This is a genomic window from Gordonia sesuvii (assembly GCF_036350415.1).
In the GTDB taxonomy this organism is placed as follows: Bacteria; Actinomycetota; Actinomycetes; order Mycobacteriales; family Mycobacteriaceae; genus Gordonia; species Gordonia sesuvii.
The window spans coordinates 173,015-230,090 of the sequence record NZ_JAZDUF010000001.1; the positions used below are offsets into that span (position 1 = coordinate 173,015).

The 57,076-nt window shown below is 67.9% G+C and carries 53 protein-coding genes and 1 riboswitch (2 of these 54 cut by a window edge); of the genes, 25 read left to right on the forward strand and 28 right to left on the reverse strand.

Translation table 11 applies throughout. The annotated features are described in order from the left end of the window. From VZC37_RS00735 to VZC37_RS00750, 4 genes are all read left to right on the forward strand, one after another. On the forward strand, positions 1 to 350 hold the 3' portion of the coding sequence (locus VZC37_RS00735) for a succinate dehydrogenase hydrophobic membrane anchor subunit (protein ID WP_330430507.1). The gene continues 106 nt to the left of window position 1, outside the view; 350 of the gene's 456 nt are visible here — the last part of the coding sequence; its start codon lies off the left edge, out of view; it ends in the stop codon at positions 348 to 350. 16 nt (positions 351 to 366) lie between these two features. After that, positions 367 to 2,121, forward strand: coding sequence for a succinate dehydrogenase flavoprotein subunit (sdhA, locus tag VZC37_RS00740; RefSeq protein ID WP_330430508.1), 1,755 nt, complete (start codon positions 367 to 369; stop codon positions 2,119 to 2,121). Next, entirely contained in the window at positions 2,121 to 2,909 is a 789-nt protein-coding gene (locus tag VZC37_RS00745) for a succinate dehydrogenase iron-sulfur subunit (RefSeq protein ID WP_330430509.1), read from the forward strand. The genes sdhA and VZC37_RS00745 overlap by 1 nt, the downstream gene beginning before the upstream one ends. A gap of 143 nt (positions 2,910 to 3,052) precedes the next feature. Further along, complete coding sequence (locus VZC37_RS00750; RefSeq protein WP_330430510.1) at positions 3,053 to 3,442, forward strand: hypothetical protein; 390 nt, start codon at positions 3,053 to 3,055, stop codon at positions 3,440 to 3,442. Positions 3,443 to 3,464: 22 nt separating this feature from the next. Here VZC37_RS00750 and VZC37_RS00755 read toward each other — a convergent pair whose 3' ends face one another. After that, positions 3,465 to 4,949, reverse strand: a complete 1,485-nt coding sequence (locus VZC37_RS00755) for a gamma-aminobutyraldehyde dehydrogenase (RefSeq protein ID WP_330430511.1) — start codon at positions 4,947 to 4,949, stop codon at positions 3,465 to 3,467. 109 nt (positions 4,950 to 5,058) lie between these two features. On the opposite strand from VZC37_RS00755, the gene VZC37_RS00760 reads away from it, so the two are divergent. Genes VZC37_RS00760 through VZC37_RS00775 form a run of 4 tightly spaced genes read left to right on the forward strand, consistent with a single transcriptional unit; the run spans position 5,059 to position 9,246 of the window. Next, positions 5,059 to 5,523: an Lrp/AsnC family transcriptional regulator gene (locus VZC37_RS00760; RefSeq protein ID WP_330430512.1), complete on the forward strand. Its 465-nt coding sequence runs from the start codon at positions 5,059 to 5,061 to the stop codon at positions 5,521 to 5,523. Next, entirely contained in the window at positions 5,520 to 6,917 is a 1,398-nt protein-coding gene (locus VZC37_RS00765; protein ID WP_330430513.1) for an aspartate aminotransferase family protein, read from the forward strand. Before VZC37_RS00760 ends, VZC37_RS00765 begins: the two co-directional genes overlap by 4 nt. A 3-nt stretch (positions 6,918 to 6,920) precedes the next feature. Continuing rightward, positions 6,921 to 7,937, forward strand: coding sequence for an adenosine deaminase (locus tag VZC37_RS00770; RefSeq protein ID WP_330430514.1), 1,017 nt, complete (start codon positions 6,921 to 6,923; stop codon positions 7,935 to 7,937). A gap of 10 nt (positions 7,938 to 7,947) precedes the next feature. Continuing rightward, complete coding sequence (locus VZC37_RS00775) at positions 7,948 to 9,246, forward strand: D-alanyl-D-alanine carboxypeptidase family protein (protein ID WP_431309296.1); 1,299 nt, start codon at positions 7,948 to 7,950, stop codon at positions 9,244 to 9,246. 160 nt (positions 9,247 to 9,406) lie between these two features. Here VZC37_RS00775 and VZC37_RS00780 read toward each other — a convergent pair whose 3' ends face one another. From VZC37_RS00780 to VZC37_RS00790, 3 genes are read right to left on the reverse strand one after another with little or no spacing between them, the layout of a single operon-like run. Beyond that, positions 9,407 to 10,459, reverse strand: a complete 1,053-nt coding sequence (locus tag VZC37_RS00780) for a YhjD/YihY/BrkB family envelope integrity protein (protein ID WP_330430515.1) — start codon at positions 10,457 to 10,459, stop codon at positions 9,407 to 9,409. A 48-nt stretch (positions 10,460 to 10,507) separates the two neighbouring features. Continuing rightward, entirely contained in the window at positions 10,508 to 11,542 is a 1,035-nt protein-coding gene (gene trpS, locus VZC37_RS00785) for a tryptophan--tRNA ligase (protein ID WP_330430516.1), read from the reverse strand. 57 nt (positions 11,543 to 11,599) lie between these two features. Continuing rightward, positions 11,600 to 12,436, reverse strand: a complete 837-nt coding sequence (locus VZC37_RS00790; protein ID WP_330430517.1) for an exodeoxyribonuclease III — start codon at positions 12,434 to 12,436, stop codon at positions 11,600 to 11,602. A 115-nt stretch (positions 12,437 to 12,551) separates the two neighbouring features. Between VZC37_RS00790 and VZC37_RS00795 the strand changes: the two genes are divergently transcribed. Then, positions 12,552 to 12,734 (forward strand): (2Fe-2S)-binding protein, encoded by a 183-nt coding sequence (locus VZC37_RS00795; RefSeq protein ID WP_330430518.1) that lies wholly within the window; start codon positions 12,552 to 12,554, stop codon positions 12,732 to 12,734. 101 nt (positions 12,735 to 12,835) lie between these two features. Further along, positions 12,836 to 13,321, forward strand: coding sequence for a bacterioferritin (bfr, locus tag VZC37_RS00800; RefSeq protein WP_330430519.1), 486 nt, complete (start codon positions 12,836 to 12,838; stop codon positions 13,319 to 13,321). On the opposite strand, the gene VZC37_RS00805 is transcribed toward bfr, so the two are convergent. Further along, entirely contained in the window at positions 13,279 to 14,520 is a 1,242-nt protein-coding gene (locus VZC37_RS00805) for an MFS transporter (protein WP_330430520.1), read from the reverse strand. The genes bfr and VZC37_RS00805 overlap by 43 nt on opposite strands. 92 nt (positions 14,521 to 14,612) lie before the next feature. Next, the gene (locus VZC37_RS00810) at positions 14,613 to 16,469 is read right to left on the reverse strand and encodes a cutinase family protein (RefSeq protein ID WP_330430521.1); all 1,857 of its coding nucleotides are present in this window, start codon (positions 16,467 to 16,469) and stop codon (positions 14,613 to 14,615) included. A gap of 274 nt (positions 16,470 to 16,743) precedes the next feature. Then, positions 16,744 to 16,863, forward strand: a riboswitch (SAM riboswitch). A 59-nt stretch (positions 16,864 to 16,922) separates the two neighbouring features. On the opposite strand from VZC37_RS00810, the gene VZC37_RS00815 reads away from it, so the two are divergent. After that, a complete protein-coding gene (locus tag VZC37_RS00815; protein ID WP_330430522.1) occupies positions 16,923 to 18,245 on the forward strand; it encodes a bifunctional o-acetylhomoserine/o-acetylserine sulfhydrylase in 1,323 nt (440 codons plus the stop codon). 46 nt (positions 18,246 to 18,291) lie between these two features. Beyond that, positions 18,292 to 19,440 carry a homoserine O-acetyltransferase MetX gene (metX, locus tag VZC37_RS00820; RefSeq protein WP_330430523.1) on the forward strand — a complete coding sequence of 383 codons (1,149 nt, stop codon included), beginning with the start codon at positions 18,292 to 18,294 and terminating at the stop codon, positions 19,438 to 19,440. A gap of 149 nt (positions 19,441 to 19,589) precedes the next feature. Here the strand turns inward: metX and VZC37_RS00825 are convergent, their stop codons facing one another. From VZC37_RS00825 to VZC37_RS00835, 3 genes are all read right to left on the reverse strand, one after another. Further along, positions 19,590 to 21,065 carry a hypothetical protein gene (locus VZC37_RS00825; protein ID WP_330430524.1) on the reverse strand — a complete coding sequence of 492 codons (1,476 nt, stop codon included), beginning with the start codon at positions 21,063 to 21,065 and terminating at the stop codon, positions 19,590 to 19,592. 142 nt (positions 21,066 to 21,207) lie between these two features. Continuing rightward, on the reverse strand, positions 21,208 to 21,498 hold the full coding sequence (locus tag VZC37_RS00830) for a DUF3017 domain-containing protein (RefSeq protein ID WP_330431660.1): 291 nt from the start codon (positions 21,496 to 21,498) through the stop codon (positions 21,208 to 21,210). Positions 21,499 to 21,551: 53 nt separating this feature from the next. After that, a complete protein-coding gene (locus VZC37_RS00835) occupies positions 21,552 to 22,430 on the reverse strand; it encodes a bifunctional methylenetetrahydrofolate dehydrogenase/methenyltetrahydrofolate cyclohydrolase (protein WP_330430525.1) in 879 nt (292 codons plus the stop codon). A 59-nt stretch (positions 22,431 to 22,489) separates the two neighbouring features. On the opposite strand from VZC37_RS00835, the gene VZC37_RS00840 reads away from it, so the two are divergent. Further along, a complete protein-coding gene (locus VZC37_RS00840) occupies positions 22,490 to 23,434 on the forward strand; it encodes a serine/threonine dehydratase (protein WP_330431661.1) in 945 nt (314 codons plus the stop codon). A 35-nt stretch (positions 23,435 to 23,469) separates the two neighbouring features. Further along, positions 23,470 to 23,934 carry a tRNA (cytidine(34)-2'-O)-methyltransferase gene (locus tag VZC37_RS00845; protein ID WP_330430526.1) on the forward strand — a complete coding sequence of 155 codons (465 nt, stop codon included), beginning with the start codon at positions 23,470 to 23,472 and terminating at the stop codon, positions 23,932 to 23,934. Positions 23,935 to 23,962: 28 nt separating this feature from the next. Here VZC37_RS00845 and VZC37_RS00850 read toward each other — a convergent pair whose 3' ends face one another. After that, complete coding sequence (locus VZC37_RS00850; RefSeq protein WP_330430527.1) at positions 23,963 to 24,190, reverse strand: DUF167 domain-containing protein; 228 nt, start codon at positions 24,188 to 24,190, stop codon at positions 23,963 to 23,965. Between the two features lie 33 nt (positions 24,191 to 24,223). Further along, positions 24,224 to 27,496 carry an error-prone DNA polymerase gene (locus VZC37_RS00855; protein WP_330430528.1) on the reverse strand — a complete coding sequence of 1,091 codons (3,273 nt, stop codon included), beginning with the start codon at positions 27,494 to 27,496 and terminating at the stop codon, positions 24,224 to 24,226. Between the two features lie 101 nt (positions 27,497 to 27,597). On the opposite strand from VZC37_RS00855, the gene VZC37_RS00860 reads away from it, so the two are divergent. After that, positions 27,598 to 29,988, forward strand: coding sequence for an FdhF/YdeP family oxidoreductase (locus VZC37_RS00860; protein ID WP_330430529.1), 2,391 nt, complete (start codon positions 27,598 to 27,600; stop codon positions 29,986 to 29,988). Between the two features lie 13 nt (positions 29,989 to 30,001). On the opposite strand, the gene VZC37_RS00865 is transcribed toward VZC37_RS00860, so the two are convergent. Then, the gene (locus tag VZC37_RS00865) at positions 30,002 to 30,484 is read right to left on the reverse strand and encodes a GNAT family N-acetyltransferase (RefSeq protein ID WP_330430530.1); all 483 of its coding nucleotides are present in this window, start codon (positions 30,482 to 30,484) and stop codon (positions 30,002 to 30,004) included. Positions 30,485 to 30,638: 154 nt separating this feature from the next. On the opposite strand from VZC37_RS00865, the gene VZC37_RS00870 reads away from it, so the two are divergent. Together VZC37_RS00870 and VZC37_RS00875 are read left to right on the forward strand one after the other, a co-directional pair. Further along, complete coding sequence (locus VZC37_RS00870; protein ID WP_330430531.1) at positions 30,639 to 32,567, forward strand: SDR family oxidoreductase; 1,929 nt, start codon at positions 30,639 to 30,641, stop codon at positions 32,565 to 32,567. 11 nt (positions 32,568 to 32,578) lie between these two features. Further along, complete coding sequence (locus tag VZC37_RS00875; RefSeq protein WP_330430532.1) at positions 32,579 to 33,655, forward strand: alanine racemase; 1,077 nt, start codon at positions 32,579 to 32,581, stop codon at positions 33,653 to 33,655. A gap of 6 nt (positions 33,656 to 33,661) precedes the next feature. On the opposite strand, the gene VZC37_RS00880 is transcribed toward VZC37_RS00875, so the two are convergent. From VZC37_RS00880 to VZC37_RS00890, 3 genes are all read right to left on the reverse strand, one after another. Then, entirely contained in the window at positions 33,662 to 35,296 is a 1,635-nt protein-coding gene (locus VZC37_RS00880; protein ID WP_330430533.1) for a DNA polymerase Y family protein, read from the reverse strand. Continuing rightward, a complete protein-coding gene (locus tag VZC37_RS00885) occupies positions 35,296 to 36,054 on the reverse strand; it encodes a hypothetical protein (protein ID WP_330430534.1) in 759 nt (252 codons plus the stop codon). Before VZC37_RS00885 ends, VZC37_RS00880 begins: the two co-directional genes overlap by 1 nt. A 148-nt stretch (positions 36,055 to 36,202) precedes the next feature. Then, positions 36,203 to 37,222, reverse strand: coding sequence for an Rv2578c family radical SAM protein (locus VZC37_RS00890; protein ID WP_330430535.1), 1,020 nt, complete (start codon positions 37,220 to 37,222; stop codon positions 36,203 to 36,205). A 78-nt stretch (positions 37,223 to 37,300) separates the two neighbouring features. Here VZC37_RS00890 and VZC37_RS00895 point away from each other — a divergent pair, with 78 nt between their 5' ends. After that, on the forward strand, positions 37,301 to 38,497 hold the full coding sequence (locus tag VZC37_RS00895) for a serine/threonine-protein kinase (protein WP_330430537.1): 1,197 nt from the start codon (positions 37,301 to 37,303) through the stop codon (positions 38,495 to 38,497). Positions 38,498 to 38,541: 44 nt separating this feature from the next. Here VZC37_RS00895 and VZC37_RS00900 read toward each other — a convergent pair whose 3' ends face one another. Further along, the gene (locus tag VZC37_RS00900) at positions 38,542 to 39,213 is read right to left on the reverse strand and encodes a response regulator transcription factor (protein ID WP_330431662.1); all 672 of its coding nucleotides are present in this window, start codon (positions 39,211 to 39,213) and stop codon (positions 38,542 to 38,544) included. Continuing rightward, the gene (locus VZC37_RS00905) at positions 39,213 to 40,562 is read right to left on the reverse strand and encodes a PspC domain-containing protein (RefSeq protein ID WP_330431663.1); all 1,350 of its coding nucleotides are present in this window, start codon (positions 40,560 to 40,562) and stop codon (positions 39,213 to 39,215) included. The genes VZC37_RS00900 and VZC37_RS00905 overlap by 1 nt, the downstream gene beginning before the upstream one ends. 135 nt (positions 40,563 to 40,697) lie before the next feature. Between VZC37_RS00905 and VZC37_RS00910 the strand changes: the two genes are divergently transcribed. Beyond that, positions 40,698 to 42,113, forward strand: a complete 1,416-nt coding sequence (locus VZC37_RS00910; protein ID WP_330430538.1) for a PspC domain-containing protein — start codon at positions 40,698 to 40,700, stop codon at positions 42,111 to 42,113. Continuing rightward, positions 42,110 to 42,331, forward strand: a complete 222-nt coding sequence (locus VZC37_RS00915; protein ID WP_330430539.1) for a hypothetical protein — start codon at positions 42,110 to 42,112, stop codon at positions 42,329 to 42,331. The genes VZC37_RS00910 and VZC37_RS00915 overlap by 4 nt, the downstream gene beginning before the upstream one ends. A 55-nt stretch (positions 42,332 to 42,386) precedes the next feature. Here the strand turns inward: VZC37_RS00915 and guaA are convergent, their stop codons facing one another. Beyond that, on the reverse strand, positions 42,387 to 43,967 hold the full coding sequence (guaA, locus tag VZC37_RS00920; RefSeq protein ID WP_330430540.1) for a glutamine-hydrolyzing GMP synthase: 1,581 nt from the start codon (positions 43,965 to 43,967) through the stop codon (positions 42,387 to 42,389). Between the two features lie 43 nt (positions 43,968 to 44,010). Here guaA and VZC37_RS00925 point away from each other — a divergent pair, with 43 nt between their 5' ends. The 3 genes from VZC37_RS00925 to VZC37_RS00935 are packed head-to-tail and all read left to right on the forward strand — an operon-like array spanning position 44,011 to position 45,921. Further along, positions 44,011 to 44,622, forward strand: coding sequence for a biotin transporter BioY (locus VZC37_RS00925; RefSeq protein WP_330430541.1), 612 nt, complete (start codon positions 44,011 to 44,013; stop codon positions 44,620 to 44,622). Between the two features lie 25 nt (positions 44,623 to 44,647). Then, complete coding sequence (locus VZC37_RS00930; protein WP_330430542.1) at positions 44,648 to 45,322, forward strand: energy-coupling factor ABC transporter ATP-binding protein; 675 nt, start codon at positions 44,648 to 44,650, stop codon at positions 45,320 to 45,322. Then, positions 45,319 to 45,921: an energy-coupling factor transporter transmembrane component T family protein gene (locus VZC37_RS00935; RefSeq protein ID WP_330430543.1), complete on the forward strand. Its 603-nt coding sequence runs from the start codon at positions 45,319 to 45,321 to the stop codon at positions 45,919 to 45,921. Before VZC37_RS00930 ends, VZC37_RS00935 begins: the two co-directional genes overlap by 4 nt. Positions 45,922 to 46,154: 233 nt before the next feature. Here VZC37_RS00935 and VZC37_RS00940 read toward each other — a convergent pair whose 3' ends face one another. Beyond that, entirely contained in the window at positions 46,155 to 47,315 is a 1,161-nt protein-coding gene (locus tag VZC37_RS00940; protein ID WP_330430544.1) for a GuaB3 family IMP dehydrogenase-related protein, read from the reverse strand. A 69-nt stretch (positions 47,316 to 47,384) separates the two neighbouring features. Further along, a complete protein-coding gene (gene guaB, locus VZC37_RS00945; protein WP_330430545.1) occupies positions 47,385 to 48,896 on the reverse strand; it encodes an IMP dehydrogenase in 1,512 nt (503 codons plus the stop codon). A 145-nt stretch (positions 48,897 to 49,041) separates the two neighbouring features. Here guaB and VZC37_RS00950 point away from each other — a divergent pair, with 145 nt between their 5' ends. Then, positions 49,042 to 49,431: a DUF5319 domain-containing protein gene (locus VZC37_RS00950; RefSeq protein ID WP_330430546.1), complete on the forward strand. Its 390-nt coding sequence runs from the start codon at positions 49,042 to 49,044 to the stop codon at positions 49,429 to 49,431. 63 nt (positions 49,432 to 49,494) lie between these two features. Here the strand turns inward: VZC37_RS00950 and VZC37_RS00955 are convergent, their stop codons facing one another. The 3 genes from VZC37_RS00955 to VZC37_RS00965 form a co-directional block, all read right to left on the reverse strand. Further along, positions 49,495 to 50,439 carry an anti-sigma-D factor RsdA gene (locus VZC37_RS00955; protein WP_330430548.1) on the reverse strand — a complete coding sequence of 315 codons (945 nt, stop codon included), beginning with the start codon at positions 50,437 to 50,439 and terminating at the stop codon, positions 49,495 to 49,497. Then, a complete protein-coding gene (gene shbA, locus VZC37_RS00960) occupies positions 50,423 to 51,010 on the reverse strand; it encodes an RNA polymerase sigma factor ShbA (protein ID WP_330430549.1) in 588 nt (195 codons plus the stop codon). The genes VZC37_RS00955 and shbA overlap by 17 nt, the downstream gene beginning before the upstream one ends. Before the next feature lie 91 nt (positions 51,011 to 51,101). After that, the gene (locus tag VZC37_RS00965) at positions 51,102 to 51,827 is read right to left on the reverse strand and encodes a hypothetical protein (protein WP_330430550.1); all 726 of its coding nucleotides are present in this window, start codon (positions 51,825 to 51,827) and stop codon (positions 51,102 to 51,104) included. A 497-nt stretch (positions 51,828 to 52,324) separates the two neighbouring features. Here VZC37_RS00965 and VZC37_RS00970 point away from each other — a divergent pair, with 497 nt between their 5' ends. Then, positions 52,325 to 52,621: a WhiB family transcriptional regulator gene (locus tag VZC37_RS00970; RefSeq protein ID WP_129911804.1), complete on the forward strand. Its 297-nt coding sequence runs from the start codon at positions 52,325 to 52,327 to the stop codon at positions 52,619 to 52,621. Between the two features lie 175 nt (positions 52,622 to 52,796). On the opposite strand, the gene groL is transcribed toward VZC37_RS00970, so the two are convergent. The 5 genes from groL to tsaB form a co-directional block, all read right to left on the reverse strand. Then, positions 52,797 to 54,413 carry a chaperonin GroEL gene (groL, locus tag VZC37_RS00975; RefSeq protein WP_330430551.1) on the reverse strand — a complete coding sequence of 539 codons (1,617 nt, stop codon included), beginning with the start codon at positions 54,411 to 54,413 and terminating at the stop codon, positions 52,797 to 52,799. Positions 54,414 to 54,509: 96 nt separating this feature from the next. After that, a complete protein-coding gene (gene groES, locus VZC37_RS00980; RefSeq protein ID WP_006334733.1) occupies positions 54,510 to 54,809 on the reverse strand; it encodes a co-chaperone GroES in 300 nt (99 codons plus the stop codon). 193 nt (positions 54,810 to 55,002) lie between these two features. After that, positions 55,003 to 56,055, reverse strand: a complete 1,053-nt coding sequence (gene tsaD, locus VZC37_RS00985) for a tRNA (adenosine(37)-N6)-threonylcarbamoyltransferase complex transferase subunit TsaD (protein WP_330430553.1) — start codon at positions 56,053 to 56,055, stop codon at positions 55,003 to 55,005. Continuing rightward, complete coding sequence (gene rimI, locus VZC37_RS00990) at positions 56,052 to 56,552, reverse strand: ribosomal protein S18-alanine N-acetyltransferase (RefSeq protein WP_330430554.1); 501 nt, start codon at positions 56,550 to 56,552, stop codon at positions 56,052 to 56,054. The genes tsaD and rimI overlap by 4 nt, the downstream gene beginning before the upstream one ends. After that, a protein-coding gene (gene tsaB, locus VZC37_RS00995; RefSeq protein ID WP_330430555.1) for a tRNA (adenosine(37)-N6)-threonylcarbamoyltransferase complex dimerization subunit type 1 TsaB crosses the window boundary here: on the reverse strand, positions 56,549 to 57,076 show its 3' portion. 186 nt of this gene lie beyond the right edge of the window; 528 of the gene's 714 nt are visible here — the last part of the coding sequence; its start codon lies beyond the right edge, outside the window — the gene reads right to left on this strand; the stop codon is at positions 56,549 to 56,551. The genes rimI and tsaB overlap by 4 nt, the downstream gene beginning before the upstream one ends.

A 57,076-nucleotide genomic window follows, 5' to 3' on the forward strand; every position in this document is an offset into this window, starting at 1 on the left:
ACTTCGAGAAGTACGCATGGCTGTTCATGCGGTTCTCGGGTCTGGCCCTGATCATCCTGACGATCGGCCACATGTTCATCATGCTCGCCTGGGACGACGGCGTGCATCGCATCGACGCCTCGTTCGTCGCGGCCCGTTGGCGCGAACCCTTCTGGCAGATCTGGGATCTCACCATGCTGTGGCTGGCCCAGCTGCACGGTGGCAACGGCGTCCGCACCATCATCGCCGACTACTCACGCAAGGACTCCACCCGTTTCTGGCTGAACGTCCTGCTGGGCATCTCGATGATCCTGGTCCTGGTGCTCGGCACCTACGCACTGCTGACCTTCGACGTGAACAGCGTCGGCTGAGGAGACTGACGAAGACATGCAGGAACATCGCTACGACGTAGTCATCGTGGGTGCCGGCGGTGCCGGCATGCGCGCCGCCATCGAGTCCGCACCCCGGGCGCGGACCGCGGTGCTCACCAAGCTGTATCCGACGCGCAGCCACACCGGCGCCGCGCAGGGCGGCATGTGTGCCGCTCTCGCCAACGTCGAAGAGGACAACTGGGAGTGGCACACCTTCGACACGGTCAAGGGCGGCGACTACCTCGCCGACCAGGACGCCGTCGAGATCATGGCCAAGGAGGCCATCGACGCGGTCCTCGACCTGGAGAAGATGGGTCTGCCGTTCAACCGCACTCCCGAGGGCAAGATCGATCAGCGTCGCTTCGGCGGCCACACCCGCGATCACGGCAAGTCGCCGGTCCGGCGCGCCTGCTACGCCGCCGACCGCACCGGCCACATGATCCTGCAGACGCTGTACCAGAACTGCGTCAAGCACGACGTCGAGTTCTTCAACGAGTTCTACGCCCTCGACATCTGCCTCGGTGAGAACTCCGACGGCGAAATGGTCGCGACCGGTGTCGTGGCCTACGAGCTCGCCACCGGCGAGATCCACGTGTTCCACGCCAAGTCGATCGTGTTCGCGACCGGCGGTTCGGGACGCATGTACAAGACCACCTCCAACGCCCACACCCTGACCGGCGACGGCATGGGCATCGTGTTCCGCAAGGGACTTCCGCTGGAGGACATGGAGTTCCACCAGTTCCACCCGACCGGCCTGGCCGGCCTCGGCATCCTGATCTCGGAGGCCGTGCGTGGTGAGGGTGGCATCCTGCGCAACGCCGACGGTGAGCGCTTCATGGAGCGCTACGCCCCCACCATCAAGGACCTCGCACCGCGCGACATCGTGGCGCGGTCGATGGTGCTCGAGGTGCTCGAAGGCCGCGGCGCGGGACCGAACAAGGACTACGTCTACATCGACGTGACCCACCTCGGCGAGGACGTCCTCAACGAGAAGCTCCCCGACATCACCGAGTTCGCCCGCACCTACCTCGGCGTCGATCCCGTCACCGAGTACGTGCCGGTCTACCCGACGTGCCACTACGTGATGGGCGGCATCCCGACCAACATCGAGGGCCAGGTGCTGCGCGACAACGACACCGTGGTGCACGGCCTCTACGCCGCAGGCGAGTGCGCGTGCGTCTCGGTGCACGGCGCCAACCGTCTCGGCACCAACTCGCTGCTCGACATCAACGTCTTCGGGCGCCGCGCGGGCATCGCGGCCGCCGACTACGCGACCTCGGCGGAGTTCGTCGAACTCCCCGACACCCCGACCAAGATGGTCGACGACTGGCTGGAGTTGCTGCTCAGCGATCGCGGGCACGAGCGCGTCGCCGACATCCGCACGGAACTGCAGGCGACGATGGACAACAACGCGTCGGTGTTCCGCACCGAGGAGACGCTCAAGCAGGCGCTCACCGACGTCCATGCACTCAAGGAGCGGTACAACCACATCCGCGTGCACGACAAGGGCAAGCGGTTCAACAGCGACCTCCTCGAGGCGATCGAGCTCGGCTTCCTGCTGGAGATGGCCGAGGTCACGGTCGCCGGAGCGCTCAACCGCAAGGAGTCCCGCGGCGGCCACGCCCGCGAGGACTACCCGGACCGCGACGACGTCAACTACATGCGCCACACGATGGCGTACAAGAAGGGCGAAGGCCTTCTCTCGGACATCGAGCTGGACTACAAGCCCGTGGTGCAGACCCGCTACGAGCCGATGGAGCGTAAGTACTGATGACAGCGATCATGGACAACCCGGCACCGGCCTCCGACGAACCGCCACTGCCCCCGGTACCCGACGAGGCCACCATGGTGACCTTGAAGATCTTCCGGTTCAATCCGGAGAACCCGGATGCGCAGGGATTCGAGAGCTTCCGCGTTCCGGCGCTGCCCACCGACCGGTTGTTGAACCTGCTGCTGTACGTCAAGGGCTACCTCGACGGCACGCTGACGTTCCGCCGCAGCTGCGCGCACGGCGTGTGCGGCTCCGACGCGATGCGCATCAACGGCGTCAACCGCCTGGCCTGCAAGCTCCTGATGAAGGACATGCTTCCGAAGGACAAGTCCAAGGAGCTCACCATCACGGTCGAGCCGATCAAGGGCCTGCCGGTGGAGAAGGACCTCGTGGTCGACATGGAGCCCTTCTTCGAGGCCTACCGCGCGATCAAGCCGTTCCTGATCACCTCGGGCAACGAGCCGACGCGTGAACGCATCCAGAGCCAGACCGACCGCGCGCGCTTCGACGACACCACCAAGTGCATCCTGTGTGCCTGCTGCACCACGAGTTGCCCGGTGTTCTGGAACGAGGGCAGCTACTTCGGTCCGGCCGCGATCGTCAACGCCCACCGGTTCATCTTCGACAGCCGCGACGAAGCCGCCGTCGAGCGTCTCGACATCCTCAACGACATGGACGGTGTGTGGCGCTGCCGCACCACGTTCAACTGCACCGAGGCCTGCCCGCGCGGCATCCAGGTCACCCAGGCGATCCAGGAGGTCAAGCGCGCCCTCATGTTCTCGCGCTGATCCCCCGGCGGCCCAGCCCGGCCGCTCACCGCAGATTTCACTCTGCAGCCCCGTCGACGCCCCTCCGCGACCCAATCGCGGAGGGGCGTCGACGTTCTTCGAGGGCGATGGAACCGCAAGCACACCCTGCGCGTCCAAATCCCATGACACGCATACGCCTCGTGATCGTCGGCCTGATCCTCACCCTCGCGATCGCCGCGCCGGTCGCCGACGCGTCGACGCGACACCCCGGGACCGGTGACCGGATCACGCTGGTGTTCACCGCGGACAAGAAGGTCAACCGCGCGGTCTCCTGGTACGACAGCCGAAATCGGCTCCGCAACCAGACCACGGTGCCGCTGACCCACTTCGACCGGAAGACCGAACGGTGGGCGGGCTCGCTGACGTTCACCAGCGACGTCCGTCACCAGCGGATCGACTCGGTGTTCCGATCGAGCGGCCGGTTCGCGGCATGCGCCGTCTGGGTGAACGAGGTCAGGATTCGCGATGTCAGAGCGCGATCCACGGACCTCGCCGTCGCCCGTTGTTCGTGAGACGACGACGCTCCATGCCGCGCTATCGCGTGAAAATTGTACGATGCCAGGGCTTCTCGGCGACGCCGGTGATGTCGCTCATGACGTGTTTCACCGTCAGGTACTCGTCCAGCGAGTAGGTCGACATGTCCTTGCCGAACCCGGATGCGCCGTAGCCGCCGTGCGGCATCTCGCTGATGATCGGGATGTGGTCGTTGATCCAGACGCAGCCGGCGCGGATCTCCCGTGCGGCCCGCTGGGCGCGGTACACATCGCGGGTCCACGCGGAGGCGGCAAGTCCGTAGACGGTGTCGTTGGCGCGACGGATCGCGTCGTCGTCATCGGCGAAGGAACTGACGGTGAGGACCGGACCGAACACCTCGTCACGGTAGATCTCGGACCCCTCCGCGACGTCGGCGAGCAGGGTCGGCGGGTAGAAGGCGCCCGGGCCGTCCGGAATCGTCCCGCCGGTCACCAACCGGACCCCGTCCACGACGGCCCGGTCGACCATCCCCGCGACCTTGTCCCGATGGGTGATCGAACTGAGCGAACCCATGTCGGTGGCGGGATCGGTGGGGTCGCCGACGATGACCTCCGACATCACCTGCGCGACGCCGTCGACGAAGTCGTCGTAGACGCTCGCAGCGACGATCGCGCGGGTGGCTGCGGTGCAGTCCTGACCGGCGTTGATCAGGGCACCCGCCACCGCGCCGTGCACGGCCGCGGTCAGATCGGCATCGTCGAACACCACGAACGGCGCCTTACCGCCCAGCTCCAATTGCACCCGCGTGCCGTGCCGCGCCGCCTGCGCCATCACCGATCGCCCGACCGCGGTGGAGCCGGTGAACGTCACCATGTCGACGCCGGCATGGCCGGCAAGGACCGAACCCACGTCGACACCGGTGCCGACCAGCACGTTGAGGACGCCGTCGGGAAGGCCCGCCTCGGTGGCCAGCCGCGCCAACGTCATCGTCGTCAGCGGGGTGATCTCGGCCGGCTTCAGCACCACCGAGCAGCCGGCGGCGATGGCGGGCAACACCTTCCACGCCGCCATCTGCAACGGGTAATTCCACGGCGAGATCGATCCGACGACACCCACCGGTTCACGACGGATCGACGACGTGTGGTCGGCGGAATACTCGGCGCTGGCCTTGCCGTCGAGATTGCGCGCGACACCGGCGAAGAAGTCGACGTTGTCGATGCTGCCGGGAACATCGAACTCCGTGGCCAGCCGGATGCTGCGTCCGGTCTGGGCGACCTCCTCGGCGGCCAGGTCACCACTGTGTGTCCGGAGCAGATCGGCGAACGATCGCATCACTTCCGAACGTTCGGCGGGAGTGGCTCCGCCCCAATCGGATTGTGCCGTGCGCGCCGCGGAGATCGCGGCATCCACCTCACCGGCATCGGCGAGGGCCACGGTGGCGACCGGATCGCCGGTCGCGGGATTGCGCACAGTATGGGCCGGCCCGTCGCCATGGCAGGCCACTCCACCGATCCACGCGGTGGGCATCACATCCGTGTTCGGCATGCGCCCAGACTATCCGCGAACTGACGGATTCGCGATCCAGACGAGGTCGGCTCTGCTGATTCCATAGCTGTGGCTTGCATAATGGCACTGAATCCGTCACGATCGTCGTGTGGTCGAATCGTCCGCCCCCGCTCTCGACGCCACCGCCAAGAGGATCATCGAGCAACTACAGACCGATGGCCGCAGTTCCTACGCTTCGATCGGCAAGGCGGTAGGCCTGTCGGAGGCCGCGGTGCGTAATCGCGTGCAGAAACTCAGCGAGAGCGGCCTGCTCCAGGTTGTTGCGGTGACCGATCCGCTCAAACTCGGGTTCTCGCGCCAGGCCTTGATCGGCATCCGGTGCACCGGCGATACAGAGACCCTCGCCCGGCAACTGGCCATCTGTCCGGAGATCGACTACGTGGTCCTCACCGCCGGCTCGTTCGACATCCTGATCGAGGTCGTGTGCGAGGACGACGATCATCTCCTGCGCATCCTCAACCAGAAAGTTCGAGTCCATTCCGAGGTCACCGCGACCGAGACCCTCGTCTATCTGAAACTCGTGAAACAACAATACAATTGGGGAACCCGATGACCTCTGCGAACGCAACCGCGACCGCGAACTCCCTCGGTGAGCGCAGCGCGGCCCACCTGTGGGGGCATTTCGCCCGCCACGGCGACGGCATCACGCCGCCGGTGATCACCCGCGGCGAGGGTGTTCGGATCTTCGACGACCGTGGCCGCAGCTATCTGGACGGGCTCGCGGGGTTGTTCGTCGTCCAGGTCGGCCACGGCCGCGACGAACTCGCCGAGGCCGCCGCACGACAGGCGAAGGACCTCGCCTTCTTCCCGCTCTGGTCCTATGCGACGCCCCCGGCGATCGAACTCGCCGAACGCCTCGCCGCATACGCTCCCGGCGACCTCAACCGCGTCTTCTTCACCACGGGTGGTGGCGAGGCCGTGGAGAGCGCCTGGAAGCTCGCCAAGCAGTACTACAAGCTGACGGGAAAACCGGGTAAGCACAAGGTCATCTCGCGCTCGATCGCGTATCACGGAACCCCGCAGGGTGCGCTCGCCATCACCGGCGTGCCCGCGTTGAAGGAGCCGTTCGAGCCGCTGACGCCCGGCGCGTTCCGGGTGCCGAACACCAACATCTACCGGGCACCCGATCCGTTCGGCACCGGCGAACTCGCCGACGATCCGAAGAAGTTCGGCCGTTGGGCGGCCGACCGGATCGCCGAGGCCATCGAGTTCGAGGGGCCCGACACCGTCGCAGCGGTCTTCCTGGAACCGGTGCAGAACGCCGGTGGATGTTTCCCGCCGCCGCCCGGATACTTCGAGCGCGTCCGGGAGATCTGCGACACCTACGACGTGCTCCTGGTGTCCGACGAGGTCATCTGCGCGTTCGGGCGTATCGGATCGATGTTCGCCTGCGACGACTTCGGGTACGTCCCCGACATCATCACCTGCGCCAAGGGCATGACCTCGGGCTACTCCCCGATCGGCGCGATGATCGCGAGTGACCGGCTCTTCGAGCCGTTCCGCGACGGCACCACGACCTTTCCGCACGGCTACACCTTCGGCGGCCACCCGGTGTCGGCGGCGGTGGCGCTGGCCAACCTCGACATCTTCGAGCGCGAGGGGCTCAACGAACACGTCAAGCGGAACGCGCCGGCATTCCGGGCGACGCTGGAACGTCTGCACGACCTGCCCATCGTCGGCGACGTGCGGGGCGAGGGATACTTCTACGGACTCGAACTGGTCAAGGACAAGTCGACCAAGGAGACGTTCTCGGCCGCCGAGTCCGAGCGCATCCTGCGAGGGTTCTTGTCGTCCGCGCTGTTCGACGCCGGACTCTACTGCCGCGCCGACGACCGCGGCGACCCGGTGGTGCAGCTCGCTCCGCCGCTGATCGCCGGACAGGCCGAGTTCGACGAGATCGAGCAGATCCTCCGGTCGGTACTGACCGAGGCGTACACACTGTTGTAGACCATGTCCCGAATCCACGAGCTACCGAAGGTCGAGCTGCACGTACACATCGAGGGCACATTGGAGCCCGATCTCGTGCTGGAATTGGCCGCCGACGCGGGGATCACACTGCCGTATCCCGACGCCGAGGCGCTGCGCGGACGCTACGTCTTCGCCGACCTGCAGTCCTTTCTCGACATCTACTACGAGAACCTCGACGTGCTCCGTCGGCGCCACGATTTCGCCCGTCTCGCCTACGAATACGCCGTCCGGGCGCTCGCCGGTGGCGTGGTGCACGCAGAGGTGTTCTTCGATCCGCAAGCGCATCGCTCACGCGGAGTCCCGATGGCCGACGTGGTCGGCGGCCTCGTCGACGGGTTCGCGCGTGCACGAACGGAGTTCGGCTTCACCGCCGACCTGATCGCGTGCTTCCTCCGCGACCGGCCTGCGGCCGAGGCGGCGGAAACTCTCGACGAGTTGGTCGCCGTCGACGCGCCGATCATCGGGGTCGGGCTCGATTCGGCCGAGGTGGGCAATCCGGCGTCACCGTTCGCCGACGTGTTCGCCCGCGCCGCGGATCTCGGCCTCCGCCGAGTGGCCCATGCCGGCGAGGAAGCGGGTCCCGAATCCATCCGAGGAGCCATCGACCACCTCGGAGTGGACCGGATCGACCACGGCATCCGCAGCGTCGACGACCCCGACCTCCTGGCCGAACTCGTCGCCACTCGCATGCCACTGACCGTGTGTCCGCTGTCCAACGTGTGTCTGCAGGCGGTCAGCGACCTGGCGTCTCATCCGCTGCCCGACCTGCTGTCGGCAGGCGCCCACGTCACCCTGAACTCCGACGACCCCGCGTACTTCGGCGGATACCTCGACGACAACTTCACCGCCGTCGCCGAACAATTCGGCCTCGACGACGAGACCCTCGCCCGGCTGGCCCGCAACTCCGTGGTCGCCAGCTTCCTTCCGGCGTCCCGGCAACGCGAGATCATCGACAGAATCGACGGGTGGCAGGCCGCGTCGACAGAGTCCCGCTGGTAATCTCCGACCGGTGACGGTGGGGAGGCCGCGACATTTCGCGCGAGCGTTGATCGCCGGCCTCGCCGTGACCGTCGGCATGACGCTGGGCAGTGTGCCGTTCTGCGCGCCCGCCACCGCAGCTCCCGTCCCACCGACGACCACTCCGGTGACCGACCACTGTCCCCACCGCGTCGACACCCCACCACCCGTCGACGAATCCGAGGTCGTGGCGCCCGGGGAGCCCACGCCCACCCCGCTGACGGTGCCGGAGACACCTGTCGGCGGTGAGCAACTGGCCGCATGCGGTGTCGTCGCCGATCCCGCCGTGGGTCCGATACCACCGGCGTTGACGTCGGCGGGCTGGCTCGTCGCCGACCTCGACACCGGCGAGGTGATCGCGGCCAAGGACCCCCATGGCCGCTACCGGCCCGCATCGACCATCAAGGTCCTGCTCGCACTCGTCGCACTCGACGAACTCGATCTCGACACGGTCATCACCCCGACCGCCGCGGAGTGGAGCACCGAGGGCGACTCCTGCGGCATGGGTCCGGGCGGTCGGTACACCAATCGAGATCTGCTGACCGGACTGGTGATGGTGTCGGGCAACGACTGCGCCAACGCCTTGGCGCGACAACTGGGCGGCGTGGACACCGCACTGGACAAGATGAACGAACGGGCTCACGCCCTCGGTGCGCTGGACACGCGGGCCGCGTCACCGTCCGGCCTGGACGCACCCGGGATGTCGTCGTCGCCCTACGACCTGGCGCTGATCTTCCGAGAGGCCATGCACAACAGCACCTTCCGGTCGATGATCGGGATGCGGGAGTACCGATTCCCGGGGTATCCCCGGCGCCCGGACGTGCCCGGCGACACCGATCACCCTGCCTACCAGATGCACACGTCCAATCAGCTACTGCTCGAGGGATATCCGGGCATGATCGGCGGCAAGACCGGCTACACCGACGATGCGCGCAAGACCTATGTGGGCGTGACGGAGCGATCGGGTCGGCAGATCATGGTCGTGGAGATGTTCGGACTCACCGTCGGCACCAACTCCTACTGGGACCAGACGAAGGCGTTGTTCGACTACGGTTTTCGGGCGCCCGAGGGTGCGACCGTCGGTGACCTCGTGACTGCGTCGCAGGCATCGGCGGGGGCACCGACCACCCCGACTGTCGCCCCGTCTCCCACCGCGACGCCGCGGACGGCCTCCGCCACCGGCACCGACGAACCCACCCGTTGGTCCGTCCGTCTGTTGATCGGGCTGGTCGCCGCACTGGTGTCGGTCCTGCTCCTGTTGGTCGCGATGCGGCTGTTCTCCCGCCGCTGACCGACCGGCCCGTCACCCACCCGCTCCCTGAGGAGATCCGGAGCCTGCGAAGGATCGTCACGAAGGGCCCTTCGAGACGCTCGCAAGCTCGCTCCTCAGGGGGCGGGGCGACGCTCGCAAGCTCGCTCCTCCGAGAACAGAAGGGAGCGGCAACAAACGGTCACCGCCGCAGCAGCCACCCGACGAACGCACTTGCCGCGGCACCGATCCCGGCCACGGCGACCAGTGTGGACGGCCGAGGTGCGGGGTGAACCTCATAGTTCGGGGACACCAGCACCGGCGGCGGTATCTCGTCCTCGGTCTCGACCTGGTAGGCCTCGTTGATCGGGTCGGTGGCGCACCAGGCGGCGGCGTAGAGCACGATCCGCGATGCCAGGTAGGCGAACACGAGCAGACCGATGATCGGACCGAAGGTCACCCCTGCCGGCCCACTCAGCACCGACTCCAGATAGATCCCGCCGACGGTCTTGACGATCTCGAACGCGATCGCGGTCAGCAGGCCTCCCTTGAGCGTGTTCCGAAACGGCAACTGCACCAGCGGAAGACGCGACATGACGAAGGTGAACAGCAGCGTACTGGCCAGCACCGAGACCGCGATCGACACGGCGCGGACGACCGTGGGCGCCCATGACGCGTCATCGAGCCCGACCCACGACAACACCTCCGTCGTGAGACCCGAGTTGCCGAGCGCGGTGATCGCCATCGTCACCGCGAACGCGATCCCGAGGAGTGCGAAGGTGATGAGGTCCCACACCTTCGACATCACCGGGTTGCGATTGACCCGGCCGCCCCACATCTCGGTCATGCCCGCGCGTACACCGGAGATCCAGCCGATGCCGGTGAAGGCGGCACCGAGCAGGCCGACCACACCGACCGCTGCACGTTGGTCGACCGCCGAGTTGATGAGGTCGTTGATCTGGTCGCCCATGCCCTCGGGCATGTTCTCGACGACGGCATCCTGGAGATCTCTCAGCAGATCGGGCTGGCTGGCCAGGACGAAACCGGCGATCGCGAAGACGACCATGACGATGGGGACGAGCGCGAGGATGCCGTTGAAACTGATGCTCGCCGCGTACAGGTTGCCGCGACGATCGTTGTAGCGCTGGAACGTGTTGATCAGATGATCCAGCCAGGTCCATCGTTCGCGGGCGTCGGCGAAGCCCGTCTTGCCGCGCTCCACGGCCCCTTTGGCCGAATCAACCACCGAACTCACCTGTTCCGCCTCCTCGGTCGGTCGCGGGCCGGCCCGATGGACGGTCGATCACCCGCCGGGTGCCAGGAACCCCACTTTGTCATAGACCGCGCGCAGTGTCGTCGAAGCCACCGAGCGCGCGCGTTCGGCACCGCGCGCGAGGATCGCGTCCAGTTCGGCCGGGTCGTCCATGAACTCGGCGACGCGACCGCGCAGCGGGGTCACGAACTCCGTCAGCACGTCGGCCGTGTCGACCTTGAGGTCCCCGTATCCCTTGCCGGCGTACTTGTCGACGAGGACATCGACCGGAGTGCCGCTGAGCGCCGATTGGATGGTCAGCAGGTTGCTCACCCCGGGCTTGGCGACCGGGTCGAAACGGATCTCGGTCTCGGTATCGGTGACCGCGGACCGGATCTTCTTGGCGGAACGCTTCGGCTCGTCGAGCAGATTGATCAGACCACGATCCGATTCCGCCGACTTGCTCATCTTCGCGGTCGGGTTCTGCAGGTCATAGATCTTGGCGAACTCCTTCACGATGTGGGCCTCGGGCACCTTGAGGACCGCACCGAATCGGGAGTTGAAGCGCTGGGCCAGATTGCGGGCGAGCTCGAGGTGCTGGCGCTGGTCTTCGCCCACCGGCACCCGATCCACGTCGAACGCGAGAATGTCGGCGGCCATCAGGATCGGATAGGTGAACAGTCCGACACCAGCGGCGTCGACCCCCTGCTTGGCCGACTTGTCCTTGAACTGCGTCATGCGGCTCGCCTCACCGAATCCGGTGATGCACGACAGCACCCAGGTCAGCTGGGCGATCTCGGGTATGTGGGACTGGACGTAGATCGTCGAACGGTCCGGGTCGACACCCACCGCGAGCAGCTGCGCGACGCTGAGCCGGGTCCGTTCGGCCAACGTTGCCGGGTCGTAGGCCACCGTGATGGCGTGCATGTCCGGGATGAAGTAAAACGCCTCGAAATCCTCCTGCAGCGCAACCCATTGCCGCACCGCACCCAGGTAGTTGCCGAGGTGGAAGGAATCGCTGGTCGGCTGGATGCCCGACAGCACGCGCGGTCGAGCTGACCCGGCCGGGGAGACGTCACTGCTCATGTCCCCCAGTGTCTCAGACGTGCGCGAACGGATTTGTGCCAGCGTCCGCCGGCGCGGTCACTCGTAGACGACCGTCATCGGCGCATGATCCGACCAGCGGAGGTCGTAGGCATCGGCCCGGTCGACCCACGCCTTGACCGCACGATCGGCGAGACGCTTGTTGGCCAGCTGGTAGTCGATGCGCCATCCGGAGTCGTTGTCGAACGCCTTTCCCCGCCACGACCACCACGTGTACGGCCCGTCCTCCGCGGGCGCGAGGTCGCGCATCACATCCGACCACCCGGACGCGAGGCGGTCGCTCACCCAGGAGCGCTCGTGCGGCAGAAAACCCGGACTCTTCCGGTTTCCCTTCCAGTTCTTGATGTCCGGCTCGGCGTGGGCGATGTTCCAGTCCCCGCCCACGACGACATGACGCCGCCGCCGCGACAGCCGGTCGAGGTGATGGCCGAAGGCGGTGAGGAAGCGCACCTTCTCGTCGAACTTCGCCACGTCCTTCGGCTCCGGGGTCTGCGCGGCGCCTTTGGGCAGATAGAGGCTGGCCACCGTCGTCGGGCCGAGCGGTGAGTCGAGATCGACCTCGATGTAGCGCCCCGTGGGGTCGAACTCGGCGTCGCCGAAGCCGACCCGCACCGCCCCCAACGGCAACCGGCTCAGTACCCCGACCCCGGCATGCCCACGGACGACCGACGCACTCATCGTCCACTGCCAGCCGTCGTCGAGCGCCGGGGCAAGCGCCTCGGCTGCCTGCTCCTCGTCGGCGCGGATCTCCTGCATCAAAACGACGTCGGCTTCCGTGCCGGACAGCCATGCCAGCAGGCCGCGGTTGGCCGCCGACCGGTGCTTCACGGCGGCGCGGACGCCGTTGACATTGACGGTGCTCACGGTGATCGACACGCAGACGAGCGTACGTGGCCGAAATGGTGCGTCCGTACCAAAGGTAAGGCAACCCTTGTTTCAGGGCTTGCTTTATGTAACCCTTACCTAACTGAACTGATTCGAGGTGAGACCGATGTTCGTTTGTATCTGCCGAGCGGTGACCGAAGACGAGGTGCACGACCACTGCTCGACCGGTGCCATGTCGGTGGATGCGATCGGCGACCGGTGTGGTGCCGGTGAAGGCTGCGGCACCTGCCTTGAACGGATTCAGCAGATCGTCGACGAAAGGATCGCCACCGCGACCACCGCAGCATAGGCACGCCGGCCGACGGCTACGAACATCCTCGTGTCCAAGTACGGACGCGGGGAGTTTAGGCGTGCTACGTTCGCACTACCACGGCGAACGGAGGCTCGGTCATGCGCGGCGACGACGAAGTGATCGCACTACTCAACGAGCAGCTCACCAGCGAGCTGACAGCCATCAACCAGTACTTTCTCCACTCCAAGATGCAGGCGAACTGGGGGCTGACCGAGATCGCGAGCAAGACCCGCGCGGAGTCGATCGAGGAGATGCTGCACGCCGAGGTCCTCACCGATCGGATCCTGTTCCTCGACGCCCTGCCGAACTATCAGAAGATCCTGCCGCTGCGTATCGGGCAGACGCTGCGTGAGCAGTTCCAGTCCGACCTCGCCATCGAGATGGAGGTCGTCGAGCGGCTCCGGCCCGGTGCCGCCATGTGCCGCGGCAAGGGTGACATCACCAGCGCGAGAATCCTCGAGGACATCCTCAAGGACGAAGAAGACCACATCGACTATCTCGAGACCCAGCTCGAACTGATGGACCGGATCGGCGAACAGCTCTACCTGTCCAAGACGGTCGCGACGCCGCCCACCGTCGACTGACCACTGCGGTTCCGCGCGGCCGCCAGCGCGACGACCAGAACCACGATCCCGGCGACCGCCAGCCCCGCCCCCAGCAGCGACGGCGCGCGGTAGCCGTAGCCCGCTGCGATCACCAGACCGCCCAGCCATGCCCCAGCCGCGTTCGCGATGTTCAATGCGGAGTGATTCAGTGCTGCCGCCAGCGTCTGCGCGTCGTCGGCGACATCCATCAGCCGGGTTTGTAGCGCCGGGATCGTCGACGCCCCGGACAGCCCGATCGCATAGCTGAGGATCATCGCCGCCCACGCGTTGTCCAGCGTGAGGGCGAACAGCGCCAACGAAGCCGCCGTGGCGACGAGTCCGATGAGGATGCCCGCGGGCACACTCCGGTCGGCGAGCACACCACCGACGATGTTGCCGGTCACCATCCCGAGACCGAACAGCATCATCGCCACCGGCACGAGCGAGACCGACAGGCCCGTCACGGTCGTCAGCGCCGAGTTGAGATACGTGTAGTAGGCGAACATGCCGCCGAACCCGACGACCCCGATGAACAGCGTGAGCCACACCTGCGGGCGCGACAACGCACCGAGTTCGGTCATCGGGTTGGTGACCCGCATGTCCGCAAGTGCGGGCAGGTTGCGGATGAGAGCGACGATGGTCAACAGTCCGATCACGACGACGATGGCGAACGCGACCCGCCAGCCGAACGTCTCGCCCAACCAGGTTGCCATCGGCACGCCGAGCACATTGGCGACCGACAGACCCAGCATCACCTGGCCGACTGCCTTGGCGCGGTCACGCGGACCGGCCAGATGGGCGGCGACCAGCGCGGCGACACCGAAGTAGGCGCCGTGTGGCAGACCGGCGACGAACCGCGCCGCGATGAGCAGTCCGTAGTTGGGCGCCAGCACTGTGGCGAGGTTGCCCACGGTGAAGGCCACCATCAGACCGATGAGCAGGGTGCGACGCGGCACCCGGGCGGTGAGCGCCGCGATGAGCGGTGCACCGACGACGACGCCCAATGCGTAGGCCGAGATGACATGGGCCGCGGTGGGTTCGCTGACACTCAGGGTCGACGCGATGTTGGGCAGCAACCCCATCGCCACGAACTCGGTGGTGCCGATCCCAAATCCGCCGAGGGCAAGAGCGATGACGGCCCACCGACGGACGGAGGCGGTCACCGGTGCTGCGGCGGGTGCGGTTGGCGCTGAGGACACTCAGTCTCCAACTCCCGGCTCCCCTACCGGGATTCCCCATCGGTCAGGTGAGTTGATTCACACGGGCAAGGTGCCGGGGCACCGGCCGTCTCCTACTCGTCACTCCCGGGGTCGTCGCCTGCCTCCGACGATGACGAGTTCTTCGAGGACCCGGTGCCGGCACCCGTGGTCGACAATCCCGGACCGGTGGTCTGGTCCTCGCCGTTCCCGTCGCCGTCGTTGTCCTCCGCACCGTCGGTCTCGATGTCTCCCCCGGCGACTCCATTGCTCGCGCCGGCGTTGCTGTCGGTAGCGCTGGGGTCGGGAGCGTGCGGCGTGGACGTCGCGGACGTGTCGGGCGGCGTGGAGGGCGTTTTCGGAGTCTGCTCGCCGGACGGCGCGGAACCGGGCGCAGGGGAATCGGGCGCAGGGGAATCGGAGCGAGTGGAGGTAGCGGCGTCCGACGGCGTGGTCGGAACGGGCACCGACGACGTACTCCCGGTGGAGGAGTCCGCTGTCGCCGCAGCTTCGGTTTCCGCACCGCCCGATTCCGGATCATCCGAGGACGTCGTATCTGTTGTGGACGCATCCGTCACGAGCGCCGCGGGTCCGACGTCGTCGAGGGCGCTCAGCAGCACGGCCTGTCGCGCGCCACGCGCGTCCACCGACACCGTGGTCGTGTCGACGGTCCTGGGCCCGATGATCTCGCCCGCCCAGTGCCGGACGAAGTTCACCGGGATCAGCAGGATGCTGCGCGCGCTGGCCGCCAGCGCCGCGACGCCTTCCTTGATCTGGTCGGGCGCACCGTTGACGACGCCCTGCAGGATCTGCTCGAAGACGAAGATGTCGGGGAGGTAGCCGCCGTAGCCGAGGTACGGGAGCGGCGGCAGCACGTCCTGTACCAGCCGGACCACCGGTTGCAGATTGGAGAGTTCGATCCCGTAGGGCAGATCGAACGTCCATCGGCCCACAAGGAAATCGCCGATTCGGGAGCTGTCGATGCCGATGGTCGCCGCGCCGTCGCGGATGACCCCGACGATGGCCGAATCCGCCTGCGCCACACAGTCGGTCATCGCAATGCCACACTCCACCGGACGATGATCGTTCCAGCTCGCCTCAGTGGGGTCGCGGTACATCTGGAACGGGTACAGCCCGTGTTTCGTGAAGTAGCCGACCAGCCCGTCGATGGTGCCGATCGGGTCGTAGAACGGGTCGGGGAGATCGCAGATGGGATCGCCCTCGACGCAGACCGACACGACCCGCGACTCCAACTCGTCGAACCCACGCGGCCCGTCGCCCTCGCGCGGACCCATCATGGTCAGGCCCGGGATCACACCGGTCAGCGACAACTCGATGCCCCGGCCGGTCTTGTCGCCGGCACGTCGCGGATCGGAGTAGAGCTCCCCGGAGATGGTGGCGTGGTCGATGTCGACTTCGACCGGCTCACCGTCGCGGCCCACCACGACGACCGTGTCATCGCGGTCGTTACCGATGTCGGACAGGACATCGCCCGCGACCCGCGCTCCCTGCGAGTAGCCCGCCACCACCACAGGTCTATCCCCGCAGTCGTACTGATACTGCGCTATTGCACGTTTCGTCGCGGCCTGACCCTGGCTGACGCTGTCGTCGTACCCGGCGGCACCGAGCGGCCACAGCGTGGTCGGGTAGTCGGCGTAGATGATCTCGTAAGGATTGTCGTGGTACGGACTGTCTTCATCGTCGACGATCTCGACCTCACCGTCGCTGTTCAGAACCGGCTTCTTGCCCGTGTACCGCTGGGTCACCCCGACCATGTGCACGGCCTCGGGATCGTTGGTTCCGCCGACCATGATCACCGCACCGGCGCCGCACCCGTCGGCGCGGGCGACTCCCGCCCCCGGAAGACAGAACGCGGCAACCACTATGAAGCAGCTCGAGATCGCGATGAGAACAACCGGAACCCGGCGAGTCAGCCGGAAGCGCGCACCCATGAGCTCTCTGTCCTCCATCTGCCCGGGCGACCGCGTCGGGGCTGTGACGCGAGTCGATCAGGCTGGCGACAGAGTAGATCCGTGATCTCAAATAGCGAATCCTCGTTAGTTCAACTAACAACCCTGACCAGGCCTTTTACTGGTGCCAGATACAAGATTCATCCTTTTGGAGGACAGGCGTTGTCAGTTTGTGACCGTCATCAGCCCCGGTTTGTGACCACCACGATCGGGACGGTTCCCTGGCCTTCTGGACCGTGCTATATCCTTGACGCCAGGTCATGAGCATCAGCGTCAAGCCCCGGCTTGCTGATCGGCAACCCTCCAACCGCGGTGGGGTGCTCCGGGTGATGACCGGGTTGAGGAACGCATACGCATTCCCCGGCAAGCGCGGGTCCGAAGGTCGGACCCCACCAGGGTCGTTGCACCCTGCCGACCGCAGAAAGCAGGACACTCATGTCTGACGCCACCGACGGCGCCGATCCGACGGCGAACTGGAGCTTCGAGACCAAACAGGTCCATGCCGGCCAGACCGCCGATCCCACCACCAATGCGCGGGCGCTGCCCGTGTACCAGACCACGTCGTACGTGTTCAACGACACCCAGCACGCCGCGAATCTGTTCGGTCTCGCCGAACCCGGCAACATCTACACGCGGATCATGAATCCGACCCAGGACGCGGTGGAACAGCGCATCGCCGCCCTCGAGGGTGGCGTGGCCGCGTTGCTGGTGGCATCGGGCCAGGCGGCCGAGACCTACTCGATCCTCAACATCGTCGAGACCGGCGGCCACGTGGTGTCGAGTCCACGTCTGTACGGCGGCACGTTCAACCTGTTCCACTACACGCTGCCCAAACTCGGCGTCGAGGTGTCGTTCGTCGAGGATCCGGAGGACCTCGACTCCTGGCAGGCGGCCATCAAGGACAACACCCGCGCCCTGTTCGGCGAGACGATCTCCAACCCCAACAACGAGATCCTCGACGTCGAGGGCATCGCGGAGGTCGCCCACCGCAACAGTCTCCCGCTCATCGTCGACAACACCGTCGCCACCCCGTATCTGCTGAATCCGCTGGCCCACGGTGCAGACATCGTCGTGCACTCGGCGACGAAGTACATCGGTGGCCACGGCACCGCCATCGGTGGCGTCATCGTTGACGGCGGCACCTTCGACTGGCGCGCCCAGCGCGACGGGAAAGACCTGTTCCCGGGGTTCACCACGCCGGATCCGAGCTACCACGGCGCCGTCTTCGCCGACCTCGGCGCACCCGCGTTCGCACTGAAGGCCCGCGTGCAGTGGCTCCGCGACACCGGTGCCGCCATCTCTCCGTTCAACGCCTTCCTCCTGGCCCAGGGGCTGGAGACATTGAGCCTGCGGGTGGAGCGACATGTCGCCAACGCGCAACGCGTGGCGCAGTATCTGGAAGCCCATGCCCAGGTGGAGTCCGTGGCCTACGCCGGGCTGCAGTCGTCACAGTGGTACGAGCGTGCACAGAAGCTGCTGCCGAAGGGACAGGGCGCCATCGTCAGCTTCGAGATCGCGGGCGGCCTCGAGGCCGGCCGGAAGTTCGTCGACGCACTCACGCTGCACAGCCACGTCGCCAACATCGGTGACGTCCGGTCGCTGGTGATCCACCCGGCGTCCACCACACACAGTCAATTGACACCGGAGGAACAGGTCGGCGCCGGAGTAACACCGGGCCTGGTCCGCCTGGCGGTCGGCATCGAAGGATTCGACGACATCATCGCCGATCTCGAACAGGGATTCGCGGCCGCGAAGTGAGTTGAGGGACAGAGGAAGTCGGAGTGTGCTGCAGAGTGAGTGAATTGTGTCGGTGAGTATCGAAACGCAAACCCAGCCCGTCGACGGACCCGACTGGGAAACGATGCCGGACGGGGCCACGGCCCGTGTCCGCATCGGCGCGGTCTCCCTCGACAACGGTGACCGGATCGACGATGTCACCCTGGCCTTCCAGCGCTGGGGTGCGTTGTCGCCGTCCCGGGACAACGTCATCCTCACCCTGCATGCACTCACCGGCGACTCGCACGTCACCGGTCCCGCCAACGACGAGCACCCGACGGCCGGCTGGTGGGACGGGCTGATCGGCCCCGGCTGCGCCATCGACACCGACGAGTGGTGCGTCATCTCGGCCAACGTGTTGGGGGGCTGCCGCGGGTCGACCGGGCCGTCGTCACCCGCTCCCGACGGGCGTCCATGGGGGTCGCGGTTCCCGCAGATCACGGTGCTCGATCAGGTGCGTGCCGAGCGGATCCTGATGGACCGGCTCGAGATCGCCGGGGTCGGTGCCGTCGTGGGCGGGTCCATGGGCGGTGCCCGCGCGCTCGAATGGGCCATCGAGTATCCCGAGATGGTCCGGAGCGCACTGGTTCTGGCGGTGGGCGCGCGCGCCACCGCCGATCAGATCGGCACCCAGACCACCCAGATCGCTGCGATCACCGCCGACCCCGCATGGCAGGGCGGCGACTACCACGACACCGGGCAGGCACCCACCGCCGGTCTCGGTGTGGCACGGCGGATCGCGCATCTCACCTATCGCGGCGAGGTGGAACTCGACCGTCGTTTCGCCGACGATCCCCAGGCCGACGAGCAGCCGCTGACCGGCGGTCGCTACGCCGTCGACAGCTATCTGCAGCATCAGGCGGCCAAGCTGACCCAGCGGTTCGACGCCGGCAGCTATGTGGTGCTCAGCAACGTGCTGAACCACCACGATGTGGGTCGCAACCGGGGCAGCATCGAATCCGTGCTGCGGGCCTGCCAGGTCCCCGTGATCGTCGGCGGGATCGCGTCAGACCGCCTGTACCCCTTGCGGTTGCAGGTCGAGCTTGCCGAGCAGCTGGGCAACTGTGTCGGCGGGCTGCAGGTCCTGCACTCGGACAACGGTCATGACGGATTCCTGACCGAGTTCGATGCCATCAGTGATCTGCTCAAGCAGACCGTCGAGATCGCGCGGGGCTGAGCGAAGAGCGTGACGAAGGGACCCTTCGTGACGATCCTCCGCAAGCTCCGGATCTCCTCAGGGACCAGAAGGTAAAGCCCACCTCCGCTCTTCAGGGAACAGATATACGGTCCACCACTCCCGATCCCTGAGGGTCCACCGCCGCTCCCCTATCGCGTCGGCGTGGTGGACACCGGCGCTCCCTGCTGCGGCGCGGCGCGGGGTGTAGGCGGCGTGGTGGTGGTCTGCGGCGCAACGCTTTCCGGCGCCGGTGGCGGCGCGGGCGTCGAGGACTCCGGACGCAGATCCGGCGGAAGCAGTTCCGGCGGGATCGTGGGCGACGGTCGACCCGGCGGCCAGGGCAGCGTCGGCAGCGGATACGGCACCAGCGTGCGCGTGGGTGGCGACGTCGACGAGTCCGTCTCCGTCGTCGGCGGCAATTCCGTTGTGGCCCAGCCGGGATAGTCCTCCCAGCGGGACTCGGTGCGTTGCATCGGCGGCTGGGCGGGCTCCGGTTGCGCCTGGGTGACCCGCGGCTGCGGCGGCGCCGCGGACGTCGTCGACTCCGATGTGGTTGTCGTCGTGGACATCTCGGACGTCGCGAGCGTGGTGGTCGACGGCAACGGTGTGGAGGCAGGCTCGTTGTGCCCGGCCAGCGAGGAGCTCACCGCATAGATCGTCATCGTCGCGGCGGCGAGGATCGCCGCCACCACCGCCAGCGGCGTGGCCGACAACCATTCCCGGTGCCGACGACCGCCGATGAACGCGAGTCGCGTCGTGCCCGACGATGCCTTGGCCCTTGCCAGGATGGCGGCCCCGATCGACGCGGCGAGTTCCGGCGCGTCCGGCACCACGACCTCGACATGCCGACCGCCGAGTTGCGCACCGTCGAGCATCCGCGCGACGGCAGGCAGGTTGGCGATGCCACCGACCAGGACCACCGCCTCGGGGCGGCTGTCGCGGTCGGCGTTGTCGGCGAGATAGCGCATCAGCACGCTTCGCGCGTCGTCGACCATGGGCGCGACCGCCGCGTCGATCACCGCACCGGTGAGCCGGGTGTGTCTGCGGCCGTCCGCGAGCAGAACCGAGTCGGTACCGGCGGTGCCCACCTCCTCCTTGCCGGCGCGGCAGCCCGCGAGCAGCGCGCTGCGTCCGCTCCGGGTGCCACGTCCGTCGGGAGTACCGCGGTCGGCGGTCAGCTGTGTCAGGATCGCCCGGTCGATGTCGCGGCCGGCGAGCGCGCGCGACCGCACCGGTGCCGAGATGCGGTTGGTCGATGGTTCCACGGTGTACAGGGACATGCCGGTGTCCCCGCAGTCGGCGACGACGACCGACGCGAATCGGTCGATCTGGCCGGTGGCCGACAGGTATGCCGCCACCGCTTCGCCGTCGTCGACGAGATGGATCTGGCGGCGGGGACCGCTGCCACGAGACGCCAGTTCACGACGCTGCTTGGCCGTGCGCGCGGCGACCCCGATCGGCCCCACCCGACGGTCCGCGTCCTTGGCTGCCCCCAACATCAGATCGATGCCCGCGTTGACCCGGCCGGCGGTGTCGAGGCCGTCGCTACGGTCGACGTCGATCACACGGGTGTCGACGACACTGCGACCCACGTCGTCGCGCGTCAGCAGGACGTAGTGGATCATGCCATCGCCCGCGGACACACCCATCGACGTCGTTTCGTCGGGAGTGGTCGAGTTGCCGGTGGTGGTCGTCGGTGTGATGCGTTTTCTCCAGCTGTGTCGTCGCCGCAAGGGCCGTTAGGTCACGTATTGATCTCTATTGTAATCAATCTGTGCCCAAAGGATCGATGGACGTCGCCAACCACAGGATCAGCGAACCCACCGACGCCATCACCGCGACGTCGAACAACTTGCTTCTGACCTGCAGCAGGCCTGCGCGCGAGGTCGGGATGAAGGCGCGTAGCACGGCTCCCAGCAACAGGACGGAGCCGAAGACGAATGCGCCGCGTCGCCACCGGTCGAACAACACGAGGACGGCCGCGGCGACCAGCCCGATCAGGACGACGAAGTACGGGATCTGGACCACGTAGCGGCGCACCCGCGCGGCGCTGCCCACCCGGCGGGAGTGGTCGAGAGCCCCGTCGGGTGGGCGGGCACCCCGGTCCGGCGTCACCCCGCGGTTCCCGCCCGGGTCCGCTCGGCCAGCTGCGCTTCGGCTCGTTCGACGACGTTGACCAGCAAGAACGCCCGCGTGAGCGGGCCGACTCCGCCAGGGTTCGGCGAGACGTGCCCGGCGACGTCCCAGACGTCAGGTGCCACGTCGCCGGTCAGGCCCGCATCGGTGCGGCTGACGCCCACGTCGATGACCGCCGCTCCCGGCTTGACCATGTCGGCGGTGATCAGGTGCGGAACGCCCGCAGCGGCGATCACGATGTCGGCCCGCGACACCTCGGCCGCCAGATCACGGGTGCCGGTATGGCACAGGGTGACGGTGGCGTTCTCGCTGCGACGCGTCAGCAGCAGCCCGATCGGACGGCCGATCGTGACGCCGCGCCCGATCACCGTGACCCGTGCGCCGGCGATCGGGATCTCATAGCGCCGGAGCAGGTGAACCACCCCACGCGGCGTACATGGCAGCGTGGCCTCCTTACCGAGAACGAGACGACCCAGATTGATCGGGTGCAGCCCGTCAGCATCCTTGATCGGGTCGATTCGTTCCAGTGCCGCGTTCTCGTCGAGGTGGCGCGGTAGGGGAAGCTGCACGATGTAACCGGTGCACGCGGGATCCGCGTTGAGGTCGTCGATGGCGGCGTTCAGATCGTCCGTCGACGCGTCGGCGGGGAGATCCTTCCGGAGGGATTCGACGCCGATACGTGCACAGTCGGCGTGCTTACCCTTCACGTAGGACCGCGAACCCGGGTCGTCACCGACCAGGACGGTGCCGAGCCCCGGTGTGATGCCTTCGGCGCGGAGTTTCTCCACCCGGGCGCCGAGATCGGAGAAGATCTCGTCACGAGTGGCCTTGCCGTCGAGTCGTATCGCGCTCACGGGAGTCCATTGTTCCACCCCCGCTATCGTGACCGGACGTGGACACTCAACGGACACCGATGCCGGTGACGACCTCCGACATCGACGCCGCCCGCGACCGGATCGGCGGCCGCCTACGACGCACCCCGATCTTCCGGACGTCTCTCGAAACCGCTGCGGGTCCCACCGAGGTGGTCTTCAAGCAGGAGTACCTGCAGGTCGGCGGTTGCTTCAAGGCACGCGGCAGTCTCAACGCCGTCCTGCACGCCCGCACCGAGGGACGGCTGGACCAGGACGGGGGCGTCCTGGTCGCCTCCGGCGGCAATGCCGCGATCGGCGCGGCGTGGGCGGCGCGGATCGCCGGTGTCCCCGCCACCGTGGTGGTCCCGGTGACCGCGCCGGAGGTGAAGGTGCAGAGCCTCCGCGCACTGGGCGCGACGGTCCATCAGGTGGGCGACCGCTACCAGGACGCCGCCGACGCCGCCCTCGAACTCGCCGGACGCTCGGGTGCCCTGCTCCTGCACGCCTACGACCAGCCGGACATCGTCGCAGGCGCCGGCACGATCGGGCCGGAACTTTCCACCGACGTCGACGGACCGCTGACGACGGTGGTGTGCGTCGGCGGTGGCGGACTGCTGGGCGGACTGGCGGCGGCCCTGCGTCCCGGCGATCACCTGGTCGGCGTCGAACCGGTCGGGGCGTCGTGCCTGCGGCAGGCACTCGACGCCGGCGGTCCGGTGACGGTGGATCTCGACAGCGTCGCGGCCGACAGCCTCGGCGCGACCCGGGTCGGCGACCTCTGCTGGGCGACGATCGCCGGGCGCGACGTGACCAGCGTGGTGGTGTCGGACGCCGACATCGTCGATGCGCGCCGGATGTTGTGGACCGACTTCCGCATCCTCGTCGAACACGGAACGGCGACCGCGGTGGCGGCGGTGCTGTCGGGGCAGGTGCGTGCGGAACCGGGGACCACGCTGTGTGTGGTGCTCTGCGGGGCGAACACCCGGCTCGACATCAGCGGGTGAGGTGGGTGTCCCGCGGGACACTAGACTTGCCCATCATGTTCCGCATCATGTTCTTCCAGCCGTGCATCCCGCCGAACACCGGGAACGCGATCCGGCTGGCCGCCAATACCGGATGCGAACTGCACCTCATCGAGCCGCTGGGGTTCGGCATGTCCGACACTCAGGTGAAGCGTGCTGGTCTGGACTACCACGAGATGGCCACCGTGACAGTCCATCCCGATCTGGATGCAGCGTGGTCGGCGCTGCGGCCGGAGCGCGTGTTCGCCTTCACCGCACACGCATCGCGCTATCACTCCGACATCGACTACCGCCCGGGAGACGTGCTGCTCTTCGGGCCGGAACCGACCGGACTGCCCCAGGAGGTTCTCGAGCTGCCGCAGGTCACCGATCGCGTGCGGATCCCGATGCTGGCCGGGCGCAGATCGCACAACCTCGCCAATGCCGCCAGCATCGTGGTCTACGAGGCGTGGCGGCAGAACGGGTTCGCCGGCGCCGTGTGATCGCCCGCGTCAGTCACCCGGCTGCGGGTCAGTAGACGCGGAACCGCTTGGTCCGCGACGTTGCGCCGCCCACGAGCGCGATCTTGCTCTTGGGCACCCCGAGGTGCTCCGCCAGGATCTGCGCCACGGCCTTGTTCGCCCGTCCGTCGGTCGCCGGCTCACGCACGTAGACGGTCATCGAACCCGCCGGATTCGTCTCCACCAGTGGCCCTTTGCTGCTCCCCGGCTTCACTGTCACCACGATCTGCCGCGGCATGGCTCCCCCACTCTCGTTGTCGGCATCCCTACGTCACTGCCAGTCGCGGGAACGTGTTCCCACGCGAAGATCCAAGCGCTGCAGTCGCTCCGCCACCACCGTCACCGCCCCCTCGGCATTCTGCACGGTGCCACGGATCAGCAATGCCGACGCCGAGTGTGCCAGATTCCGGTACCGGGTCCACAACCCGACCGAACACACCACATTCACCATCCCGGTCTCGTCCTCCAGGTTGATGAAGGTGACACCCGAAGCAGTGGCGGGACGCTGACGATGGGTGACCGCACCGGCGACCAGCACCCGCGATCCGTCGGCCACCGCCAGCAATCCGTCCGCCGGGATCACCCCCATCGCCGCCAACCGAGGCCGCAGGAACTGGGTGGGATACGAGGTCGGGGTGATGCCGGTGGCCCACGCGTCGGTGGCCGCCAGTTCCACATCGGAGAGTCCGGGAAGCGTCGGCGTCGATGCGGCCGACTCGAGAGGTAGCTGCTCGAGGCGCACCGTCGCGGCCGCTCCGGCCTCCCACAACGCCTGTCGGCGACTCACCCCGAAACACGAGAACGCCCCCGCACCCGCGAGGCCTTCGAGTTGACCCACCGACAGGTCCGCGCGCCGGGACACATCGGTGACGTCGCGGAAATCGCCGTCCCGGGTGCGGCATTCGACGATCCGCTCGGCGACGTCGTCGCCGACACCTCGCACCCCGCCGAGGCCCAGTCGGACCTCGAGACCTTCGTTCTCCAGCGTCGCATGCGCCAACGATCTGTTGATGTCGGGCCGATGGACCACCACCCCGTGCCGGCGGGCGTCGGCGACGAGGGATTGCGGAGAGTAGAAACCCATCGGCTGCGCTCGCAGCAGTGCGGCACAGAAGGCCGCCGGGTGGTGCAGTTTGAACCACGACGAATAGAACACCAACGATGCGAAGCTCTGCGAATGACTTTCCGGGAAACCGAAGTTCGCGAACGCCGACATCTTCTCGAAGATCCGGTCGGCCACCTCCCCGGTGATCCCGTGCAACTCCTCCATCCCCTCGTAGAACCGCGCTCGCAGACGTTCCATGCGTTCCGGCGAGCGTTTGGAACCCATCGCGCGCCGTAGCTTGTCGGCCTCGGAGGCATCGAATCCGGCCACGTCGACGGCCAGCTGCATCAGCTGCTCCTGGAACAGCGGCACTCCCAGCGTCCGATCCAGCGCCTTGCGCATCGACGGATGCTCGACACTCGGCTCCTCGATCCCGTTGCGCCGTCGGATGTAGGGATGCACCGACCCGCCCTGGATCGGGCCCGGCCGGATCAGCGCCACCTCGACGACCAGGTCGTAGAAGGTGCGCGGCCGCAGTCGCGGCAGAGTGGCCATCTGTGCACGCGACTCCACCTGGAACACACCGACCGAGTCTGCGCGACAGAGCATCTCGTAGACCTCCGGCTCGGTGAGGTCGAGCGTGGCGAGGTCCACCTCGATCCCCTTGTGCTCGGCGACCAGATCGATCGCATAGTGCAGCGCCGAGAGCATGCCGAGTCCGAGGAGGTCGAATTTGACGAGCCCGATCGCGGCGCAGTCGTCCTTGTCCCATTGCAGGACGCTGCGGTTCTCCATCCTCGCCCACTCGGTCGGACAGACGTCGGCGATGGGCCGGTCGCAGATCACCATGCCACCCGAGTGGATCCCCAGATGCCTCGGCATCCCGAGGATCTCCGCGGCCAGGGCGGTGACGTCGTCGGGCGCCTCGTCGGGTATCCGGCTCCACGCATCCTGCTGACCGGTGGCATATCCGAGTGCCCGCGACATGTCCCGGATCGCGGACTTACCCCGGTAGGTGATCACGTTGGCCACCTGCGCACTGAAATCGCGCCCGTAGCGGCGATAGACGTACTGGATCGCCTCTTCACGCCGGTCGGATTCGATGTCGACGTCGATGTCGGGCGGACCATCTCGCTCGGGTGCGAGGAAGCGTTCGAACAACAGCTTGTTGGCGACCGGGTCGACATTGGTGATGCCGAGGGCGTAGCAGACCGCGGAGTTCGCCGCACTGCCCCGGCCCTGGCACAGGATGTCGTTGGCCTTGCAGAAATCGACGATGTCGGCGACCACCAGGAAGTAGCCGGGGAAGGTGAGCGTCTCGATGATGGCGAGTTCGTGTTCGATCTGCCGATACGCCTGCGGGTGTGCACCCGGCGACCCGTAGCGGCTCAGCGCCCCGGCCATCGTCTTCTCCCGCAGCCAGCTGTTCTCGGTGTGACCGGCGGGCACGTCGAACGGCGGCAACTGCGGTGCGATCAATCCCAGCCGGAACGCACAATCGGCCGCCAGTCCGACGGCGTTGTCGATGGCCTCGGGATGTCCGGACAACAGCCGGGCCATCTCGTCGCCGCTGCGCAGGTGTGCGCCACCGACACCCGGCAGCCATCCGTCGATGGTCTCGATGTCGGTGCGGGCCCGGACCGCGGCGACGGCGGTGGCCAGCCGGCGTCGTCGTGGACCGGCGAAATGCGCGCCGGTGGTCGCGACCGTCGCCAGCCCGAAGTCACCGGCCAGCGCAGCCAGGACGGCATTGCGTTCGTCGTCGACGGGCAGCCCCTGGGCGGTGAGTTCGACGACGACATCGTCGCGCCCGTATCGGTCGACCAACCCGGCGAGCGCATCGGCCGCCGCTGCCGGACCGCCTCGGTCGAGCGCGCGTCGCACCGCGCCCTTGCGGCAACCGGTGAGGATCAGCCAATGTCCGCCCGCACGGTCGGGCAATGCGTCGGCGTCGTAGCGCAACAGACCCTTCTCCCCACCGAGCATGTGCGCGTCGGCGATGGTGCGCGACAGGCGGCGGTACCCCTCACTGTCACGGGCGATGACGAGAAGATGCTCCCCGGGCGGATCGGCGACTCCGGTCCGGGCGGCATCGGGTTCCAGGGAGAGTTCGGCACCGAAGACCGTCGGCAGGTCGAATTCCCTTGCGGCCTCGGCGAATCGGACGATGCCATAGAATCCGTCATGATCGGTCAGTGCCAGCGCCCGCAGATCGAGTCGCTGCGCCTCCTCCACCATCTCCTCGGGCATCGAGGCGCCGTCGAGGAAGCTGTACGCACTGTGGGCATGCAGTTCCGCGTATGCCACCGACGACCGTCCACGATCGACCCCCTCGGCCCGGTAGGAGCCGCGTTTACGGGACCAGGCCGGGCTGTCACCGCCGTCGCCGGTGTTGTCGCCGGGACCGAACATCTCCCCCGGACGCCCCTGTCCGGGTGCCCGCCCGGAGAGCACCCGCTCCATCTCCGACCACGTCGGTGGTCCTTGGTCCCAGCCCACCCCTTCAGAGTATAGAACATGTGTTCGAATCCCAACCTCGGGGCGCGTCATTCCCTAAGCTCGAAGTCACAGCCCAGCATTGAGTGAGGAGGCCTCCCCCCATGGCCACGAACCGATCGGCACACAGCCGTGACACCGGCGACGCCCTCGACTACGACGAGGCAGATCTGCATGTCGGGAAACCGAAACGCAAGGCCGCGGGAGTGCCGGCGGTCGCGGTGTCGATGGCGCGGTCGCTGCGTGAGATGGGGGTCATCCGGACCGGGGAGGCGCTGCTCGAACTCAACAAGGCCGAGGGCTTCGACTGCATGAGCTGCGCGTGGCCCGACCCGGATCCGGGGCATCGCCATCCTGCCGAATTCTGTGAGAACGGTGCGAAAGCCGTGGCCGAGGAGGCCACCCGGTCGCGCGTGACACCGGAGTTCTTCGCCCGCCACTCGATCGAGGATCTCGCGTCACGCACCGACCTCTGGCTCGGCAAGCAGGGGCGCATCACCCATCCGATGATCAAACGTCCCGGCGGCACCCACTACGAGCCGATCGACTGGCAGGAGGCCTACCGGCTCATCGGCGCCCAGCTGAACGAACTCGACCCGGACGAGGCGATCTTCTACACCTCCGGGCGCGCATCCAACGAGGCCGCCTTCACCTACCAGTTGTTCGCGCGCGCCTACGGCACGAACAACCTGCCCGACTGCTCCAACATGTGTCACGAGTCGACCTCGATCGCGCTCGCCGAGTCGATCGGCATCGGCAAGGCGAGCGTCGTCCTCTCCGATGTCCACGAGGCCGACCTGATCGTGCTGCAGGGCCACAATCCCGGCACCAACCACCCGCGGATGCTCACCCACCTCGAGCAGGCGAAGCGCAACGGCGCGAAGATCCTGTCGATCAACCCGCTCAAGGAGGCCGGTCTCCTCCACTTCCAGAATCCGCAGAGCCCGTCCGGTGTCCTGGGCCGTGGCACCGACCTCAGCGACTTCCACCTCCAGATCCGACCCCGCGGTGACCTCGCCCTCATGCAGGCCATCGGTTCGCTGCTCATCGAGTGGGACGCCCTCGACCACGAGTTCATCGAGACCCACACCCACGGCTTCGATGCATGGCGCGATCACCTGCGACAGCTCGACTGGGACGACGTGCTCACCGAGACCGGCCTGACGCGGGCGGAGATCACCGAGGCCGCGCGCATGCTGCGTGACTCCGAGAAAACGGTCTTCTGCTGGGCGATGGGGTTGACCCAGCACCGCAACGCGGTCGCGATCATCAAGGAGTTGTGCAACGTCGCCTTCGCACAGGGCAACATCGGCAAGCCGGGAGCCGGCCTGCTGCCGCTGCGTGGACACTCCAATGTCCAGGGCGACCGCACGATGGGCATCTGGGAGCGTGCGCCGCAGAGTTTCCTCGATTCCCTGCAGCAGGAGTTCGGATTCGACCCGCCTCGCGAGCACGGCCACGACACGGTCGACTCGATCCGCTCCATGCGGGACGACAAGGCGAAGTTCTTCATGGGTCTCGGCGGCAATTTCGTGGATGCCGCGCCGGACTCACGGATCACCGCCGCAGCCATGCGCAAGACCCGCATGTCGGTCCAACTGTCGACCAAGCTCAACCGATCCCACCTGGTGACCGGGGAGACCGCGTTGATCCTGCCGGTCAAGGGCCGCACCGAGAAAGACATCCAGGCCTCCGGACCGCAGTATGTGAGTGTCGAGGATTCGACATGCTCGGTGCACGCCTCCCGCGGGCCGCTCGACCCGGCCAGCCCGCACCTCGAATCGGAGACCGGGATCATCGCCCAGGTCGCCCACGCCACGCTGGGCGACCGGTACGGGATCGACTGGCTCGCGATGCGCGACGACTACGCGGTGATCCGTCGTCACATCGCCGCGGTGGTCCCGGGTTGCGAAGGCTATGAGGTCAATGTCCGCAGGCCGGGCGGATTCATCCTGCCGCATCCGCCCCGCGACGAGCGACGGTTCGACACCGACTCCGGGCGTGCCGAATTCGCGGTGTCTCCGCTGGACGTGATGCAGATCCCGGACAAGCACCTGTTGTTGCAGACGCTGCGCAGTCACGACCAGTTCAACACCACCATCTACGGTCTGAGCGACCGCTACCGCGGCATCGAGGGCGGACGCCGGGTGGTGTTCATGCACCGCGACGACATCGCGGCACTCGGCCACGACAACGGCGACATCGTCGATCTGGTGAGCGTGTGGGAGGACGACGAATTGCGCTACGCCACCGACTTCCGCATCGTCGAGTACGACATCCCGCGCGGCACCGCCGCGGCCTACTACCCGGAGACCAACCCGCTCGTGCCGTTGGACTCGACCGCGCTCGGCAGCAACTGTCCGACGTCGAAATCGATCGTCATCCGCCTGGAGCGGGAAGGCACGATCCGCGCCGAACACCTCGGCGGCCACCAGGAGTCGGTCGGCGAGGACTGGTCACACAAGAGCCAGCCGCAGCCACGCCATCTGTCCTGACGAGGCGCCGCGGTCACACCCCGAACGCGGGCGGATACTCGATGACACCCGACGGAATCGACCGGTCGGGGTCGAGGGCGAGGTACATCAGCGCATCGTCGGGCACCTCGAACGAGGCCGTGATGCCTGCCTCGGATGCACGGCGAAACCCGAAGCGCGGATAGAACTCCGGATGCCCGAGGACGACCACCAGGTTCTCGTCGGCACCCTCGGTCACCCGCGACCGGGCCGCGTCGAGTGCGGCGGCGGTCACCGCTGTCCCGACGCCGGTGTTCTGCAGGTCCCCGACGACCGCACATGGCGCCAACGCGAGGGCCGGCTCCGCACCGACCCGACAGCGTGTCAGCAGCGCGAAGCCGACGACGAGTCCGTCGCCGTCGGTCGCGACGATTGACAGCTCCGGAATCCACGCCCGCACATCGGCGCGCAGAGCGTCGACGAGGTCGGCCTCGTCGGGCTGACCGAACGCGTCGGTGACGACCTGCCGAATCCGCACGATGTCGTCGGGAACCTCCGGTCGACACCGACCGGTCGGGATGTTGCCATTCGTCAATGTAAGTGTCACCCTGTCTACGAACAGACTTCTTACTCGACAGTAAGAATTGCGTCACGCTGGTCCAGCAGCCTCACGAGATCGGATCACCGACATCATGACGACCTATTTCATCACCGGCGGCAGCGGTTTCATCGGGCGTCGGGTCATCGAACGCCTCCTCACCGTCGAAGCCGATGCCCGCATCATCGCACTGGTTCGCGCCGGGTCGCTATCTGCTTTCAGCGAGTTCCTCGCCACCACCGACACCGCGGGGCGGGTCACTCCGCTGGCGGGCGATCTCACCACCCCGGGCCTGGGAATCGAGCCCGGCGACCTACCCGAGATCGACCACGTCATCCACCTCGGCGCTGTCTACGACATGGCCGCCGACGCCGATGTCGCGCACGCCGCCAACGTCGAGGGCACCGCTCATGTCGCGGACCTCGCACTCGCCACCGGCGCCCTGATGCATCACGTGTCCTCGATCGCGGTGGCCGGCGACCACCGCGGCACCTACACGGAGGACGATTTCGACACGGGTCAGGGATTTCCTACGCCCTATCACCGGACGAAGTTCGAGGCAGAGAAGATCGTCCGTGCGCGAGAAGGATTGCGGTGGAGGGTATATCGCCCGTCCGTCGTCGTCGGCGACTCGCGAACCGGAGAGATGGACAAGATCGACGGGCCCTACTACTTCTTCGGACACCTCAAGCAGCTCGGCGTGCTGCCGTCGTCGCTACCGCTGCCCCTTCCCGACCTGGGGAACACCAACATCGTCCCGGTCGACTTCGTGGCCCACGCGATCGTGGCTTTGTGCACCGTGGCCCCGGAGCGCAGCGGCCGCGTCCACCACCTCGCCGACCCTCGCCGCCGGACCATCACCGACATGTACAACGCGATCGCCCCGGGTTTCCGCGGTCCGCGTGGGCGCAATGTCATCCCCAATGCCGTGGTCGCCCCGGCGCTCACGCTGGCTGGCACCGGCGCGTTCCGGGTGGCTCGCGATCTCATCGCGACTCAGCAGGGCATCCCCCCGACCCTTCTCGACACCATCGCGTTGACCGTCGACTTCCGCTCCGACGCCACCATCGCAGAGCTACGGGGACTGGGCATCGGCCTGCCCGATCTCGACGACTACGGGCCGCGCCTGTGGACCTATTGGGCCGAGCATCTCGATCCCGCACGTCATCGTCGCCACGATCCGCGCGGACCGCTCGTCGGCAAGAACATACTCATCACAGGCGGCTCGGCCGGGATCGGAAAGGCGACCGCCCGGATGTGTCTCGCACGAGGGGCGAACGTCATGATCGTGGCGCGGGATGCCGACGGACTCGACGCCGCGCGCGCCGAACTCGACGCGACCGCGACGAAAGACGGTGTGCCACCGGGCCGGGTGTACGCCTACCAGTGCGACATCACCGACGAAGAGTCGGTCAACGGACTGATCAAAACGGTTCTCGCCGAACACGGTCACGTCGACGTCCTGGTGAACAACGCGGGTCGGTCCATCCGTCGGGCCACCCTCAACGCCACCGACCGAATGCACGACTACCAGCGGGTGATGGCGGTCAACTACTTCGGTGCGGTAAGCCTCATCCTCGCGCTGTTGCCACACATGGTGGCGCGCAAGTCCGGCCACATCGTGAACGTGACGTCGATCGCGGTCCAGGCGAAGACCGCCCGATTCGGTGCGTATGCGGCGTCGAAGGCGGCACTCGAGGCGTTCAGCGACATCGTCGGGATCGAGACCCTCTCCGATCATGTCACCGTCACCAATGTGCGGCTGCCGCTGGTCCGCACCCGCATGATCGCGCCGACCGAGGTCTACGAGGATGCCGGCGCGTGGGGTGTCGACAAGGCCGCCTCGCGGGTGCTGCACGGCATCGTCGACCGACCGCGGCGCGTCAACTCGGTTCTCGGTTCGCTGTCCGAGATCGGCCACACCGTTGCTCCCGGCATCACCGCCCGTGTCCTGCATCAGGAATATCTGATGTTCGGGGAATCCGCCGCCGCACTCGGCAAGGACACTAGCTCGGGGCACTAGGATCGGCGCATATGACCGACACCCCCTACCTCCGTGTCGATGTCGAGCGTCTCGACCGCAACGTCGCGGCGGTCGCGGGACGGGCGCGCGAACTCGGCCTCGCCGTGCGACCGCACGCGAAAACCCACAAGTGCGCCGAGATCGCACGACGACAGCTGCGCGCCGGCGCGGTCGGCCTCACCGTGGCCACCATCGGGGAGGCGGAGGCGTTCGCCGATGCCCTGGTGCCGACCGTCCCGGATCTGTTCATCGCGTATCCGCTGTGGCTGACCGATCACAAGGCGGCGCGGCTGCGGGCCCTCGCGAATCGCGCACGGATACGGCTGGCCGTCGACTCCGTGGTCGGCGCACGGCAGATGGCCGACCTGCTCGGCGGCGATGTCGGCGAGATCGAGGTGCTGATCGAGATCGACTCCGGGCAACGCCGCACCGGGATCGCGCCCGACGAGGCGGGCGAACTCGCCCGGCACGCCGACAACGCAGGCCTGCAGGTGATCGGCGTGTTCACCTTCCCCGGCCACGGCTACGGTCCCGGCAACGCCCGTCGCGACGCCGCCGACGACGAGGTACGGGCGTTGACACGGGCAGCAGAACGTTTGCAGGACAACGGTATCGATCCGGCCGTCCGTAGCGGCGGCTCCACCCCGACGATCGGTTTCGCCAGTTCGGGAGTGCTCACCGAGATCCGGCCGGGCGTCTACCCGTTCAACGACGCGCAACAACTGGAACTCGGATCATGCACCGCCGACGACATCGCGCTGACCGCGATCGCCACCGTGGTGCATCGCAGCGGCACCCGGATCGTCACGGACGCGGGGAGCAAGATCCTGGGGGCCGACCGACCGGCCTGGACGTCGGGGTTCGGTCGGCTCCGGCACGCCCTGGACGCCCGCGTCACGTCGTTGTCGGAACATCACGCCGTGATCGAGTTCCCGACGGGTTCACCCGCGGACGCGATACCCGACGTGGGCTCGACCGTGGCGATGGTGCCGAATCATGTGTGCACAGCGGTCAATCTGGTGGACGAACTCGTGGTCTCGGACGGCAGTGTCCGGTGGCCGGTGGTCGCCCGCGGCGCGAACAGTTGAGCGGTCTCACTCATACACTCCCTCCACCACCCAACTCCGCGAGCGATAGCGCAACAGCAGGGCTCGCGAATCGTCGAGCAGCACCTGCGCGCGGGCCGTGATCTCCTCCGCACCGTCGCCACCATTACTGCCACCACCACCGCCGTCACCACCACCGCCCAGACCGAATGGCCACGGCCCGGCCCACCATTGCAGTTCCCAACTCTGCCTGCGTCTCCCGGCGCGCTCCATCGACACCGTGGTGGGCTCGGCGGTGAAACATCCCCGGCCGGTGACCTCCACCGGCGCACCCAGCATGTCCAGTACGTGGATCGGGGTCTCCAGCAGTACCGCGGGCGTCGGTTGGGGTAACCGGCCCGGCCATGGGGCAGCCGGATCCCGTGCCGGTATCCGCTCGTCCCCGAGCGCCACCATCGTGATCTGTTCCGCCGGCCCCCGTCCTCCGCTCGGGATCGGGAGTTGTACCGCGTCTCCGCCGAGAAGTCCCTGCACTCGCACCAGTGAACGGCGAGCCCGCTCATCGATCTCCGGGTCCTCGGGTAAACCGTTGCCGCTCAACGGATATTGCAGGGTACCAGCTTCGACGACCTCGATCGGTTCGAGCCGGAGGACCGCGATCGGCGAGTCGGGTCGGTCGGGCGCCCCGGGTCGTCCACCGGTCAGCCATCCTTCGAGTTGCCACCGGATGCGATCGGCGGTGGCGTCCGGGGTCAGCGGCTGCGCGCACCGCCAGGTCCGCGAATGACGTTGCCCACGCTCGGTGATCGCCTCGACCGTGAGCCGCGTGCAGGCCGCCGACACCGCCGCCAGCCGACCCGCCAGCTCATCTGCCAGCCGGCGGCCGAGAAAGGCCGCGGAATCCACCCGATCGATCGGCGGATCACACTGATGCTCGATGATCAGATCCACCGGCAAGGCCTGCCCCGAGGGCGGTCGCCCCGGCTCGGCATTGGCCAGGCGATGCGCCACCACCGCGTCGGCGTCGAATCGGGTCGCGACATCGCGAATCGACATCTGCGCGAACGCTCCGATCGTCGAGATCCCCAGTCGTCGTAGCAATTCGACCAGTTCGACGCGCGTGGGGGCACTCAGGCTCGGTTCCACGGCGAGATCGCCGATCGGGCGGCCGGACAGATAGGCGGCGTCACCTCCCGGTTCCACATGCCGGCCGTGCCGAGCGGCGAGCACCGCGGTGAACAACTCGTCGGCCACGCCGCCCTGGACCTCCACACCGGATGCGGCGACCGCGTCGATCAGGTTCTCCGCGAGTGTGTCCTCACCGCCGAAGTACCGGGATGCCCTCGCCGCGGGCACCACCAGCAGACCGGGTCGCAGGACCTCGACGACCGGCACCAGCTCGGTCACCACCGCGACCACCGGCTCGAAGATCCGGCCGTCACGGTGATCGTCGGCGGCGACCACCGTCATCTCCGGACACGCCGACTGGGCCTGCCGCTTCCGCATACCGCGCCGCACCCCCGCGGTGCGTGCAGGTGCCGAGCAGGCGACGACCCGATTGGCGTGAAGCACCGCGATCGGGTGGTGCGGGCCCAGATCGGCGTCGATCGCCGCCGCGGTCGCCGGCCAGTCCGGGCACCACAGGGCCAGGATCCGCTTCTCCGAGGTGACGTGATCGGCCATCAGTTCGCCACCGCCAATCGTGGACGTAGCGACGACGTCACCATCTCTACCCGTCGATCGGGGCCGAATCCGCTTGTCAGCAGGTCGATCTCACCGACCGCCCGACGGTGTCCACGATCGGTGACGGTCATGCGCAGTGTCATCCCGCCGATCCGGCCGACCCCACGGCGCGCCACCGCGAGGTCGGTCGCGTCGGTACCTGGTAGATGCCGGTAGGTCACGATCTCGGTGTCGAGCCGCAGCTGCGCCCCCGGCCACGCACCGCCCGTGATCATCAGCGCCGACATCTGCTTACGCAGCCGCCCCATCATCACCCGGGTACGCGAGGGCGGTACCTGCGCTCCACCCAGGTCCAGCACGACCAGGTCCATCCCGTCGAGCAGGATGCCCGCCACCTCCACCGGATCCGCGCCCGGGTCCGGCACCGTGGCAATGCGGGTGAGATCACCGCCGAGTTCGGCCACGGCCCCGAGATTCAGCTGCGGCATGCCCACCAGTCCCACCTGACGGCCCGCGCCGCTCACCGACGCGATCACCGCCAGCAGCGCCGAACGGGCACCGGCGACAGTGGAGACGCTGCCTCTGGTCACCCCACCCCGAGGCAGTAGGTCGGCCATCGGCGCCGGGACCGGGAGGACGTCGTCCGACGGATCCGACACCTCCACCGCCGCACGATCCGGACGCCCGGACATCGCCGCGATCTGGCGCCGCAGCCGATCCAGATCGTGGTTGCGCGTGGCATCCAACGGCACACTCATACACCCTCCTACCAGCGACTTTCCGCAATAGCGCGCCGGGAAGATGCACGTGCGTTCGAACATGTTTTCGAGTGATTTTGATACTAGGACGCGGCACCGACAAGCGCAACGCACGTGGTCAGCGCTTCGCTCCCGGTATCGCTTCGAATCAGAAGAGGGTGAGAGCAGGCGGCACGGCGGGCGACGGCGCGGGGGCACCGTCGGCCGCCACCCGCAGACCCGGCGAGCCGGCGAGCCCGTGCCGCTCCACCAGTGGACGCATCCGCTCGCGCAGCCATGCCGAGTACTCCGGGGTGACATAGGCGCCGCGCCCGTACAGACCTCGGTACCGGCGCAACAGCGCCGGATGTTCGGCGGCCAGCCACTCCAGGAACCAGGGCTTGGTGGCGCCGCGCAGATGCATCGGGAACGCGGTCACCCCGGACGCTCCCGCGTCCGCCAGCGCCGCGATCAGACGGTCGAGATGCTCGGTGGAGTCGGTCAGATACGGGATCACCGGTGCGACCATCACGTGCGGGGCGAATCCCGCATCCGCCACCGCCCGGATCAGTTCCAGTCGGGCCTTCGGCGACGGCGTCCCCGGTTCGATCGCCTTCTGCAACTCGGCGTCATGGAAGGCCAGCGAGATGCCGATGCTCACCGGCACCTTCTGCGCCGCCTGCCGCAGCAAGGGCAGGTCGCGGCGCAGCAACGTGCCCTTGGTGAGAATCGAGAACGGGGTCGCGGACTCGGCCAGCGCGGAGATCACGCCGGGCATCAACCGGTACCGCCCCTCCGCTCGCTGATACGGATCGGTGTTCGTCCCCAGCGCGACCGTCTCCCTGGTCCAGGACCGACGGCGCAACTCCTTGCGCAGCACCGCGGCGACGTTCAGCTTGACGACCACCTGACTGTCGAAATCGCGGCCCGCGTCGAGGTCCAGATATTCGTGGGTCGGCCGGGCGAAACAATACCGACAGGCGTGCGTACACCCACGAAAAGTGTTCACTGTGAACCGAAACGGGAGATTCGCGGCATCCGGGACCTGATTCAGCGCACTCTTCGCGAGCACCTCGTGAAAGGTCACGCCCTCGAATTCCGGGGTCTGCACCGACCGCACCAGGCCCGCCTTGCCCAGGCCGGGCAGTGCACCGTCGTCGACCTCGACCCCCTGGTCCGACCACCGCATGCCCGCAGTCGAACACATGTGCGAGAGCGGTGTCAAGCGGTCGCACCCCGCCGTGGCGTCCCGACTATCATGCAGCCTATGTCCACCACCCCCGACCATCGCCGTACGCCCGGCCCGCAATACCTGGTCGCCGGACGTTATCGGCTGCGGTCACGGATCGGTGGCGGCGGAATGGGCTCGGTCTGGCTCGCCCGCGACCAGCTCTTCGATCGCGACGTCGCGGTCAAGCAGGTGGTCTCGACCGAGGGGTTGAGCGACGAATCGGCCGAGGCCATCCGGCTGCGTGCGATGCGCGAGGGACGCATCGCGGCCAGGCTCGTCCACCGCAACGCCGTCGCGATGCATGACGTCGCGCTCGACAGCGGCGAACCCTGGCTCGTGATGGAGTATCTCCCGTCCCGCAGCGTCGCCCAGATCCTGCATGCGACAAAGACTCTCGACGTCCGCCAGGCCGCCCAGATCGGCGCGCAGGTGGCCGACGCGATGACCACCGCCCATGCCGCGGGCATCATCCACCGTGACATCAAGCCCGGCAACCTGCTCGTCACGACCACCGGACGTACCGCGGGCCTGATCAAGATCACCGATTTCGGCATCTCCCGCCTGAAGGACGACGTCAGCATGAACAACTCCGGGGTCATCACGGGGACCCCCGCCTACTTCGCTCCCGAGGTGGCCCGGGGCGCCGAGCCGACCGAGGCGTCCGACGTCTACTCGCTCGGCGCCACCGTCTACACGCTGGTCGAGGGGCAACCGCCGTTCGGTGTCGACGACGACTCGCTGGCGTTGCTGCACAAGGTCGCCCGCGCCCGCATCACACCGATGACGAAGGCGGGCGAGCTCGAACCCGTGCTCTTGCGCATGCTGGAACCGAGTCCGTCACGCCGCCCGTCGATGGCGCAGGCCCGCGACCTCCTCGCCACCGTGGCGGCCGGGGAACGCGGTTCGGTGCAGCAGATCCTGGCCGGCCCGATCAGTACGCCGGACGGCGGATTACCCACCTGGGCACAGCGCTCGCCCCGGCCGCCGCGAACCCACCCGACCGGTACGCACCTGGCGGTCGGCGGGCCCCTGCCCGCTCGGCCCGCTCCGTCCGTCACGTCGTCGCCCGGTGACGACCGACCGTCGGCGGTGTCGACCGCACCGTCACCGTCGACCCCACGACCTCAGTCGCGCAACGGATTTCCATCGACCGGAAGATCGAACGCCGCACTCGCCGTCGGCGGCGTGGTGGTGCTCGTGATCGTGGTCGTGCTGATCCTCACCCTGGTGTGACACAACCGTGTGACCACAACCCGGTGACCACTACCCTCTGACCACTATCCGATGTGGCGGGTGGCCGCCCATCGGGTCAGAGCGTTGCGGTTGGACTGCTGGGTCTTGCGCAAGACGTTCGACGCGTGTGTCTCGACCGTCTTGATCGAGATGAACAGTTCGTCGGCGATCTCCCGGTAGGTGTATCCGCGGGCCAGCAGCCGGAGCACCTCGAGTTCCCGCTTGGTCAGCGAATCGAGTTCGGGGTCGAGCGGTGGCTCCGGGGCGCCGGATTTCCCGGTGAACGAATCCAGGACGAACCCCGCCAGACGCGGACTGAACACCGCGTCGCCGTCGGCGACGCGCCGGACGGCATCGGCGAGTGCCGTCCCGTCGATCGTCTTGGTGACATACCCACGCGCCCCCGCCCGGATGGTCGCGATGACATCCTCGGCGGCATCGGACACGCTCAGCGCCAAGAACACCGGGACCGGGCCGTCGACGATCGCGTCGGTGACCGCACGCAGGACGGCGACCCCACCGCCGGACGGCATGTGCACATCGAGCAACACCACATCCGGTCGGAGCGCGATGATGCCGTCCACCGCCTCGGCCACCGTGCCCGCCTCACCGGCGATCGCCAGCCCCGGTTCCGATGTGAGTTCGGCGCGGACACCGGATCGGAACACCGCGTGGTCGTCGACGAGGAAGATCCGGCAGACGGCCGGTTCGGTCATCATGACGCTTCTTTCCGTTGCTGCCGGTTTGTGGCCGTGCCGTCGGATGACGGGAGGTGATCCGATTCCCCTGTCCCCGACTCCCCTGGGCCCGCATCGGGTGTCGAGGCTTCCTCCGTCGCCGATTCCGGTTCCGTGCCGGGATGTTCGGTGCCGGGATGTTCGGTGCCGGAACGGCTTCCGGAACCTCGGGGCATGGCCAGTTTCACGTTGGTGCCGCGGCCCGGGGTCGATTCGATGGTCGCCTCGCCGTCGGCGCGATGCATACGCGCGGTGATCGACCGGGCGATGCCCTGCCGGTCGCCGTCGACGAGGTCGGGGTCGAACCCGACTCCGCGGTCGCGCACGAACACCTCCACCCGGTCGTCGGTCACCTCGCCGTAGACGTCCACCTTTCGTTCGCCGGAGTGCTTGGCCGCATTGATGAGTGCCTCGCGGGTCGCGGCCACGAGCGCCGCCCAGCGTCGTTGCTCGGCCGGGGGCGCGTCGTCGGGACGCAGGTCCCCGACGGTGATGACGTCGACCTCGATGCCGTAGTCGTCCTCGACCTCGGCACCGACTCCCTGCAGACTCGCCGACAGCGAACCCGCACGATGTGCCGGGTCACCGAACAACCATCCGCGCAGTTCCCGTTCCTGGCTGCGCGCCAGCCGCGCCACCTCGTCGGGTCTGCCGGCCTGCTTCTGGATCAACGCGAGGGTCTGCAGCACCGAGTCGTGCAGGTGGGACGCGATCTCCTCGCGCTCGGCATTGCGGATGCGGGCGGCGCGTTCCTCGTTCAACGCCCGCAACATCCGCATCCACAGCGGCACCGTCAGCAGTACCACGCCGATGAGGGTCGCGATGACGGCGAACAGTGTTGTCGAGAGGCCGCCGAAGGAACGCTCACCGGCCAGCACGATGACCACCAGGCCACCGATGACCAGCAGCGCTCCACCGATGAATCGTGTCCAGGTCAGCAGCGGGGTCCGTGGGGATGCCCGCGAGGTGTCGAACTCCCGCCACACGAGGCTGGCGCCGACGGCGACGAAGACGAAGGGGACGAGATAGGCGGCGGGCGTCCCCGAGGTGGCGAACCCGACCACCGACATCGCGACCAGTCCGACGAGCGCGAGACCATAGGCCTGCCGACGTTCGCCCGGTGCGGGCGACGTGCGGTCGTCGCCGGGCGGGCAGAAGAACCACAGCAATCCGTAGGCGAGGACCCCGGCCCCGGCGAGCGCGGCGAGCACCACGAACACCACCCGGACCCGGAACGCGTCGACGCCGAGGTGGTCGGCGATGCCGCCGGCCACGCCCGCGATGACGCGCCCGCCGTCGCGGCGCACCAGCCGGGGCGTCGGCGACACGGCCGACGTCACGGGCACAGGGGAACCACCACTCACACATCGATAGTGGCACGGCGGACGGGTCCCGCACATCAGGGACATTCTCAGGGTCCTCCCCCGATGTGGCGGGCGGCGCGGGCCGACACCATGGACATCATGGACACCAAGCAGCTCGAGGGATTGTGGGCGACCCGGCCGATCCGTCCCAGCGCCAACCGCACCATCGCGGGTGTGTGCGCGGGATTCGCCCAGCGGTATCGGGTCGATCCGACGTTGGTGAAGATCGCGTTCGTGGTGGCGACGCTGTTCGGCGGCAGTGGTCTGATCCTCTACATCGCGGCCTGGGTGGCGATGCCGAGCGAGGACAAACAGCGCGACGAGCTCGGTTCGATCCGCAACGCCGGCCACGCCCTGGGACACCGGCCGAGCCATCTCCGTCATCGCAACCCGCAGCTCATCCTGCTGATCGTGCTGGCCATCATCGTGGTGACATCGTTCGGACCGAACGCGACGTGGAGTTCGGGTGGTCTGCTCGGTGCCGCCCTCATGCTGGTGGGTTGGTGGCTGCTCTATCAACGCACACCGGAACCACCGGCGGGTACCAGTGCGGACACCCACTCGGACGCCGGGTCGGGACACCCGGCACCGGGCCAGGGGGATGCGCTCACGCCGTGGATACCGCGCTCGCTGATGACCGATCCCGCGATCGGGTCATCCGGTCGGGCGACGTCGGGGACTGCGGGCGGCACATCGTGGCCCGGCCCGTCGGCGACCACCGTGTTCGATTCTTCCGCCGCCGCCCCGGCGGCCCCCGGCTCGCGCACCCCGGATGCGGGTACGCCCCCGGTATCGCCCGGCGCGTACGGCGAGACCACGACCGACCAGATGCGGCGCACGCCGCCCGCGTGGGACCCGTTGGGAACGGCCCGGTTCGCCTGGGATCTGCCCGAACCGGCCGCCGAGGATGCGGTTGTGCCGCCGGCCGAGCGCCGCTCACCCTTGACCCTCGTCGTCGTGGGCGTCGCGGTCATCGTCGCCGCCGCCGGTGCCGCCCTGCACCAGGTGGGGGTCGATTGGTTCACACCGGCGCGGATCATCTCGATGGCGCTGGCGGTGGTGGGTGCGGGCCTCGTGGTCGCAGGGCTCCGTCGTCGACGGGCCGGCGGTCACAGCACCGGTCTCGTGCCGATCGCGCTGCTCCTCGGGGTCGCGGCAGTGGTGGCCACCTCGGCGGTCCGGCTCGACCTACCGGCCGGCGGCGTCGGTGAACGGACCTGGACTCCGGTGGCCGAGAACGACATCCGCGATGAGTACACACTCACGATGGGCAAGATGGTGCTCGATCTGCGCGACATCGACCTGACCGCCGATCGCACGGTCGACCTGCGCAACGGCATCGGCGAGATCGAGATCCTCGTCGGCGAGAACACCAACATCCGCGCGACGTGCGACGCGAACGTCGGCGACTACGTCTGCCCCGAGGGGCTCGACGGTGGCCGGGACGGTACCGACGGACCGGTCCTCACGATCGACGCGATGACCAATGTCGGACATGTGGAGGTGACCCGATGACCGGGAACGACGCGAACAACGCCGGCGCGCCGGACACCCGCCACCGTTCGCCGGGGTTGGTGCTTCTCGGGATCGCGGCCCTGCTGGTCGCCGGCTGGGGGCTGGCCGGCGGACCGGATCTGCCGCCGGCCGCCGACCTCGGGTGGATCGCGGTCGCCGGGGGCCTGGTGATCGGTCTGATCCTGATCGTCACCGGGACGCGGTCGTCGCGGCGCTGACCGTCACTCCCACTCGCCCCGACGCGAAGCGTCACTCCCATTCACCCGCGAAGCGTCACTCCCACTCGATCGTGCCCGGCGGCTTGCTCGTCACGTCCAGCACGACGCGGTTCACGTCGGGTACCTCGTTGGTGATGCGGGTCGAGATGAGCTCGAGGACCTCGTAGGGCACCCGGGTCCAGTCGGCGGTCATCGCGTCTTCGCTCGACACCGGACGCAACACGATCGGGTGACCGTAGGTGCGGCCGTCGCCCTGGACACCGACACTGCGCACGTCGGCGAGGAGCACCACCGGGCACTGCCAGATCTGCGCGTCGAGGCCCGCCGCGGTCAGTTCTTCCCGCGCGATGAGGTCGGCCTTCCGGAGCGACGCCAGACGGTCCGCGGTGACCTCGCCGACGATCCGGATGGCGAGACCCGGGCCGGGGAATGGCTGGCGACCGACGATCTCCTCCGGCAGACCCAGCTCCCGACCGACCGCGCGCACCTCGTCCTTGAACAGCAGCCGCAGTGGCTCCACCAGCGAGAACTCGAGGTCGTCCGGGAGGCCGCCGACGTTGTGGTGGCTCTTGATGTTGGCGGTCCCGCTGCCGCCACCGGACTCGACGACGTCGGGATACAGCGTGCCCTGGACCAGGAAGTCGACCGATTCGCCGTCCGAAGCGTGGTCGCCGAGCACATCGGTGACGGCCCCCTCGAACGATCGGATGAACTCCCTGCCGATGATCTTGCGTTTGGTCTCCGGGTCGCTCACCCCGGCCAGCTCGGACAGGAACGTCTCCGCGGCGTCGACCGTCACCAGCCGCGCACCGGTCGCCGCGACGAAATCGTGCTGCACCTGCTCGCGCTCACCCGCTCGCAGGAGTCCGTGATCGACGAACACACAGGTGAGGCGATCACCGATCGCGCGTTGGACGAGGGCCGCGGCGACCGCGGAGTCGACACCGCCGGACAGACCGCAGATGGCCAGACCGTCCCCGATCTGATCGGCGACCGCCTCGATCAGGGTCTCGGCGATGTTCGCCGCCGTCCAGTCCGCCTCGAGATCCGCGATCTCATAAAGGAACCTGGTGAGGACCTGCTGCCCGTGCGGGGTGTGCAGCACCTCCGGGTGATATTGCACACCGGCCATCTGCCGCTCGACGCATTCGAACGCCGCGACCGGCGCCCCCGGGGTCGAACCGGTGACCGAGAATCCCTCGGGCGCGACCTGGACCGCGTCGTTGTGGCTCATCCACACCGGTTGGGTCTCGGTGAGCCCCTCGTGCAGCACGCCGTCGCCGGTGACGGTCAACGTCGTCCGCCCGAATTCGCGGCCGCCGGTGTTGGCGACCTCACCACCGAGCTCCTGGGTCATCGCCTGGAACCCGTAACAGATGCCGAACACCGGGACGCCGAGGTCGAACACCCCGGGATCGAGCTTGGGCGCGTCTTCGGCGTACACCGATGCGGGACCGCCCGACAGGATCAGCGCGACCGGGTTGCGCGCCTTGATCTCGGCCAGGGGCGCCTCGTGCCCGATGACCTCGGAGTAGATGCGCGCCTCACGCACCCGGCGGGCGATCAGCTGTGCGTACTGGGCCCCGAAGTCGATCACGAGTACGGGGCGGGGGCCGTCGGCAGGAGAAACCGTCACCCCGACGAGTTTAGTGAGTGAGGACGCCAGACATAATGCAGGCATGTCCCACACCACCGGCGCGTCCTCGCCGACGCGACGCCTCACGCTGTCGGTGGCCGACCTGACGCAGGCGGCGGTGTTCGCCGCGCTGATCGCAGCGCTCGGACTTCCCGGCACCATCACGATCGGCTCGTCGGGTGTCCCGATAACCCTGCAGACACTCGGTGTCATGCTTGCCGGATCGATCCTCGGCCCCCGCAAGGGGACCCTCGCGGTGCTCATCTTCGCCGTACTGGCCATCGCCGGGCTGCCGATCCTGGCCGGTGGCCGCAGCGGATTGGTCGCCCTCGCGTCCCCGACCGCAGGCTTCTTCGTCGGATTCCTCCCGGCGGTGCTGGTGATCGGCTTGGCCACCGCGATGATGATGCCGCGCTACCGGGTCATCTGGGGCATACTCATCAACATCGTCGGCGGCATGGTCGTCATCTACGCGTGCGGGGTCATCGGCTTGCTGCTGCGCACCGACCTGTCGCTGTGGGCGGCGATCTCCACCAACGGCATCTACGTGCCCGGCGACATCGCCAAGTCCGTGATCGCCGCGCTCGTGGCAGCGCAGGTGCACCGCGCCTATCCCGGCCTGATCTCGCCGATCCGGCTGCGCCGCGGCCGCTGACCCTGGCCATGGTCGAGGCTGATCGATGATCGAGTTCTCCGGTGTCGGGCATGCGTACGACGACCGGGTCGTCCTGCGTGACATCGACCTGGTGCTATCCGAGCGCAGGATCGGCATCATCGGCGCGAACGGCAGCGGGAAGTCGACGTTGGCGCGGATGATCAACGCACTCGTCGTCCCCGATCGCGGTTCGGTGGTGGTCAACGGGATCGATGCCACGCGGGAGAAGCGCCGGGTACGACGTGAGGTCGGTTTCATCTTCAGCGATCCGGATCGGCAGATCATCATGCCGACCGTCGTCGAGGACATCGAACTGTCCCTCACGCGCACCGTCCGTGATCGGGCCGAACGGTCTGCTCGGGCGTCGGCGGTGCTGGCCCAGTTCGGGCTGGACGGTCACGCCGATCACCCCGCCCATCAGCTCTCCGGCGGCCAGAAGCAGCTGCTCGCGCTGGCCTCGGTGCTGGTGACGGGTCCGTCGGTGCTGGTCGCCGACGAGCCGACCACGCTGCTGGACCTGCGCAATTCCTCGATGCTGCGCGACGTCTTCGCCACGCTGGACGAGCAGCTGGTGGTGCTGACGCATGACCTGGATCTGGTCGCCGACTACGACCGGGTGATCGTGCTCGATGACGGCCGCGTCGTCGCCGACGACGAACCGGCCGCCGCGGTGGCCGCCTACCGGGAGTTGATGGCATGAGTGCGCTGGGCGTCTATCGTCCCGGGTGCTCTCTGCTGCATCGTCTGCCGGCGGGGTTCAAGCTGGCAGCCCTCGGCGTGGCGATCCTCGCGATCAGTCTGACCGTCCGGTCGGTTGCGGCGGTCGGTCTCCTCGCCGTCGCGGTGGTGGGTGTGTTCGCACTGGGCGGCATCAGACCCCGCGAGGCGTGGCGGCAGCTGCGGCCGGTGGTCTGGATCGTGTTGTTCGTCTTCGTGTTCCAGGTGATCTTCACCGATTGGCAGCGGGCGCTGGTCGTGTGCGCGGTGCTCGCGGCGTCGGTCGCGATGGCTGCGGCCGTCACCCTGACCACCCGGACCTCGGCGATCCTCGACGCCATCGTCGGCGGGCTACGACCACTCGGGAAGGTGGGCGTCCGCATCGACCTCGTGGCACTGTCGCTCGCGCTCGCCATCCGGTCGATCCCGCTGATGGTCGAGGTCGTCGGTCAGGTCGACGAGGCGCGCAAAGCCCGCGGGTTGCGTCCCGGCGCACGGATTCTCGTCGCCCCGGTGGTGATCGCCGCGTTGCGAGCCGCGGATGGGTTCGCCGACACCCTCATCGCCCGCGGTCTCGACTGACCGCGTCGCCGGGCCCTGCTGCCTCACACCCCGCGCCCGCCCGCGCCGACAGAACCCTGTTTCTCGCCGACAGAACCCAAAAATCCGCCGACAGAACCCAGGAATTCGGCGACGGAATCGCCACCGTGCGCCGCCGGGCCGCTGAACGATCCCGCCCCGGGCATCCACCGATTCCGTCGGCGCGATTCGGGGTTCCGTCGGCGCGATTCGGGGTTCTGTCGGCGCGGTTCGGGTCAGACGTGGACGGTCAGTCCGACCTTCTGGAACTCCTTGAGGTCGCTGTAGCCGGCCTTGGCCATCGAACGACGAAGGGCACCCACCAGATTGAGCTCCCCGAACGGGTCCTGCGACGGTCCGGTGAGCACGCATTCCAGGCTCGGCCGCTGCTCCTCGGTCGCCACCTGCAGCAGCGCGCCACGCGGGGTGTCGGGATGCGCGGCGGCCGACGGCCAGTACCAACCGCGGCCGGGCGCTTCCGCGGCCGCCGCGAGCGGGGTGCCGAGTACTGCGGCGTCGGCACCGCAGGCGATCGCCTTGGCGAGGTCGCCGGAGGTGTGGATGTCGCCGTCCGCGATGACGTGTACGTACCGTCCGCCGGTTTCGTCGAGGTACTCGCGGCGGGCTGCTGCGGCGTCGGCGATCGCGGTGGCCATCGGCACGCCGATGCCGAGGACCTCGCCGGTCGTCGTCGCACCCTCCGCCGAGCCGTAGCCGACGATGACGCCGGCCGCGCCGGTCCGCATGAGGTGCAGCGCGGTGCGGTGGTCGTGGACGCCTCCGGCGATCACCGGGATGTCGAGTTCGGCGATGAACGTCTTGAGGTTGAGTGGCTCACGCACCGGGCCGTCATTCGGATCCGCCTGGGCCACATGCTCGGCGGAGATGATCGTCCCGTGCACGACGAGGATCTCGACACCCGCCTCGAGCAGTGCCGGGGTGAGCTCTGGAGCATGTTGCGGACTGACCCGCACGGCCGTCGTCACACCTGCGTCGCGCACCGACGCGACCGCCTCACCGAGCAGTTTGGTGTCCAGCGGGGCCGAATGCAGTTGTTGCAGAAGCCGAACCGCCGCCGACGGATCGGGATCGTCGGCGGCGAGGGCGACGAGTTCCTCGATCTTCGCATCGACGTCGCGATGCCGGGCCCACAGACCTTCCCCGTTGATCACGCCCAGGGCGCCGAGCCGGCCGAGTTCGATCGCGGCCGCCGGCGACACCAGCGCATCGGTGGGATGACTCAGGATCGGTGATTCGAACCGGTAGGCATCGATCTGCCAGGCGGTCGACACATCCTTCGATGACCGGGTCCGCCGGGACGGGACGATACTGATGTCATCGAGTTCGAACGTCCGTCGGGCCGTCCGCCCCATGCCGATGTCGACGAGGTCACGCACCGTTGCGCCTTTCTGCTACGCGTTGGAGGTCGCCGTCGCACCCGGGGTGATCCCGGGTCGCAACGGGCTTCAGCGGGAATAGTAGTTGGGCGCTTCCGTGGTGAGGGTGATGTCGTGCGGATGGGACTCCTTGAGTCCCGCAGCGGTGATCTGGACGAAGCGTGCGTCGTGCAGGTCGGAGATGCTCGAGGACCCGGTGTAGCCCATCGCGGCACGCAGGCCGCCGACGAGTTGGTGGATGACCTGGGCGAGCGGCCCGCGGAAGGGCACCCGGCCCTCGATGCCCTCGGGCACCAACTTCTCTTCGGCCAGCACGTCGTCCTGGAAGTAGCGATCCTTGGAGTAGGACTTGCCCTGGCCGCGTCCCTGCATGGCACCCAGCGAGCCCATGCCGCGGTAGCTCTTGAACTGCTTGCCGTTGACCAGGATCAGCTCACCGGGTGCCTCGGCGGTGCCGGCCAGCAGCGAGCCGAGCATGGCGGTCGACGCGCCGGCGGCGAGGGCCTTGGCGATGTCGCCGGAGTACTGCAGACCACCGTCGGCGATCACCGGCACGTCGTGCTGCTTACAGACCGCGACGGCCTCGAGGATGGCGGTGATCTGCGGCGCACCGACTCCCGCGACGACCCGGGTGGTGCAGATGGAGCCCGGTCCGACCCCCACTTTCACGGCGTCGGCCCCGGCCTCGACGAGGGCCAAAGCCGCTTCCCTGGTCGCGACGTTGCCGCCGACGACCTGCACCCGGTCCCCCACCTCGGCCTTGAGTTTGGCCACCACGTCGAGGACGAGCCGGTTGTGCGCATGCGCGGTGTCGACGATCACCACGTCGGCCCCGGCGTCCGCCAACGCCATCGCCCGGTTCCATTGCGGCTCACCGGTTCCCACTGCCGCGCCGACGAGCAGGCGGCCGTCGGCGTCCTTGGTCGCCAGCGGATGCTGCTCGGTCTTGACGAAGTCCTTCACGGTGATCAGCCCGGTGAGCTTGCCGTTGCCGTCGACGATCGGCAGCTTCTCCACCTTGTTGCGCCGCAGCAGACCGAGCGCAGCCTCCGCCGAGACGCCCTCCTGGGCGGTGATCAACGGCGCCTTGGTCATCACCTCGGACACCGGTCGTGACTGGTCGACCTCGAAACGCATGTCGCGGTTGGTGATGATGCCGACGAGCTCTCCCGACGCATCGACCACCGGCAGACCGGAGATCCGGTAACGCGCACACATCGCGTCGACCTCGGCCAGGGTGTGGCTCGGCGAACAGGTGACCGGATCGGTCACCATCCCGGCCTCGGAGCGCTTCACCGTCTCGACCTGCCCGGCCTGGTCCTCGATCGACAGATTGCGGTGCAGCACGCCCATCCCACCGGCACGCGCCATCGCGATGGCCATCCGGGCCTCGGTGACGGTGTCCATCGCCGAGCTCACCAGGGGCACCTTGAGAGTGATGTCCTTGGTCACCCGCGACGAGGTGTCCACGTCGCTGGGGATGACGTCGGACGCCGAGGGCAGCAACAGGACGTCGTCGAAGGTGAGGCCGAGCATCGCGACCTTGCCGGGGTCGTCTCCACCGGTGCGCACTGCAGTCATCTCTCCATGGTATCGGCATGCCGGGCGTGTCCGGGCTCACCCTGCGACGGTCGCCGGAACCCGTTCATCCGACCCATTCATCCGGACGAACAGGCCTGTGGAGTCCTCACTCCATCGGGGCCGGTTGATCGGTTACCGTGGTGGTGTGCGTGACCACCTACCCCCCGGCCTGCCGCCCGATCCGTTCGCCGACGACCCCAGCGACCCGGCGTCGGCACTCGACTCGGTGGAACCGGGCATCCCGCTCGACGAGAACGAGCGGGTCGCGGTCGAAGAGGATCTCGCCGATCTTGCCGTGTACGAGGCGCTTTTGGCCCACCGCGGGGTCCGCGGCCTGGTCGTGGTGTGCGAGGACTGCCACGAGGATCACTATCACGACTGGGACATGCTGCGCGCCAACCTGCTGCAGTTGCTCATCGACGGCACCGTCCGTCCGCACGAACCGGCTGTCGACCCGCGCCCGGACGCCTATGTGACCTGGGACTACTGCCGCGGTTACGCGGATGCCCGGGCCCACATGGACGACGATCGCTGAGCATCATCAGCTGATGTCCATCACCGGCTGACACCGATCACCCGCCGACGGGCGGGCGCGACCTCACCAGAGGAAGAACGGTGTGGTTGTGGTGGTCGTGACCGGCGGCGGCGACTGACCGGGCGGCTCGGCCGGCGACGACGTGGGGGTCGGAGTCGTCGTGGGAACCGGGGCCGGCTCCTCCGGCGGCGTCGTCGACGGTTCACCCGTCGGGCTATCCGGTCCCGACGTGGCCGGCGGCGGATTGCCCGGGGTGGGCACGGTCACGGTCACCGAACTGCTCGGGTCACCCTGTCGGCGTAGGTCGTTGGGCGGTGCCGTGGGACCGGTGGGCTCCCCGGGTGCCGAGGTCACTCCCGGCGCCACGACAGATGCCGACGACGACGCGGACTTCGCGGAATCGGTGTCGGCCTTCAGCCGCTTCATCCACTCGTTCATACGATCACGGGTCTCGGCATCACGAAGCGGACCCATCTGCTTCTCGGCCTTTGCGATCAGTTCGGCTGCCTCGTCGGCGTCACCGGCGGCCATGGCCGCCTCTGCCCGCTCCAGGTCGGACTGGACGTCCATCGCGGCCTGGGTCTCGCTGGCGGCCTCGGCGAACACCACCTTCTTGACGCCCCACAGGGGGTCACCGGGGGATGAACCCTCGGCCAGGACGGTGAGTCCGGCGCAGGCGATCACCACCACGGCTGCCACACCGGAGGCCACCCGCAGATGACGGACGACGCCGCGCCCGCGTTCGGCGCGCTCGCCGGCCGCGATCGCGGACTCGACCTCGTCCACCGTCGGCAGCACCGGCAGCGGCTCGGCCATCACGTCATGTCGCCACCCGGACAACAGTTCCGCCAACTGGTACTCGGCGTCGTCGCGGGTCGCCACGGGCCGGTCGTGCGAGAGTGCCTCGATGAACTGGTCGTCGAGGTGAACCGACGTCATGTCGATCGGTTCGTTCATCTCCGCACCCCCCTTCTGCCCGGGGTCGGCAGGATCACGCTCGTCGTTCATCGACCTCACCTGCCTTCCTCAGTTCGTTCTTCAACTTCGCCAGGGCCCGATGTTGGGCCACCCGGACCGCTCCCGGCGTGCTGTCGATGGCGTCGGCCGTCTCCTCGGCCGAAAGCCCCACCACCAGCCGCAGGACGAGCACCTCCCGCTGCTTTTCCGGCAGTATCCCCAGGAGCGCCCGCATGCGTCGGCTGGCGTCGGAGTTGAGGGCCATCTGCTCGGGTCCACCGGTGAACGACACCGTTTCCGGCAGCGTCTCCACCGGGTCGGACTTGACCCGGCCGGCGACCCGCATGGCGTCGGCGACCTTGTGTGAAGCGATGCCGTACACAAAGGCCATGAACGGCCTGCCCTGGTCCTGGTACCTGGGCAGTGCTGTCATCACCGCCATCAACGCCTCCTGCGCGATATCGTCGGCGGAGAACAGATGGCGTTCTCCGACTCCAATTCGCCCTCGGCAGTAGCGCAGGATCGGGTCCTGCACACTTTCGAGAACTGACGTGAGCGCGGCACGATCGCCCTGCCCTGCGGCGCGGACGGCCTCGTCCAGCTCAACACCCGTCAGTTTCATCGTCAGTTGAGATCCCCGTGTTACATGTGTGGTGGTGTTGCTTGGCGCTCTCGTACCCACGTCACCTTAGCGATTGCCTCGCCCGGTCGGGTCACCCACCGCCGGTCGCGTCGCCGACGAAAGGCACCCCGTGCCGGACGAGTTGCGCTCGCGCCTCCGACAGCCCGGCCCCGACCTCCGCGTCCGCCGGGTCGAGGCCCTGCCGGAGCGCCAGCGCGGCCCACTCCAGTGGCAGGAGTCCTTCCGCCCGGGCACGTTCGGTCACCTCGACGGCGCGCTCCACCGCGGTGCGGACATCTCCGGCAGACGCGGCGGCAGCTGCAGATATGAGCGTCGTCTTCACCACGTGACGAACGGGGGTGTCGGTGGCGCGACACAACGCCAGCGCGGCGTCGGCGTGGGTCACAGCGCCCGGCCCGTCACCGGAGTACATCGCGAGTTCCGCCGTCACCCACTCGATCCGGAGCCGCGGACGCCGCCCCGCCAACCACCCGGGGTCGTCGTCTGCGAGTTCGCGCGCCCGACCGAGCAGACGCCCCGTGGCACCGAGGTGCAGTTGGCCGAGGTGGTCGGCGGCAAGGCCGACGAGCCCGTCGAGGATCGCCGCACGATGCTCGGCAGTCCGCCCCGGATGTGTGCACCCGACCACGGCGAGGGCGCGGCCGTCGAAACCTGCGGCCTCGACGTGACGACCCGCCTGACGCAGCAGTGAGGCGCGGGTGGACAGTGCCAGCGACTCGAGAGCGGTGTCGCCGGCCGGCCGCGCGGACCGGACGACGGACTCCAGAATGGCGAATGCAGCCGCAGTGTGACCCATACCTCCCTGCTCGACCGCGTCTCGCCACCCCTGGTACCCGAAGTCGCATTCGCCCATTTCACACCCTGTTTTTCGACATTCCGCAATTCTCGAAATCGACTGTAACCTGTTCCAGTTAGCATGAATTTAACCTGCGGTCACAAACATTAATCCGGACCGGAGGTCACACATGAATAAGCACCGAGTTTCGTGGATGTTACTTGCGCGCCCTCCCGTCACCTTGCTGTCACTCACCCGATCGGTCCGCGAAATCCGCCGTGCGCCAAGGAAATGTGCAGTTCAACCTAGGTGAGACACACGCAAGGGAGGGGTGGATGACCCACACCGAGTCGATGTGCTACTCCCCACCGGGCAGTCAACGCAGCGTTAACATTTCTGGAAGTTTCACCATCGTTGACCCTTGATTTGGCGGGATTGACTGCATTTCTCCTGCTTGCCTACTGTGTGCTTGCGCCGCTGAAAACGAGTGCCACCCACGCAGACAAGGAGTCGCTGTCATGCCTCAGCCGAATCATCTCCCTGGTCCGAATGCCGATATCTGGGACTGGCAAATGCAGGGCCTTTGCCGCGGCGTGGACTCGTCCATGTTCTTCCACCCGGACGGCGAGCGGGGACGTGCCCGGGCACAGCGCGAACGCCGCGCCAAGGAAATGTGCCATCAGTGCCCGGTCATCGCACAGTGCCGCGAGCACGCGCTGGCGGTCGCCGAGCCGTACGGCATCTGGGGCGGGCTCTCCGAGTCGGAGCGCAGCATGCTGATGAAGCGCGGCGTCGGACGCCGCATCGCCAGCTGACGTCGTCACGTCGCCGGTCTCTGAACGCCAATGGGGGCGTCGATCCATCGGATCGACGCCCCCATTGGGGTTCTCGGGCCCGGCCCTTCGTGACGCTCGGCTAGCGCCTCGCTCCTCAGGGACCGGGCGCAGGCCGCCCTCGCTCCTCAGGGACCGGGTGGGCCGGGTGCGCGGCTCAGTGCGCGTGCCCGTGACCGCCATGCGCGTCGGCGCCCTCGTCGGGGCGGTCGGTGATGGCGGTCTCGGTGGTGAGCACCATGCGCGCCACCGAGGCGGCGTTCAGGACCGCGGAGCGGGTCACCTTGACGGGGTCGATGATCCCGTCGGCGAGCAGGTCGCCGTATTCGAGGGTCGCGGCGTTGAAACCGTGGCCCGGCTCGAAGTCGGCAACCCGGCTCGCCACGACCGAGCCGTCGACGCCCGCGTTGGACGCGATCCAGAACAGCGGGGCACGGGCGGCGTCGCGCACGACGCGGACGCCGAGTGCCTCGTCGTCGGGCAGACCGGCGGCGAGCTCGTCGAGCACCTTCGTCGCCTGGACGATCGCGGTACCACCGCCGGCGATGATGCCCTCCTCGACGGCTGCCTTCGCCGCGGCCACCGCGTCCTCGACACGATGCTTGCGCTCCTTGAGAGCCGTTTCGGTGGCGGCACCGACACGGATCACCGCGACACCGCCGGCCAGCTTCGCCAGCCGCTCGGCGAGCTTCTCACGATCCCAGTCGGAGTCGCTCTGCTCGATCTCACGGCGGAGCTGTTCGGCGCGCTTGGCGATGTCGTCGGAGGTTCCGGCACCCTCGACCAGCGTCGTGGTGTCCTTGGTGACGACCACGCGGCGGACCGTGCCGAGCAGGTCGAGGCCCGCCTCGGACAAGGTCAGGCCGATGTCGGAGGAGATCACCGTGCCGCCGGTGACGACGGCCAGATCCTCCAGGAACGCCTTGCGACGATCACCGAAGAACGGCGCCTTGACCGCGACGGCCTTGATCGTCTTGCGGATGGAGTTGACCACCAGCGTCGACAGCGGCTCGCCCTCGACGTCCTCGGCGATGATCAGCAGCGACTTGCCCTCGCCCGCGACCTTCTCCAGCAGCGGCAGGAAATCGGGCAGCGAACTGATCTTGTCGCGGTAGAGCAGCACCAGGGCGTCTTCGAGGACCGCTTCCTGGCTGTCGGGATCGGTCACGAAATACGGGGACAGGTAGCCCTTGTCGAACTGGACGCCCTCGGTGACGTCGAGGTCGGTGGACAGTCCGGAACCCTCTTCGACGGTGACGACACCGTCGGCACCGACGCGGGACATCGCCTTGGCGACCATCTCGCCGACCTCTTCGTCGCGCGACGAGACGGTGGCGACCTGTCCGATGGCCTTCTCGCCGTCGACGGGGGTGGCCATCCGCAGCAGTTCGGCGTCGATCGCATCGGCGGCCTTGCCGATGCCGGCACCGAGCGCGATGGGGTTGACGCCGGCGGCCACGTTGCGCAGGCCTGCCGACACCATCGCCTGCGCCAGCACGGTGGCGGTGGTGGTGCCGTCTCCGGCGACGTCGTTGGTCTTGGTGGCGACGGACTTGACGAGCTGGGCGCCGAGGTTCTCGAAGGGGTCCTCGAGGTCGACGTCGCGAGCGATGGTGACGCCGTCGTTGGTGACGTTCGGTCCGCCGAAGGCCTTGGCCAGCACGACATGACGGCCACGCGGCCCCAGGGTGACCTTGACCGTGTCGGCCAGTTGGTTGATGCCGCGCTCGAGGGCGCGGCGCGCTACATCGTCGAATTCAATCTGTTTGGGCATGATCTCTTTCTCGGTCCGGAGTTCGGGAGAAATGGCACCGCCCCGGCGCCCGACGAGGGCACCGGGGCGGCAGACACACGGAAGAGTTCGTGGGTCTTACTTGCCGATGACGGCCAGCACGTCGCGTGCCGACAGGATCAGGTACTCCTCACCGGCGTACTTGATCTCGGTGCCGCCGTACTTGCTGTAGATGACGGTGTCACCTTCCTTGACGTCGACGGGGACGCGGTTGCCCTGCTCGGTGACCCGGCCCTCGCCAACTGCGATGACGGTGCCCTCCTGGGGCTTCTCCTTGGCGGTGTCCGGGATGACCAGACCGGACGCGGTGGTCGTCTCTGCCTCCACGGCCTGCACCAGGATCTTGTCCTCAAGCGGCTTGATGTTCACGCTCGCCACGATGTGGTTCCTCAACTTTCGTACTGAGTTGTTGAACGATGAATCGAATTGCACGTTCATTGGCCCTGGGCCGAAACCCCGCCGTCGCGGGTGTACGAGGCTTCATCACAGTGCCACTAGCACTCTATACACGAGAGTGCCAGCACTCAAGGGCGGAGGCTGCGAAATTCTCCGACAGCGGAGCCGGCCTCGCTCAGAGCTGGCTGACCTGCACCGACATCCCGGGGTCGGTGGCGACGGTCAGCGGTGACGGCTCGGCTCCCCCGCCGATCACATGGGCACCGAGCGTCGCGATCATCACGCCGTTGTCGGTGCACAGCCGCGGCCGGGGCACCCGCAGGGTGACTCCCGCGGCAGCGCAGCGCTCCTGCGCCATCGACCGGATCCGGGAATTGGCGGTCGCCCCGCCGCCGAGCACCAGCGTGTCGACATCGAGATCGGTACACGCGCGGATCGCCTTCATGGTGAGCACGTCAGCAACGGCTTCCTGGAACGAGGCGGCGACATCCGGGATCGACACCGGGGTCCCCGACCGCTCACATTTCTCGACATGCCGGGCGACGGCGGTTTTGAGTCCGCTGAACGAGAAGTCGTATCGGGCGTCGCGCGGGCCGGTCATACCGCGCGGGAACGCGATGGCACCCGGATCTCCGGCGGCGGCGGCCCGATCCAGGGCGGGGCCGCCCGGAAAGCCGAGGTCGAGCAGACGGGCGACCTTGTCGAAGGCCTCGCCTGCGGCGTCGTCGACCGTGGTGCCGAGTTCGGTGATCGGCCGTGCCAAATCGGTCACGTGCAGGAGATGGGTGTGCCCTCCGGACACGAGCAGGGCGACGCACTCCGGCATCGGCCCGTGCTCGAGCGTGTCCACGGCGACATGTCCGCCGAGGTGATTCATCGCGAACAGCGGCACGTCCCACGCGAGTGCGTATGCCTTCGCCGCCGCCACGCCAACCAGCAGAGCCCCGGCGAGTCCGGGACCGATCGTGACCGCGATGGCGTCCGGGCGGTCGATGTCGGCGGCCGCCCGCGCCCGTTGCATGGTCGGCACGATCGCCTCGAGGTGTGCGCGCGAGGCGATCTCGGGGACCACGCCCCCGAACCGGGCATGCTCGTCGACGCTGGAGGCCACCTCGTCGGCCAGCAGGGTGGCGGTGCCCCGGCCACCGTCGCCGATGCCGTCGGGCTCCCATCGGACGATGCCCACTCCGGTTTCGTCGCACGAACTCTCGATTCCCATCACGATCATGGGCCGCCCCCGGGTGACTGCGGCGACGCGGCGGGACGGATCATCGTGTAAGCGTCCGCGCCGGACGGCTGATAGTAGTTGCGGCGGACTCCGGATCGGACGAACCCGTGGCGCTCGTACAGTTCGATCGCCGTGTCGTTGTCGGTGCGGACCTCGAGATAGACCGGGGCGCCGCAATCGTCGGCGACCGCCAGCATCGCGGCCAGCAACGCGCGCCCGTATCCCCGACCGCGATGGGTCGGGGCGACGGCGATGGTGTGCACCTCGCACTCGAGGTCGTCGGGCGATCCCAGCGTGGAGATTCCCGCATAGCCGACGACCGGCCCGCCAGGGGCCTCTCGTGCCGCGAAATACCTGTTGTACGGCGCGTTGAGTTCGGCGCGGAAGGCCGCAACCGGCCAGGGTGAGTCGTCGGCGAACATGACGATCTCCAACGCGGCACAGCGTGGGATGTCGGCGGGGCCGAGGGCATCGATGATCAGTTCAGACGTCGTCACCGGCTCACCTCCGCGGGTTGCGCAGGTCGACGCGGCGCCCGTTCGACCGCGTCGGGTCGACGCAGGTACAGCGGGACCAACGGTTCCGGCTGCGCCCGATTTCGGATATCACCCGCGGCCACGGAGACGAGTCCGGCCACCGTCGGTACCCCGGCCGAACCGATCGCACGTCCGAACAGGCCGGTGTGCGCGGGCGAACCGACGACGACGTCGATCGAGGCGTCTGCCAGTTCGGCGGCCACGTCCGCCGGAGCGCCCACTGCCGGCCCATGTGATCGGCGACCCTGTTCGTAGGTGGCCCAGTAGATCTCGCGTCGACGCGCGTCGGTCACGACCAGTATCGACGCGGGTTCGCGCGCCGACCACTCGTCGGCGGCGATGGCGTCCAACGAGCAGACGCCGTACACGGGCAGCCCGAGGGCGTCACCGAAGGCCGCGCCGGTGGCCATCCCGACGCGCAGCCCGGTGAAGGGCCCGGGACCGCACCCCACCACGACCGCTTCGAGTTCGCCGCGGCCGACCGA

What these genes read in the sequence shown, in the direction of transcription:
- VZC37_RS00965 (WP_330430550.1), bottom strand. Translation starts at nt 51,827, where the DNA reads ATGGGTCACACTGCGGCTGCATTCGCCATTCTGGAGTCCGTCGTCCGG.
- shbA (WP_330430549.1), bottom strand. Translation starts at nt 51,010, where the DNA reads ATGAAACTGACGGGTGTTGAGCTGGACGAGGCCGTCCGCGCCGCAGGG.
- VZC37_RS00915 (WP_330430539.1), top strand. Translation starts at nt 42,110, where the DNA reads ATGACCGGGAACGACGCGAACAACGCCGGCGCGCCGGACACCCGCCAC.
- trpS (WP_330430516.1), bottom strand. Translation starts at nt 11,542, where the DNA reads ATGAGCAGTGACGTCTCCCCGGCCGGGTCAGCTCGACCGCGCGTGCTG.
- VZC37_RS00970 (WP_129911804.1), top strand. Translation starts at nt 52,325, where the DNA reads ATGCCTCAGCCGAATCATCTCCCTGGTCCGAATGCCGATATCTGGGAC.
- VZC37_RS00900 (WP_330431662.1), bottom strand. Translation starts at nt 39,213, where the DNA reads ATGACCGAACCGGCCGTCTGCCGGATCTTCCTCGTCGACGACCACGCG.
- VZC37_RS00910 (WP_330430538.1), top strand. Translation starts at nt 40,698, where the DNA reads ATGGACACCAAGCAGCTCGAGGGATTGTGGGCGACCCGGCCGATCCGT.
- VZC37_RS00885 (WP_330430534.1), bottom strand. Translation starts at nt 36,054, where the DNA reads ATGAGTGTGCCGTTGGATGCCACGCGCAACCACGATCTGGATCGGCTG.
- VZC37_RS00750 (WP_330430510.1), top strand. Translation starts at nt 3,053, where the DNA reads ATGACACGCATACGCCTCGTGATCGTCGGCCTGATCCTCACCCTCGCG.
- bfr (WP_330430519.1), top strand. Translation starts at nt 12,836, where the DNA reads ATGCGCGGCGACGACGAAGTGATCGCACTACTCAACGAGCAGCTCACC.
- VZC37_RS00850 (WP_330430527.1), bottom strand. Translation starts at nt 24,190, where the DNA reads ATGCCGCGGCAGATCGTGGTGACAGTGAAGCCGGGGAGCAGCAAAGGG.
- VZC37_RS00840 (WP_330431661.1), top strand. Translation starts at nt 22,490, where the DNA reads ATGCCGGTGACGACCTCCGACATCGACGCCGCCCGCGACCGGATCGGC.
- VZC37_RS00770 (WP_330430514.1), top strand. Translation starts at nt 6,921, where the DNA reads ATGTCCCGAATCCACGAGCTACCGAAGGTCGAGCTGCACGTACACATC.
- VZC37_RS00860 (WP_330430529.1), top strand. Translation starts at nt 27,598, where the DNA reads ATGGCCACGAACCGATCGGCACACAGCCGTGACACCGGCGACGCCCTC.
- VZC37_RS00815 (WP_330430522.1), top strand. Translation starts at nt 16,923, where the DNA reads ATGTCTGACGCCACCGACGGCGCCGATCCGACGGCGAACTGGAGCTTC.
- VZC37_RS00810 (WP_330430521.1), bottom strand. Translation starts at nt 16,469, where the DNA reads ATGGGTGCGCGCTTCCGGCTGACTCGCCGGGTTCCGGTTGTTCTCATC.
- VZC37_RS00845 (WP_330430526.1), top strand. Translation starts at nt 23,470, where the DNA reads ATGTTCCGCATCATGTTCTTCCAGCCGTGCATCCCGCCGAACACCGGG.
- VZC37_RS00935 (WP_330430543.1), top strand. Translation starts at nt 45,319, where the DNA reads ATGAGTGCGCTGGGCGTCTATCGTCCCGGGTGCTCTCTGCTGCATCGT.
- VZC37_RS00930 (WP_330430542.1), top strand. Translation starts at nt 44,648, where the DNA reads ATGATCGAGTTCTCCGGTGTCGGGCATGCGTACGACGACCGGGTCGTC.
- VZC37_RS00825 (WP_330430524.1), bottom strand. Translation starts at nt 21,065, where the DNA reads ATGATCCACTACGTCCTGCTGACGCGCGACGACGTGGGTCGCAGTGTC.
- sdhA (WP_330430508.1), top strand. Translation starts at nt 367, where the DNA reads ATGCAGGAACATCGCTACGACGTAGTCATCGTGGGTGCCGGCGGTGCC.
- guaB (WP_330430545.1), bottom strand. Translation starts at nt 48,896, where the DNA reads ATGACTGCAGTGCGCACCGGTGGAGACGACCCCGGCAAGGTCGCGATG.
- VZC37_RS00895 (WP_330430537.1), top strand. Translation starts at nt 37,301, where the DNA reads ATGTCCACCACCCCCGACCATCGCCGTACGCCCGGCCCGCAATACCTG.
- VZC37_RS00955 (WP_330430548.1), bottom strand. Translation starts at nt 50,439, where the DNA reads ATGAACGACGAGCGTGATCCTGCCGACCCCGGGCAGAAGGGGGGTGCG.
- VZC37_RS00890 (WP_330430535.1), bottom strand. Translation starts at nt 37,222, where the DNA reads ATGCGGTGGTCGGACCAGGGGGTCGAGGTCGACGACGGTGCACTGCCC.
- VZC37_RS00875 (WP_330430532.1), top strand. Translation starts at nt 32,579, where the DNA reads ATGACCGACACCCCCTACCTCCGTGTCGATGTCGAGCGTCTCGACCGC.
- VZC37_RS00745 (WP_330430509.1), top strand. Translation starts at nt 2,121, where the DNA reads ATGACAGCGATCATGGACAACCCGGCACCGGCCTCCGACGAACCGCCA.
- VZC37_RS00755 (WP_330430511.1), bottom strand. Translation starts at nt 4,949, where the DNA reads ATGCCGAACACGGATGTGATGCCCACCGCGTGGATCGGTGGAGTGGCC.
- tsaD (WP_330430553.1), bottom strand. Translation starts at nt 56,055, where the DNA reads ATGATCGTGATGGGAATCGAGAGTTCGTGCGACGAAACCGGAGTGGGC.
- VZC37_RS00765 (WP_330430513.1), top strand. Translation starts at nt 5,520, where the DNA reads ATGACCTCTGCGAACGCAACCGCGACCGCGAACTCCCTCGGTGAGCGC.
- VZC37_RS00795 (WP_330430518.1), top strand. Translation starts at nt 12,552, where the DNA reads ATGTTCGTTTGTATCTGCCGAGCGGTGACCGAAGACGAGGTGCACGAC.
- groL (WP_330430551.1), bottom strand. Translation starts at nt 54,413, where the DNA reads ATGCCCAAACAGATTGAATTCGACGATGTAGCGCGCCGCGCCCTCGAG.
- VZC37_RS00925 (WP_330430541.1), top strand. Translation starts at nt 44,011, where the DNA reads ATGTCCCACACCACCGGCGCGTCCTCGCCGACGCGACGCCTCACGCTG.
- VZC37_RS00870 (WP_330430531.1), top strand. Translation starts at nt 30,639, where the DNA reads ATGACGACCTATTTCATCACCGGCGGCAGCGGTTTCATCGGGCGTCGG.
- VZC37_RS00880 (WP_330430533.1), bottom strand. Translation starts at nt 35,296, where the DNA reads ATGGCCGATCACGTCACCTCGGAGAAGCGGATCCTGGCCCTGTGGTGC.